This is a genomic window from Amycolatopsis orientalis DSM 40040 = KCTC 9412 (assembly GCF_000478275.1).
In the GTDB taxonomy this organism is placed as follows: Bacteria; Actinomycetota; Actinomycetes; order Mycobacteriales; family Pseudonocardiaceae; genus Amycolatopsis; species Amycolatopsis orientalis.
Genome location: NZ_ASJB01000089.1, coordinates 1 through 56,073, shown reverse-complemented (window position 1 = coordinate 56,073; position 56,073 = coordinate 1). Strand labels below are relative to the sequence as shown.

The following is a 56,073-nucleotide window of genomic DNA, read 5'->3' as shown; positions in this document are numbered from 1 at the left end:
GCGGCGACCCGGACCGGCCGGGCAAGCGGCATCCGCTCGACGCCCTGCTGTGGCGGATGGCGCGGCCGGGCGAGCCGTCGTGGGAGTCGGAACTGGGGGAGGGACGCCCCGGCTGGCACATCGAGTGCAGCGCGATCGCGGTCAACCGCCTCGGCCTCGGCTTCGACGTCCAGGGCGGTGGCTCCGACCTGATCTTCCCGCACCACGAGTACAGCGCCGCGCACGCGGAGGCCGTCGCGGGCGACCGCCCGTTCGCGCGCCACTACGTGCACGCCGGGATGATCGGCCTCGACGGCGAGAAGATGTCGAAGTCGCGCGGGAACCTCGTGTTCGTCTCGCGGCTGCGCGCCGACAAGGTCGACCCCGGCGCGATCCGGCTCGCGCTGTTCGCCGGTCACTACCGGGAAGACCGCCCGTGGACCGCGCAGCTGCTCGCGGACGCCGAAGACCGGCTCTCGCGCTGGCGCGAGGCCGTCTCGCTCGCCACCGGCCCGGCCGCGGAGGACACGATCGCGCGTCTCCGCGACCACCTGACCGACGATCTCGACACCCCGATGGCGCTCACCGCCGTCGACGCCTGGGTGAGCGAGGCGCTGAAGCGCTCCGGCTCCGACCCGGCGGCGCCCGGCCTGATCCGGAACGCGGTCGACGCGCTGCTCGGCATCGTGCTCTGAGAAACGTCATGAGGGTCCCCATAGGACGAAATTCGTCCTATGGGGACCCCTTATGACACACCCGACGCCCGTATAACGCCCTATACTGCGACCCGGCCGTCCGCCAGCCGCAGGCGGTCACCCGCCCAGTCCCGCCGCAGCCAGCGATCATGCGAAGCGACGACGACGGCGCCCGGAGCCGTGTCGAGGGCGGCGAACAACTCCTCGGCCAGGCTGAGCGAGAGGTGGTTCGTCGGCTCGTCGAGGAGGAGGACCTCCGGCGGATCGGCGACCAGCAACGCCAGCGCGAGCCGCCGTCGCTGCCCGACCGACAGCGCGCCGACCCGGGTCCCGAGGTCGCGCGGAGCCAGCAAGCCCAGGCTCCGTAACGGCGGAGCGGCCTCGCCGAGCGCTTCGGAGTAGGTCCGCTGAGCCGACTTGTCCGGCTCGGCGAACTCGACATCCTGTGCCAGCAGCCCGATCCGCACCCCGCGTCCACGAAGGACGGTCCCGGCGTCCGGGGTGAGGGCGCCGGTGAGCACGGACAGGAGCGTGGACTTCCCCGCGCCGTTCCCGCCGGTGATCAGGAGCCTCGACGTCGTCGTGATGTCGAGCGTGTCCAGCCGCAACCGGCCCGGGACCTCGATGTCCCGTACCGAGATCGCCGTCTTGTCGTCGCCGGGCCTGCCGGTCAGTTCCGCCTGGAACCGCAGTGGCGCGGGTGGCTTCCGCACCTGATCGCGCTCCAGCTCGTCCAGCCGCAGCTGGGCGTTGCGGACCCGCCGTGAGATCTGTTTCTGCACCCTCCCGGTCTTGAAGTCGTACAGCATCTTGGCGTTGTCGCGCTGCGGCCGGTTGTGCGCGACGTTGCGCGCGGTGACGGCCACCGCTTCGCGCAGTTCCTTCAGCTCGTCCTGTTCCTCGGCGTACCGCTGTTCCCAGCGCGCCCGTTCGGCGCGTTTCTGGTCCAGGTAGGCGGAATACGCCCCGCCGTACCGCGTCGGGCCACCCAGCGCCGGATCGAGGTCGACGATGTCGGTGCACACCGCGTCGAGGAACACGCGATCGTGCGACGCCAGCACGAGGACCCCGGTCAGCGACGCGAGATGCTGTTCGAGGAACTCCATCGCGGCGTCGTCGAGGTGGTTCGTCGGCTCGTCGAGGATCAGCGTCCCCGGCCGCCGGATCAGCAGCGCGGCCAGGCCGAGCCGCGATCGCTGCCCGCCCGACAGGGTGCCCAGCGGCCGCGCCGGGTCGATCCCGGCGAGACCGAGGCCCGCGCACACGACCTCGGCCCGCCGGTCGGCGTCCCAGAGATCGTGCGCCTGGGCCCATTCGAGGACCGTGCCGTACTCGTCGAGCACGGCCGCGTCGTCAGGGTGTTCCGTGAGCGCTTCGGTCAGTTCGTCCAGCCTCGCCGACGCCTGCCGGATTTCGGCGAGCGCGTCGTCGAGGACGTCGGAGAACCGGGCCGTCGAGGGGAACGGCAGTTCCTGCAAGAGGAATCCGACGTCGTCGCCGCGGAGCACCTCGCCGGCGTCGGGCTCTTCGACCCCGGCGAGCAGCCGCAGGAGCGTGGACTTCCCGACGCCGTTCTCGCCGACGAGGCCGAGCCGTTGCCCCGCCGAAGCGGTCAGGTCGACACCGTCGAGCACGACGCGGGCGCCGTAGGAACGGACGAGGTCTTTGGCGATCAGCGAAAGAGACACAGGACATCACCGCGTTTCGGATCCGTGGGGGATCCCCGCCGGGCGTTGTCGCTTACGGGAGCCGTGCTCGACCGAAGCAGCCTCGGGACGGGGTGGGTGCGGGTGTCAGTTGTCCATGATGGGAGGAATTCTAACGCAACCTATGTAGCGTTAGTCAACCCCCTTTTCCGGTGAGCCGGATCGCAGGCGGGCGGCCTCTTGTTCGGCGAAGGCGCGGCCATCGGTCATGACGCCGAGAAGTGCCGCGAGCTGGCGCCGGTCGAGCCTGCCGAGACGATCGCCGAAGAAGCGGGCCATGGGGGCGTAGAGATCGCCGACGTCGTCCAGTCGGTCGGGGAGCGGGCGGATCAGGAGGCGGCGGCGGTCGGCCGGATCGGGGACGCGCTCGACGAGACGCTGCTTCTCCATCCGGTCGAGCAGCCGTGTCGCCGCGCCGGTCGTCATGCCGAGCGCCCGGGCGAGACCCGTCGGCGAGGTCGCGGCACCGCTGATGACCAGCTGGAGGCCGTGCAACTCGGTGGGGCTGATCCCCAGCCGCTCCGCCATGGCCGTCTGAAACAGCACGGTCGCGCTGACGAACCGGGGGATCTCGAGGGCGGCCGCGGTGGCGAGTTCCCGCTGGTCGGGCATATGCGTTCCTGGGGCAGTAGTTGACTTGTGCAGTTACCGAGGTAAGCAGCAACTGTCCCGGCAAGGGTATCGAGGCCGGTTGACAACCCCGGGGCCGCCTGGAAGTCTGAAAGAGAGCTTTCGAAAGAACTCTTTCAGATTGGATCGAGCCGATGGCCGGGTTGCCGCCGCGCAAGCGGATCGAGGACGCCGAGCTGATGCGGGCGCTGGCGCATCCGCTGCGGTCGGCACTGCTGGACCACCTGATGGCGGTGGGCCCGCGGACGGCGAGCGACTGCGCGACGGCCGTCGGTTCGAGCGCCTCCAACATCAGCTGGCATCTGCGCCAGCTCGCCCAGCACGGGCTCGTGGAGCGGGTCGAGGCGGAGGACGGGCGGGAGCGGCCCTGGCGCGCGTGCCAGGTCGGCCTCGAATTCGGCGACGACCCCTCGCTGCGCGGGGCACAGCTCGCCGTCCTGGGCACGACGCTCGCCCGGGAGCGGGAACTGACCGAGCGCTACCTCGACGCCGCCGACGGGCTGGAGCAGGAGTGGCAGGACTCCGCCGGCATCAACACGTACTCGCTGCGGGTCACCGCGGCGGAACTGGACAAGCTGATCGAGGGGATCGACGCGCTGGTCCGGCCCTACGTCGGCGCGATCCGGAAGGACGCGCCCGAGGAGGCCCGGCCGGTGCATCTGGGGTTGCGCGCGTTCCCGCGCATCGACGCGGAGGGGAAGCCGAGCAGATGAAACCGTTGAGGGAACCCGCTTTCGCGCGGCTCTGGATCGCCGCCTTCTTCTCCGAGACCGCCGAGTGGATGCTGCAGATCGCGCTGCCGGTCTTCGTCTTCCAGGCGACGGGGTCCGCGGCCACCACGGCGCTGAGCATCGTGCTCGGCCTGCTGCCCGCGGTGCTGCTCAGCCCGGTCGCCGGGGTGATCGCGGACCGCTGGAACCGGCGGCTGGTGCTGTGCGTGGTGTGCGCGGGACAGGCGTTCGTCGCGCTCCCGCTGCTCTTCCTCGGGGCCGACGGCCCCGTGGTCGTGATCTACGCGGTCATGGCGGGCCAGGCGGGGCTGGCTTCGTTGTTCGAACCCACGCGCAACGCGCTCGTGCCGGAACTGGTCGCCCCGGACGAGCTGATCGGCGCCAACGGCCTCATGAGCATCAACAGCAGCGTCTCGCGGCTCGCCGGTGGCTGGGCGGGCGGTCTCCTGCTCGGCTTCGGCGGTCTGGGCTGGGTCGTGGTGACCTACCTCGGGGTGCTGGTGATCGCGTCTCTCCTGCTGGCGCGTCCCTTCCGCCGGGCCACGGCACCCGTCGCGGCCGGTCCGCACGAGCCGGTGGTGAAGGCGTGGCTCGACGGCCTGCGCGAGATCGGCCGGGAAGGGCGGCTGCGCGTGGCCGGTTTCGTCGTGGTCCTGACCTCGTTGGCGCAGGGGATGTTCCTGGTGCTGTTCGTGGTCTTCGTCCTCGACATCCTCGACGGCACCGAAGGCGACGTCGGCCTGCTGCGCGGCGTGCAGGCACTCGGCGGTCTGGTCGCGGGCTTCGCGGTCGCCACGGTCGCCCGCAAGGTCGCGCCCGCCGCGTTGCTCGGCTGGGGTGGGCTCGCGCTCGGCCTGCTGTCGGCGCTGATCTGGAACCTGCCCGCGCTGACCGCGTCGCTGGGTGTCTACATCGGACTGTTCGGCCTCGTCGGCGCGCCGGGGGTGCTGGCCGGGTCCGGGCTGTTGTCGCTGGTCCAGACGGCCGCGTCGGCCGAACGGTCCGGCCGGGTGCTCAGCACGATGTTCGCCGGGATGGCGGGGTTCACCGCACTGGGCGCGCTGCTGACCGGCGGGCTGGTGAGCGTGCTGGGCGCCGGTGTCCTGCTGAACGTCCAGGCGGCGTTGCACACCGCCTCGGCGCTGATCGTGCTGGGCGTGCTGGCGTCGGGTCGTTTACGCGGGGATGCGGTTTCGGCGGTTCCCCGGTCCGGGTGAAGCTACGGTGGTGGAGTGCCGCATCTCTTCGCCACCAGCGACCTCCATGTCACCCATGAGGGCAACGCCCCGCTCGTCGACGAGGTCGTCCCCCGAACCCCCGACGACTGGCTGCTCGTGGCCGGTGACGTCGCCGAACGCGCCGAGTCCGTGATCGGGGTGCTCAAGACCTTGCGGGAACGCTTCGCGAAGGTCGTCTGGGTACCCGGCAACCACGAGCTGTGGACCACCCAGAAGGACGAATGCCAGCTGCGGGGCCAGGCGCGCTACGAGTATCTGGTCGAGCGCTGCCGGGAGATCGACGTCCTCACCCCGGAGGATCCGTATCCGGTGTGGGAACACCAGGAGAAACCGCTGACGATCGCCCCGTTGTTCGTGCTGTACGACTACAGCTGGCGGGCCCCGGAGGCCGAGGGGCTGTCGTTGCAGAAGGCCATCGACCACGCGCGCGACGCCGGCGTGCTGTGCACGGACGAGTTCTTCCTGCACCCGGACCCGTATCCCAGCAGGCAGGCATGGTGCGCCGACCGGGTGAAGGTCAGCACCGAGCGGCTGGAGGCGATCCCGGAGGACCACGGGACGATCCTGATGTCGCACTGGCCGTTGCACCGGCACCCGACGGCGCCGCTGTACTGGCCGGAGTTCGCGCTGTGGTGCGGGACCACCGAGACCGAGGACTGGCACCTGCGGTACCGCGCGGAGGTGGCCGTCTACGGGCATCTGCACATCCCGCGCTCCACGGAGGCGGACGGGGTGCGGTTCGAAGAGGTCTCGCTCGGGTATCCGCGGGAGTGGCGGAAGCGGGCGCGGGGCCCCATCCCGCTGCGCCGCATCTTCTGACGCCTCGTGAGTGGTAATGACGGTTAGAACCGTCATTACCACTCACGAGACCAGCCGCCGTCAGCCCCGGCCCGGACCGTCCTGCCCGGGACGACGGCGCCGCAGGTACCGCTCGAACTCGGCCGCGATCTTGTCTCCGCTGACGTCGTCCAGGGTGAACTCGGTTTCCGCGTCCCCGCGCTCCTCGAGCCCCCGGACGTACTCGCTGATCTCCTCGTCCTCTTCGGCCATCTCGGTGACCGTCCGCTGCCACTCCTCGGCCTGCTCGGGCAGCGCGCCGAGCGGGATCTCGACGTCGAGGACGTCTTCGAGTTTGTGCAGCAGCGCGAGGGTGGCCTTCGGCGACGGCGGATGCGACACGTAGTGCGGCACGGCCGCCCAGATCGACACCGCCGGGACACCGGCCTGGACGCAGTAGTCCTGCAGGACCCCGACGATGCCGGTCGGCCCCTGGTAGTTGTTCAGCTCCAGGCCGAACTGCGAAGCGGTGTCCTTGTCGTACGCCGTCCCGGTGACCGGGACGGGACGGGTGTGCGCGGTGTCGGCCAGGAGGGCGCCGAGGGTGACGACGGTGGCGACGTCCAGTTGCTGGATGTACTCCAGCAGTTCCCCGCAGAAGGCGCGCCAGCGCATGTTCGGCTCGGGCCCCTGTACCAGCACGATGTCCCGGCTGAAGCCCTCCGGGCGGCACACCGAGAGCCGGGTGGTCGGCCAGTCGACCCTCCGGGTGACGCCGTCGACCATGCGCACGGTCGGTCTGCTGACCTGGAAGTCGTAGTACTCGTCCGGACTCAGCTCGCTCAGCGGTGTCGCATCCCAGTTGAGCTGCAGATGCTCGACCGCCCGGCTGGCCGCGTCACCTGCGTCGTTCCATCCTTCGAAGGCGACGATCATGATCGGCTTGGTGTCATCCGGGTGGTCGCGGCCGGGCCGCTGGGTCTCGTCGACGGGCTCACTCACCGGACCAGCCTACGACCAGGCGGTCGTACGCTGTTGAGCATGTCCGATCGCCTTCCGTCACCGCTGCTCGACGCGCTGCGCGCCCGGGTCCTGGTAGCCGACGGTGCGATGGGGACCGCGTTGCAGGCGCACGACCTCGGCCTCGACGATTTCGCCGGACTCGAGGGCTGCAACGAGATTCTCGACGTCACCCGTCCGGACGTCGTCCGCGGCGTGCATCGCGGCTACCTCGAAGCCGGCGCCGACCTCGTCGAAACCAACACCTTCGGCGCGAACTACGCGAACCTGGCCGAATACGGCATAGAGGACAGGATCTTCGAACTGTCCGAAGCGGGCGCGCGGCTCGCGCGCGAGGCCGCCGACGAGTACGGGACACCCGATCGCCCGCGCTATGTCCTCGGGTCGGTCGGTCCGGAAACAAAGCTGCCGACGCTCGGGCACGCCCCGTTCACCACGTTGCGTGACGCCTACCTCGAAGAAGTGCGTGGCCTGCCGGCCGGTGGCGCCGACGCGACGCAGGACATCCTCCAGACGAAGGCCTCGATCATCGCCGCGCACCGGGCGATGCAGGCCGAGGGCAGGCGGGTGCCGGTGATCGCCTCGATCACCGTCGAGACCACCGCACCATGCTGCTCGGCACCGGCGCCGCGAGGGCTATGACCCGTTGCAGGAGCTGATGGCGCTGTTCGAGGGCGTCAGCACCGCGTCGTCGAAGGCCTCCCGCGCCGAGGAACTGGCCGCGCTGCCGTTGTTCGAGCGGCTGGAACGGCGGATCGTCGGCCGCCGTCGCGCTGCTCGAACCGCATATGGACAAGGAGGACGACTCCGGCAAGGGCCGGATCGTGCTGGCCACCGTGCGCGGCGACGTCCACGACATCGGCAAGAACCTGGTCGACATCATCCTGTCCGACAACGGGTACGAGGTCGTCGACCTCGGCATCAAGCAGCCGATCACGACGATCCTGGAGGCCGCCGAGGAGCACGCGGCCGACGCCATCGGCATGTCCGGCCTGCTGGTGAAATCGACGGTGATCATGAAGGAGAACCTCGAGGAGATGAACTCCCGTGGTGTCTCGGCGCGGTGGCCGGTACTGCTCGGCGGGGCGGCGCTCACCCGGTCCTATGTGGAGAACGAGCTCGCGGAGCTCTATCTCGGCGATGTCCGCTATGCCCGTGACGCCTTCGAAGGTCTCCGCCTGATGGACGCGATCATGGCGGCCAAACGCGGCGAATCGCCCCTCGTGGACGCCGAAGCCGAGCGGAAACGCCAGGAGCGCAAGGAACGCCGCGAGCGGTCGCTGCGGATCGCCGAGGCGCGCGAGGCGAAGAAGGCCACCGAAGAGTCCGAAGTGGACCTTCCGGCCCGCTCCGACGTCGCCACGGACGTCCCGCTCCCGTCCCCGCCGTTCCGGGGAACCCGCGTGGTGAAGGGGGTTCCGGTGGCCGGCTACGCCGCCATGCTCGACGAACGGGCGACCTTCATGGGCCTGTGGGGCTCAAAGGCGCGCGCGGCGGCCAGGGGCCGACGTACGAGGAACTGGTCGAGTCGGAGGGACGGCCGCGGTTGCGGTACTGGCTGGACAGGCTCACCGCGGACGGCGTCCTCGCGCACGCCGCCGTGGTCTACGGGTACTTCCCGTGCGTCGCCGACGGCGACGACGTCGTGGTGCTGACCGAGCCCCGCCCGGACGCCCCGGAACGGCTGCGGTTCACCTTCCCCAGGCAGCGGCGGGACAGGCGGCTGTGCCTCGCCGACTTCTACCGGCCGCGGGAGCGCGCGCTCGCGAACGGCGAGGTGGACGTGATTCCGTTCACGCTCGCCACCATGGGGCAGCCCATCGCCGACTACGCCAACGAGCTGTTCGCCGCGAACTCCTATCGGGACTACCTGGAGGTCCACGGCCTCGGCGTGCAGCTCACGGAGGCGCTGGCCGAGTACTGGCACCGCCGGGTGCGCGAGGAACTGCGCTTCGCGGGCGGCGCCGCGGTGTCCGAGGAGGACCCGGACGACGTCGAGGAGTTCTTCGATCTCGGCTACCGTGGGGCTCGGTTCTCCCTGGGATACGGCGCCTGCCCGAACCTGGAGGACCGGGCGAAGATCGTCGAACTGCTCCGCCCGGAGCGGATCGGCGTGAAGCTGTCGGAAGAGTTCCAGCTGCACCCTGAACAATCGACCGACGCGATCGTCTGCCACCACCCGGAGGCGAAGTACTTCAACACCTGATCGTGAAGGGGGAGCCGTGACCGAACCGTCCACACTGGACGGACTCGCCGCCGTGCTGTGGGATATGGACGGCACGCTGGTCGACTCGGAGAAGCTGTGGGACGTCGCCCTCTACGAGGCCGTCGAAACCCTCGGTGCCACGTTGACCGAGGAGCAGCGGCTGAGCCTGGTCGGGTCCAATATGGACGACACGGCCGCGTTCCTGCTCGAAGTGTGCGCCAAACCCGTCACGCCCGAGTCGATCGCGGAGATGGGGGAGTGGATCCGCGCGCGCACGGCGAACCTCTTCGACGGCCCCCTCCCGTGGCGCCCCGGCGCACAGGAGCTGCTCGAACTGCTGCGCGTCCAGGGTGTGCCGATGGCGCTGGTCACCTCCACCGAACGGTCGCTGACCGAACTCGCCCTCAACACCATCGGACGCGAGTACTTCGCCGCCACCGTCTGCGGTGACGAGGTCGATGGTCTGAACAAGCCGCACGCCAGGCCGTACCAGCTGGCCACGGAGTTGCTGGGGGTCACGGCTTCCCGGTGCGTCGCGATCGAGGATTCCCCGCCGGGCGCGGCTTCCGCGGCCGCGGCGGGCTGCACGGTGGTGGTGATCCCGAACGACGTCGACGTCCAGCCGGGGGAGCGGCGCGTGTTCCGTTCGTCGCTGGTCGGCCTCGACGTGCCCGGATTGACCGCGCTCCTGCCCTGACCACCATGTCGCATTTCCGCTAGACCCCGGCCGCGTGGTCGGTGATGCTGACCTGGTGCATGAGGATTTCGAGCGGTGCGTCCGTGCGGTTCAGGCGAAGGACGACCGGTTCGACGGCTGGTTCTTCACCGCCGTCCTGACGACGCGGATCTACTGCCGGGCGAGCTGCCCGGTCGTCCCGCCCAAACCGGAGAACATGACGTTCTACCCGAGCGCGGCGGCCGCGCAGGAGGCCGGGTTCCGCGCCTGCAAACGGTGCCGCCCGGACGCGAGTCCCGGCTCGCCGCGGTGGAACGAACGCGCGGATCTGGTGGCCAGGGCGATGCGGCTGATCGCCGACGGCGTCGTCGACAATGACGGCGTGAGCGGGCTGGCGGCCCGGCTCGGCTACAGCGTCCGGCAGGTCGAGCGGCATGTGCGGGCCGAACTCGGCGCGGGCCCGCTCAGCCTGGCCAGGGCACAGCGGGCGCAGACGGCCCGGCTGCTGATCGAGACGACGAGCCTGCCGATGATCGACGTCGCGCTCGCCGCCGGGTTCGGCAGCGTCCGCACCTTCAACGACACCGTCCGCGAGGTCTTCGCGCTGTCCCCGACGGAGCTGCGGGCGCGGGTCCGCACCACGCCGTCGACCGCCCCCGGGACGCTGAACCTGCGCCTGCCGTACCGGAAGCCGTTGTTCCCGGACAACCTCTTCGGGCATCTCGTCGCGACCGGCGTCCCCGGTGTCGAGGAGTGGCGCGACGGCGCCTACCGCCGGACGCTGCGGCTCCCGCACGGCCCCGCCGTCGTCGCGCTCAAACCCGAGGACGGCTACATCGGCTGCCGTCTCTCGCTGTCGGACCTGCGGGACCTCTCGACCGCGATCAGCCGTTGCCGCCGCCTGCTCGACCTCGACGCCGATCCGGTCGCGGTCGACGACCTCCTGGCCGCGGATCCGCTGCTCGGCCCGCTCGTGAAGGCCGCGCCGGGCAGGCGGGTGCCCCGGACCGTCGACGGCGACGAGTTCGCCGTCCGCGCCGTACTGGGGCAGCAGGTGTCGACCGCCGCCGCCCGGACGCACGCCGCCCGGCTGGTCCTCGCGCACGGCGAGCCGATCGAGGACGCGGACGGCGGCCTCACCCACGTCTTCCCGGACGCCACCGCCCTCGCGGGGATCGACCCCGGAAGTCTCGCGATGCCGCAGAGCCGGAAGCGGACCCTGCTCGGCCTCGTCGCCGAACTGACCGAAGGCGGCCTCGACCTCGGAACGGGCAGTGACTGGCAGCGGGCCAGGGAACGGCTGCACGCGTTGCCCGGCTTCGGCCCGTGGACCGTCGAGAGCATCGCGATGCGCTCGCTCGGCGACCCGGACGCGTTCCTGCCGACCGACCTCGGCGTCAAAGTCGCCGCGAAGGCGTACGGGCTGAGCCCGGCCGGGCTCGTCGCGCACGCCGAACGCTGGCGTCCTTGGCGCGCCTACGCCGTGCAGCACCTCTGGGCGACCGGAGACCACCCGATCAACCGGCTTCCCGCCGCCTGAGTCCGAGGAGCGCCATGCGCACGCACACCGTCATCGACAGCCCGTACGGCCCGCTGACCCTGGTCGCCGACGCCGAAGGCCTCTGCGGCCTGTACATGGTCGAGCAGCGTCACCGTCCGGCCGCGGAGACCTTCGGCCATCCCGATCCGAGCGCGCCGATCTTCGCGGAGACCGAGAAACAGCTGAAGGAGTACTTCGCGGGCCAACGGCGGGAATTCGACCTCCCGCTGAGCTTCGGCGGCACCGAATTCCAGCGGACGGTCTGGCGAGGCCTGCTCGGGATCCCATATGGCGAGACGGTCTCCTACGGCGAACTCGCCGACCGGCTCGGGCGGCCGACGGCGTCGCGGGCGGTCGGTCTCGCGAACGGGAAGAACCCGCTCGGGATCATCGTGCCGTGCCATCGCGTGATCGGCTCGAACGGCGATCTCACCGGCTATGGCGGTGGTATCGAACGGAAGCGGCAGCTGCTCGACTTCGAACGGGGTGGGTCGACGCTGTTCTGAGGTGTGACGCCGGTGGCAACACACCGGCCCGGGGCAGCGCGGTCGCGATGCGGATGGAAGGATCTCGGACCGTGAAGACCTTCGATGAGCTGTTCGCCGAGCTTGCCGACCGCGCCCGGACGCGCCCCGACGGTTCCGGCACCGTCGCCGCGCTCGACGCCGGAGTGCACGCGCAGGGCAAGAAGGTGCTCGAAGAGGCGGGCGAGGTATGGATCGCCGCCGAGCACGAATCCGACGACCGGCTCGCCGAGGAGATCTCACAGCTGCTGTACCGGGTACAGGTGCTCATGCTCGGCCGTGGACTGTCGACCGAGGACGTGTACCGGTACCTGTGACGCGCTCGCGTCCCGGAGAACCAAGGAGAAGCAATGCTGCGTGTCGCCGTGCCGAACAAGGGAGCCCTCGCCGCCGCCGCGTCGGAGATGCTCGGAGAGGCCGGCTACCGCAAGCGACATGAGGCCCGCGACCTGACCGTGCTGGACACGGTCAACGAGGTCGAGTTCTTCTTCTTGCGCCCCAAGGACATCGCGATCTACGTCGGATCCGGTGAACTGGACCTCGGCATCACCGGCCGCGACCTCGCGCTCGACTCCGGTGCCCCGGTCGAGGAGATCCTCGGCCTCGGCTTCGGCGGGTCCACCTTCCGGTACGCCGCGCCGGCGGGCCGGGACTGGAAGGCCGAGGACCTGCAGGGCAAGCGGCTCGCGACGTCGTACCCGCGGCTCGTGCGGGAGAACCTGAAGCAGCACGGGGTGGAGGCAGAGGTCATCCGTCTCGACGGCGCGGTCGAGATCTCGATCCAGCTCGGCGTGGCCGACGCCATCGCCGACGTCGTCGAGTCCGGTCGTTCGCTGCGCCAGCACAATCTCGTGGCGTTCGGCGACCCGATCTGCGTGTCGGAGGCGGTGCTGCTGCAGCGCGCGGGCACCGAGCACACTCGGCCCAAGGACCAGCTGAAGGCGCGGCTGCAGGGTGTCGTGTTCGCCCAGCACTACATGATGCTGGACTACGACTGCCCGCGTTCGCTGCTGGACGCGGCCATCGCGATCACGCCGGGCCTCGAGTCACCGACCGTCGCGCCGCTCGCGCACGACGACTGGGTGGCCGTGCGGGCGATGGTCCCGCGCAAGGAGGTCAACCGGATCATGGACGAACTGGCCGAGACCGGCGCGAAGGCCGTCCTGGCTTCGGACATCCGGGCCTGCCGCCTGTAAAGCCTCGTGAGTGGTAAGTGTCGTTAGAACGGCACTTACCACTCACGACCCACGTCACCGGCCGGAGCCGTTGCCCGCGCACGACCCCGTTCCCTCTCACCCTGGCGTGGGGCGGGAGGGGCTGAAGGGCGCTTTCCCCTCATCTGACGCGGTGAAGGGCGCTTTCACCGCATGCGATGCGGGGAAAGCGCCCTTCAGCCCCCGGGCCACAGCCAGGATGAAAAGACGCCATGAAAGGTCCTTTCCTTGCGAAATTTGCACGGAAAGGACCTTTCATGGCATGGGCTACCGAGGCCGGTTGGGCTTCTTGGGCATCAGGTCGTAGAGCTTCTTCCGCGCGCCGTTGTCGTTGGCGCTGCGGGCCACCGAGACCTCGGTGATGAAGTCCTCGAAGACGAACTCCTCGTCCGCGGGCACGATCGCCGGGGCCGGATGGTTCTGCAGGTACCCGTCCAGCGTCGCCGCGATCTCCCGGAACGACAGCGCCTGCAGGGTTTCCGGCGCGTAGGTCGTCACGGGCACGCCGTGCGCGGCCGCCTCGTTCATCACCACACCCAGCGGGACGTGCGAAAGCATCGGGATCCCGAACGTGTACAGCTCCTGCAGCGCCGCCGCCGCGTAATGCGAGATCGGGCGGCGATACAGCCCGGGAACGAGGCCGTAGTAGGCGATCGGCGGACGGCCGACGGTCTGTTCGACGTAGCGCACCTGGTCCGAAAGCAGGCGCAGGGCGCGGATGCTCGTCCGGTCCGGCTGCACCGGCACCAGGATCCCGTGCGACGCGGCCAGCGCGTTGTTGGTCAGCACGTCGAGCGCGGGCGGGCAGTCGATGATGATGTGGTCGTAGTTCGCGAACTGGATCACCCTGGCCAGCTGCCAGCCCGGCACCCGGAACTGGTCCAGTCGCCTGATCAGGTCGAACATGCCCGGCGACGTCGGGATGACGTCGAACGCGCCGCCGCGCCCGATGTTGCTGCGCGGATGCCGCACGGCGAGTTCCTCGATCGGGCCCTTCCACACCTTGGTCAGGGCTTTCGCCAGACTCGGCGCGTCCGGGGCCACCTCGTCCAGGCCGAGGAGTTCGGTGGTCGCGTGCCCTTGTGGGTCGAGGTCGATCAGCAGCACCCGGCGGCCGCGTTCGGCCAGTGCGGCCGACGCGCCCACGCTGAGTGAGGTCTTGCCGACCCCGCCTTTCTGGTTGACCACCGAGGTGATCTGCATGCCGAAGCGCTCCCTGCGTCTGTTGTTCCGGGAAGGCTATTGGAAACACGCCGAGAAAGCGCGTCTATCAGCCCGCCTGTCGCGGTCGCACCAGCAACACCTGCGCCCCGGAGGCGAGCGGCCCGGACACGTCGTGCAGTGTGGTCGTCGCCGTGCCGATGCCGTTCGGGCCGACCAGGGTGGCCGCGTCGACGCCGATCCAGTCACCCAGTGGTGCGCGCCGGAGGTGCACTGTCAGCTCCGAGTTGATGAACCACCACTCCCGCGGGTCGAGGAAGTTCGAGATCCCGTTGCCGGAATCCGCCAGGACGAACAGTCGCTGCAGCGCGCTCGGCTTCTCCCCGTCCACCAGTGCGACGCGCTGGCGCCCCCAGACGGTCGCGGGGCCGGGTTCGTCGAGCGCGCCCCGGACGCGCCGCCACTCGACGGCGTCCAGATAGCCACCGTGCCAGCTTTCGGGCCAGTTCGACGCCGGGGCGTCGTCCGGCGACGGCAGGGCAGGACCTTCGGAGGTGGCCACCGGTGTGGTGTCCGAGGTCGCGATGCGCCACGCCGACGCCCGCGCGACGACCCGCTCGCCGTGGGCGAGTTCGGCCTCCAGCCACTCGACCGACCGGCCAGGGCGCCGCACGCCCGCCCGCACGGAAAGCTCCTTCAGCGGTGCCGGACCGAGGATCTCGATCGTCACCCTGGCGAGCTGGCTCGCGTGCGGCGCGTCGATCTCCTCGAGCGCGCGGACGAGCAACGCGGAGGGCGGCCCGAAATGCTGCGCGTCCGGGGACCACGGGCCCGCGGTGTGCTCGGTCGGGACGAACTTCCCGTCGCCCGAGGAAACGTAAAAGGCCTCTGTCACACCGGCACTCTAATCCGCACGGTCCAAAACGGACTCCTCACCGGGATCCGGCTCGGGCCAGCCGGGGTAGGGCGGGGGAGTGCCGCCGTACTGCGGGCAGAGCGCCTGGTGATCGCACCACGCGCAGAGTTTGCTCGGATTGGGCCGGAAATCGCCGGTCTTGCCCGCTTTGAGGATCGCCTGCCAGATCGCCTCGAGCGTGCGCTCGAACCGGACCAGCTCCGCCTCGTCGGGGGTGTAGGCCAGTGACTGGCCGTCGGTGAGGTACATCAGTTTCAGCTGACGCGGCACGACACCGCGCAGCCGCCACAGGACCACGGCGTAGAACTTCATCTGGAACATCGCCTTGGCCTCGCCGATCTCGCGGGGCGCGGCGCCGGTCTTGTAGTCGACGACGCGGATCTCGCCGGTGGGCGCGACGTCCAGCCTGTCGACGTAACCCCGCAGCAGTACCCCGGAGCCCAGCTCGATCTCGACGTGCAGCTCACACGCCTCCGGCTCCAGCCGCCGCGGGTCTTCGAGCCCGAAGTAGGTGTCGACGAGCTGCTCGGCCGAAGCGAGCCACGAGGTGACGGCCTCGGGATCGTCCTGGTCGAACAGCTCGATCCACTCCGGACGTTCCGCCGACAGGTCCTGCCACGCCGGCGCGAGCAGCTCCTTGGCCTGCGGGGGAGTGCGATCGGCCTGGGGAAGGGAGAACAGACGCTCCAGCACGGAATGCACCAGCGTGCCGCGCAGCTGGGCCTTCGTCGGGATCTCGGGCAGTCTGTCGACCGCGCGGAACCGGTAGAGCAGCGGGCACTGCTTGAAGTCGCTGGCACGCGACGGGGACAGGGCCGGCCGACGGCGCGGGACTTCGGCGCCGGGCGGCGGATCGGCGGTGACCGTGTCGGTGTCGGGCATGAGGGGAGGGTAGCGCCGGGTACCGACAGTTCCGTGACCGCGACGCACCGGAGCGGGCATGACCGACACCACCCGGACGGGAAGGGCGGGTTACCGGCACCCCACACCTGGGCATCTACGCTCTGACACATGGCGGTGACGGGTGAGCAGGGCCCGCCTCGACGAGGCGTGGCACCGGAGGGCGGACTCCTGCTGTTCCGCGTCTCCGGGATCCCCGTGCTGCTCGCCCCTTCGTGGTGGATCGGCTCGCTGATCATCGTCGTCCTCTACACGCCGCTGGTGGGCCGGCTCCTGCCCGGCGCGACGACGATGACCTCGTGGCTGCTGGCGGCCGCGTTCGCCGTCCTGCTGGGACTTTCCGTGCTGGCGCACGAACTCGGGCACTGCCTGGTGGCGCTGCGCCTCGGCATCCCGGTCCGCAGGCTGCGGCTGTTCCTGCTCGGTGGCCTCTCCGAGGTCGCGAGGACTCCCCGGCAGCCGAGGCACGAAGGACTCGTCGCCGCCGCGGGACCGGTGGTTTCGTTGCTGCTCGGCGGTTTCTGCGGGCTGCTCATGTTCGCCGTCCCACCGGAGAGCGCCGCCTGGCTGCTCATCGCCGAATGCGCCGTCGCGAACTTCGCCGTCGGGATCTTCAACCTCCTCCCCGGACTCCCGCTCGACGGCGGCCGCCTCGTTCGCGCCGGGGTCTGGGCCGCCACCGGACGCCGCGACAAGGGCACCCGGGCCGCCGTGGTCGGCGGTGGTCTCGTCGCGGCCGGACTGGTCGTCTGGGCGTTGTGGGGACTGGCGGCCGGCAGCGAAGACCGCTGGCTCCGGCTCGGCGTCTGCGTCGTGACCGCGTGGTTCGTGATCCTCGGCGCGCGAAGCGAACTCGCCGCCGAAGCGCGCCGAGGCTGGCCTGAAGGCGTACGGCTGAGTGAACTCGTCCGGCCCGTCCTCCAGTTGCCCGCGGAAAGCCCCGTCTCGGACGCGCTGGCCGCTTCGGCGGGCCGCGGGGTGGTCCTCGTGCGTGCCGACGGCGTCGCGGCTGGGCTGCTCGACGAGACGGCCGCCGCGCAACTGGCCGGGACTTCGCCGCACGCGCCCGCGGAGATGGCCGCGGAGCCGATCCGCGCCGACACCGTGCTGCTTTCCTCGGAGTCGGGGGAGGAGATCGCCGAGCGGGTCAGGGAAACCGCCGCGTGGCAGTTTCTCGTCGTGGACGACGAAGGCAGGCCCGCCGGGGTGCTCCGGCGTGAGGACCTGCGCGCCGCGATGACCCGGAGCCGACCCCCGGCGTAGCGCGGTAGGGCCACCTGCGAGGATCGATCGTCGATCAAGTGTTTGCGGCTATGGAGGTTCAGTGTCGGTCCGTGGGCCGTTTCGTGTTGGTGACCGGGTTCAGCTGACCGACTCCAAGGGGCGGCACTACACCATGGTCCTCGCCGAGGGACAGCAGTATCACACCCATCGTGGCGCGCTGGCGCACGACGACGTCATCGGCGCGCAGGAGGGTTCGGTCGTGACTTCGGCCGGCGGCAGCCACTATCTGGCGCTGCGCCCGTTGCTGCCGGACTACGTGCTGTCGATGCCGCGCGGCGCGCAGGTGATCTATCCGAAGGACGCCGCGCAGATCGTGATGTGGGGCGACATCTACCCCGGCGCGCGGGTACTCGAGGCCGGCGCCGGTTCCGGGGCGCTGACCTGTTCGCTGCTGCGGGCGGTCGGCTCGGAAGGGACCGTGCAGTCCTACGAGATCCGCGACGACCACGCCGAGCACGCCGAACGGAACGTGGAGAAGTTCTTCGGCCACAAACCGGACAACTGGTCGCTGACGGTCGCGGACCTTTCGACGCACACCGGCGAGGTCGACCGGGTGGTCCTCGACATGCTGGCGCCCTGGGACCAGCTGGAGACGGTCGCCGCGCATCTGGTGCCCGGCGGCGTGCTCACGGTCTATGTGGCGACGGTCACACAACTTTCGCGGATCACGGAAGCCCTGCGCGAGCAGCAGTGCTGGACCGAGCCGGAGTCGTGGGAGACGCTCATGCGGCCCTGGCACGTGGTGAGTCTCGCGGTCCGGCCGGATCACCGGATGGTCGCGCACACCGCGTTCCTGCTGACGGCACGCCGTCTCGCCGACGGAACCGTCTCGCCGCGAGTACACCGGCGGTCGGGCAAGGGCTGACGCGGGAGATCACGGCACGCACCACTTCCCGTCCCGCTTCTTCAGCGGGAACGGCGTGTCCTTCTGACCGCCCGCTCCCTCGACGTGCACGGTCACGGTGGCCGAGTCGCCACCGACCTTCGGCGGATCCGGGACGGTCGCGCTCACCTTGCCCGCGGCCTCCCACTTCCGCTTCAGCTCGGCCAGATCCGCCGACGACTGCTGGACGCAGGTGAGCTTGCCGAACGCCGTCGCGTCGTGGTTCACGATGGCGGCGGCGATCGCCTTGCCGACCACCTCGACCGCGGCCACGTCCGGATCCACCGGGACCGGCCGGGACGAGGCAGGCCACGGCGTGGTCGCGGCGGGTCCCGGCGCGGCCGGGCCGGAGCCGGACGGGGCCACCAGCAGCAGCCCCACCACGACGCCCACCACGACCGCGCCGCATCCGGCGAGAACGGCGATCAGCCTGCTGGACACCGGCTTCGGGTCAGCGCTTCTTCGCGCCGGTGAAGCACCAGAGATCGGATTCCTTCTTGAAGGCGAGGATCCCCGATTCGGTCTTGCCGTTCGTGGTGGCCGTGATCGGGAGCGTCGCCGACTCCCCGCTGGTCGTCAGCTCCCCGTTCTTCGCGATCTTCAGGTCCTTGGCGATCGAGATGTCGTCCTTGGTGTTCACGCTGCGGCAGGCCGACTGTGCGACGGTCTTGCCATCGCCCGAGTTGTAGGCGTTGAACACGGCGTCCGCGACCTCTTCCGGCGTCGCCTTGCCCAGCGGAGCCGGGCCGGTGCCCTTCGGGGACGACGACGTGCTCGGCGAACTGGACTTGGTCCGGGTCGGCGAGCTGGAGGACTTGGGCGCGGACGAGGTCGGGGCCGCGCTGCTGGAGCTGGCGGGCGGCGCGGCGGCCTTGTCGTCGTCGCCCGAGTTCAGCGCGATGACGAGACCGGTGACACCGCCACCGACCAGGACCACCGCGCCGATCGCGATGCCGACGATCAGGCCGGTCTTCTTTTTCTTCGGCGGCTCACCGTAGCCGCCTTCCTGCGGGTAGGCGTTGTAGCCGCCCTGTTGCTGACCGTACGGATCCGGCTGCCCGAACTGCTGCGTGGCACCGGGATATCCCTGCTGGGGCTGAGGCCCGCTCTGCGGGTATCCGCCCTGCTGGCCGTACTGGTCCTGCCCGTACTGACCGGGCTGCTGGCCGTACTGGCCGCCCCCGGGGTATCCCTGCTGCGGCTGGGGGCCGCTCTGCGGGTACCCGCCCTGTTGGCCGTACGGGTCCTGCCCGTAGCCGCCGGGCTGTTGCGGCGGGTAAGTCATGGCTGTTGCCCCCTAGCTGTTCTGCGAAAATGCTCAACACGACATACCGGTCCGCCGACCCGGCGAACGTCGGGCCGATGCTAGCCATCGCGCCGGATCGCCGCTCGATTAGGGCCGAACTGATACCCGAAACCCGTTTGCACCCGTACGGGGCCGGGTATTCCGGCGCAGGTCAGGCCAGGTGGACGGATTGTGACCATGGGAGTGCCGGACCCGGCACCGGGATGGCCCCTTGCGCGGCGCCGACGTACGTGCAGAGGGGTCGTCCAGAACGCGACGCGCCGATCTTGTGATGCGGAAAGGCCTTTTATTGTCGGTGATCGCCGGTACCGTGGAATGAAAAGCACTCCGAGGAGGTGCCCGATGCATCATGACCTTCCCGGAGGTCGGCGCGAGGAGGCCGACCCTTCAGAAACGACCGGAGCTGGAACCACGTCCGAAGAGCAGGCACGTCAGATTCGCTTCCTCGAGGAGGAAGTGGCCCTGCTGCGACGGAAGCTCACCGATTCGCCACGTCAGAACCGAGTGCTGGAGCAGCGACTCGCCGAGGCGTCGGAACGCGTGAGCCAACTCACGGAACGCAACACGAAACTGGTCGAGACGCTCCGCGAGGCGCGTGGCCAGTTGCTCGCGTTGCGAGAGGAGGTCGACAGGCTGGCCCAACCTCCGAGCGGTTACGGCGTGTTCGTGACCGCTTACGAGGACAACACGGTGGACGTGTTCACCGCGGGCCGCAAGATGCGGGTTTCGGTCTCACCCGCGGTCGAGGTCTCGTCGCTGCAGCGCGGACAGGCGTTGCGGCTCAACGAGGCACTCACCGTCGTCGAAGGCGGCGACTTCGAGAAGATCGGCGAGGTCTGCGCACTGCGCGAGGTGCTGGCCCCGGACGTCGAGGGCGGCAGCCCCCGTGCGCTCGTGGTCGGGCACGCGGACGAGGAGCGGGTCGTCCTGCTCTCCGATCCGCTGGCCGAACAGCCCCTCAAGCCGGGCGATTCCCTGCTGGTGGACTCGAAGGCCGGTTACGCCTACGAGCGCGTGCCGAAGGCGGAGGTCGAGGATCTCGTGCTGGAGGAGGTGCCCGACGTCCGCTACGAGGACATCGGTGGCCTCACCCGGCAGATCGAGCAGATCCGCGACGCCGTCGAGCTTCCGTTCCTGCACGCGGATCTCTACCAGGAGTATCAGCTGCGCCCGCCGAAGGGTGTGCTGCTCTACGGTCCTCCTGGTTGCGGTAAGACCCTCATCGCCAAGGCGGTGGCCAACTCGCTCGCCAAGAAGGTCGCGGAAGCCCGCGGCGACAAGGCGGACGGGAAGTCCTACTTCCTGAACATCAAGGGTCCGGAGCTGTTGAACAAGTTCGTCGGGGAGACCGAGCGGCATATCCGCCTGATCTTCCAGCGGGCTCGGGAAAAGGCCTCCGAAGGCACCCCGGTGATCGTGTTCTTCGACGAGATGGACTCGATCTTCCGCACCCGCGGTTCGGGCGTGTCCTCCGATGTGGAGACCACGATCGTCCCGCAGCTGCTCTCGGAGATCGACGGTGTCGAGGGCCTGGAGAACGTCATCGTCATCGGCGCCTCCAACCGCGAGGACATGATCGACCCGGCGATCCTGCGGCCGGGCCGGCTCGACGTCAAGATCAAGATCGAGCGTCCGGACGCCGAAGGCGCGAAGGACATCTTCTCCAAGTACCTGTCCGACGGCCTGCCGATCCACGCGGACGATCTCGCCGAGTTCGGCGGCGATCGCCGGGCGACGTTCGACGCGATGATCCAGCACACCGTCGAGCGGATGTACGAGGAGACGGACGAGAACCGGTTCCTCGAGGTCACCTACGCCAACGGGGACAAGGAGGTCCTGTACTTCCGTGACTTCAACTCGGGCGCGATGATCCAGAACATCGTGGACCGGGCGAAGAAGTCGGCCATCAAGTCGGTGCTGGAGACCCAGCAGCCCGGCCTGCGCGTGCAGCACCTGCTGGACGCGATCGTCGACGAGTTCGCGGAGAACGAGGACCTGCCCAACACCACCAACCCCGACGACTGGGCCCGGATCTCCGGCAAGAAGGGCGAGCGGATCGTCTACATCCGCACGCTCGTCACCGGCAAGAACCAGGACTCCGGGCGGGCGATAGACACCGCCACGAACACCGGTCAGTACCTGTAATACGCACGAAGGGGCCTTTCACCGCATGTCCTGCGGTGAAAGGCCCCTTCGTCGTGTCCGGCGTCCGTCAGCTCCCGACGCCGGCAGGGACGGGCACGGGCTTCTTGCGCGGGCTCAGCCTGCCGTGCGCGGCCAGGATCCCGAGGACGACGAGCAACGCGCCGACAGGCTGGTTCCACGCCAAGGGTTCGTCGAGGACGAGGACCCCCAGCAGCACACCGACGACCGGTGTGAGGTAGGTCACGGCTGACGCGTTAGACGCGCCCCACGCCGCGATGATCGACGCGTTCCAGGCGTAGGCGAGTCCGGTGCCCAGCGCGCCGAGCGCGATCATGCTGAGGACGATCGGCGTGTCGAGGCGCACCGGAGCGGTCGCGATGAACGGCGCGAGCACCAGCATCACCACGGCACCGCAGCAGACCTGGCCGAGCGCGATGGTCGGCGCGTCGAGGTTCCGCCCGGAGATGAACCGCCGGACGTAGACGAACGAGATCCCGTAGCAGGTCGTCGCGCCGAGGCACGCCAGCTGCGCCGTCAGTTCGTGGGAGACGTCGATCCCTTTCCAGACCCCGACGATGGTGAGCACGCCGAGGAAACCGAGGACCAGGCCGGCGGTGCGGGCCTTCGTGAACCGCTCGGAGGGCAGTGCCGCCGCGGCGATGAGCATGGTGATCAGCGGGGTCGTCGCGTTGAAGATGCTGGCGAGCCCGGAGGAGATGTACTGCTCGGCCCAGGAGAACAACAGGAACGGGATGACGCACAGCAGTACGGAGACGACCGCGAGATGGCCCCAGAGCGCCGGATCACGGGGGAGTGGCTTTCGGCGCCAGGCGGCGATCGCGATCAGCGCCACCGCGCCGAGGCAGACGCGGGAGAGCGCCACTTGAGCGGGCGACAGGCCGGTGAGACCGACCTTGATGAACAGAAAACTCGCGCCCCACACGATCGCGAGTGCCGCGAACCGGATCGCGATACCGAAACGTCCCAATTGTCCTTCTCCTGAGTCCTCAATCCCCGGCTCAGTGAATCGGGAATCCACTGTGTACTCCAGCGGTTTTCCGACGATGTGTCCCATCCCTCCGCGTGGCGGTCCTCGTCGATGTGCGTATAACGACCTATACTCACCGGCCGTGAGCGAAACCTCCGGGCGCCCCCGCGCGCCGATCACCGAAGCCGATGTCCTGGCATGGCTGGAGACGACGGCGGCCGCCGTCCAGGCCGGGGAAGTGAGCGCCCCCGAGCTGATCGAACTGCTGGGGGAGTTGCGGCGCGCCTCCGCGGCCTGCGCCGACGCGTCCGACTGGGCCCTGCTCGCCGCCAGGGAAGAGGGCGCCAGTCTCCGCCAGATCGCGCCGGTCTTCGGCAAGGGATACGTTCGGGCCCCGGCCGCCCGCCTCGAAAAGCTCCACCGGCAGGCGCAGAACTCGAGCCAGTGGCTCGCGATCCTCCGCCACAAGAACGAAGGAGCCCGGTGACGGACTCGGAAACCCCTGTCGGCGAACGGATCGCCGTCGGCCTGGCCGCGCTCGGCAGGCCCGCGTACATCAATCTCGGCCGGACCGGGGTGCTGCCGCCCGGACGCGACTTCGAGGCGATGCGCGCGGCGACCCACGCCGTGCTGGACGACGCGTACCGCGCGGGCGTCCGCTGGATCGACGTCGCCCGTTCGTATGGTTCTTCGGAGGAGTTCCTCGCCGGGTGGCTCGCCGACCGCGGCCACCCGGACGTGACGGTGTCGAGTAAATGGGGCTATCGCTACGTGGGCGAGTGGAAGCTCGACGCGGAAGTGCACGAGGTCAAGGAGCACACCGCCGCGCGGTTCGCCGAACAGTGGGCGGAAACCGGTGCCCTGCTGGGGAAAGCGGTGTCGCTCTACCAGGTCCACTCGCTCACCGTGGACAGTCCGTTGTTCGCCGACGAGCGGCTCGTCGGCGCGCTGGCCGGACTCGCGGCCGACGGTGTCCCGGTGGGGTTCTCCACGTCCGGACCGGCGCAGGCCGACGCCATCCGCCGGGCGTTCGAGCTGGAAGTGGCCGGCACACCGGTCTTCAGTGCCGTGCAGTCGACGTGGAACCTGCTCGAACCTTCGGCGGGCCCGGCGCTCGCGGAAGCGCACGCGGCCGGGAAACGGGTGCTGGTCAAGGAAACCGTCGCGAACGGCCGCCTGGTGGTCGAGCCGCCGCCGTCGCTCGACCGGATCGCGCGGGCGCACGGGGTGGGCCCGGACGCGGTGGCGATCGCGGCGGTACTGGCGCGGGACTGGCGGCCGATGGCGGTCATCGGCCCGTCGAGCACGGCGCAGCTCGCGGAGAATCTCGTTGCCACGAAGGCGAAGCTGACCGCGGACGACCTCGCGGAGCTGGCCACGCTCGCCGAAGAACCGGCTGCCTACTGGCGGCACAGGTCCTGCCTCGGCTGGCAGTGAGGCGCTGGTCTAGTCTCGCGGCAAACAACGGGCGGGACACCGGGAGGCTTGAGGGTGCGTCATCGGCAGGTGCTCGCGGTGGCGACGGTCGCGCTGTTCGGTCTGTCGGGATGCGCCGACCGTCCCAACGACCTCGACACCTATTACGACGACCCGGCGCCGACGCCCACGGTCGAACCCACGCGGCCTTCGGTGAAACCGCAGGCCGCGCCCGTGCCGCTGCCCCCGGCCCAGGCCCCGGTCCCCGCGGCCGTTTCCGCGGCGCTGCTGACCGACGACGACGTCGCCGAGGAAGAGGTCGTCCCCGGCGAGAGCAGGATTTCCGGCTGCCTGACCGGTCTCACCCGCGGCCCGAGCCGTTCGGCGGCGTGGTCGTATCCGAGTGGGTCGACGCTGGAGCATCAGGTCACCGAGTACACCGACCGTGACGCCTCGGACGTCGTCACCCAGGCGGACTGCGAGGGCAAGAAGCTCACGCTGGCGAAGCTGTCCGGCGTCGACGCGCAGCGCGCCTGGTGTGCGGGCACCACGTGCACGGTGCTGCTCGCCAAGGGAAAGCTCGTCTCCGCGCTCAGCGTGACCGCCGGGACCGAGGCGCGCGCGACCGACGCGGCCAAGCGGCTGCTGCCGATCGTGGCGCAGCGCCTCCGTTCGGCCTAGTCGGCGGCTCGCCGCCGGAACCACTCCAGCGCACCGAGACGGCCGTCCGGGATGAACCGGCTCTCCGGATCCTCGAGCCACGAACGCAACTCGTCCAGCGTCAGCCACCGTCCTTCCACGACTTCGGACGCCTGATGCACGAAGGGACCGTCCCAGCGCGTTTCGAACGCGAAGTTGTGGCAGCGGATCGTGTCGTCGTCGGTGATATGGACGAAAAGCGGCTTCAGTTCCACCCCGTGAACACCCAGTTCTTCGGCGAGTTCGCGGCGCGCGCACTCCTCCGGGGTCTCGCCCGCCGCGACGATGCCGCCCGCCCAGCAGTCCCAAGTGGAGGGATAGACGTCCTTCGTCGAAGTGCGCAGGTGCACGTAGACGGAGTCTCCGTCACTCGAACGGACCAACACCACGCCCGCCGCGTGCCAGAGCCCTTCCGCGCGCACCCGGGAGCGGGTGGCCGTCCCCACGGCGGTTCCGCCGAGGTCATAGAGCGCAACGAGTTCGTCACTGCCTGACATGGGGGGCATCGTCGCACGGTCCCGACCCCGTAGGGTGGTGGGTATGCGGCGGATCATGGGAACCGAAGTCGAGTACGGCATCGCGGTGCCGGGCGACGCGACGGCGAACCCGGTACTCACCTCGACCCAGGTCGTGCTGGCCTACGCGGCGGCGGCGGACATCCCGCGGGCAAGGCGCGCACGGTGGGACTACGAGGTGGAATCGCCCCTGCGCGACGCCCGTGGGTTCGACCTGACCGGCCCGAGCGGACCGGGACACGATCCCGACGTCGAGGATCTCGGCGCGGCGAACGTGATCCTGACCAACGGCGCGCGGCTGTACGTCGACCACGCTCACCCGGAGTATTCGGCACCCGAGGTGACGAACGCGCGCGACGCGGTCATCTGGGACAAGGCGGGCGAACGGGTCATGGAGGAGGCGGCGCGCAAGGCCGCCACCGTCCCCGGCCAGCCACGTTTGCAGCTGTACAAGAACAACGTGGACGGCAAGGGCGCGAGCTACGGCACGCACGAGAACTACCTGATGCAGCGGTCGACGCCGTTCACCGCGGTGATCGCCGGGCTCACCCCGTTCTTCGCCTCCCGCCAGGTGATCACCGGCTCGGGCCGGGTGGGTGTCGGGCAGCAGAGCGAGGAAGCCGGTTTCCAGCTCTCGCAGCGCTCCGACTACATCGAGGTCGAGGTCGGCCTGGAGACCACGCTCAAACGCGGGATCATCAACACCCGCGACGAACCGCACGCCGACGCGGACAAGTACCGCCGCCTGCACGTCATCATCGGTGACGCGAACCTGGCCGAGTACTCGACGTATCTCAAGGTCGGGACGACGGCGCTGGTGCTGGACCTGATCGAGTCGGGCATCCGGTTCGACGACCTGAAGCTGGACGAGCCGGTGCGGGCGGTGCACCAGATCAGCCACGACCCGACGCTGAAGGCGAAGGTGTCGCTGGCCAACGGGCGGAAGTACACCGGGCTGGACCTGCAGTTCGCCTATCACGAGATCGCGTCGGCGAATCTTGAGCGCACCGGCGCGGACGAGGCGTCCAAGGAGGTCCTGCGGGTCTGGGGCGAGATCCTGGACGCGCTGGCGCGGGACCCCCAGGAATGCGCGGACAGGCTGGACTGGCCGGCGAAGCTGCGGTTGCTCGAGGGCTACCGCGCGCGGGACCAGCTGGCCTGGGGCGCGCCGCGGTTGCGGCTGGTCGACCTGCAGTACTCGGATGTCCGGCTGGACAAGGGCCTGTACAACAGGCTCGTCACCAGGGGCTCGATGAAGCGCTTGGTGACCGAGGAGGAGGTGCTGGAGGCGGTCACGACGCCGCCTTCGGACACCAGGGCCTATTTCCGGGGCCGCACGCTGGAGAAGTACGCCAACTCCATCGCCGCGGCGTCGTGGGATTCGGTCATCTTCGACGTCGGCAGGGAATCGCTGGTGCGGATCCCGACGTTGGAGCCGTTGCGGGGCACGAAGGCCCACGTGGGGAAGTTGCTGGACGACTCCGCGACCGCCGAGGAGCTGGTGGAGGCGCTCACCGGTTCGGACTAGCGGGATTTCCTTTCATCGGGGTTAGGCGATCACGGATCCCACGGAATGTCGGGACCGCTGGGTAGGCTAGGAAACATCGGCCACACCGGGAGGCGAGATGGCTCAGGAAAAGATCGAAAAGCACGGCGGCGGCGACTCGGACGAAGAGTTCGAGGACGGCGGTCCGGCGGGCCAGGAGCGGCGCGAGAAGCTCGGTGAGGACGTCGACACGATCCTCGACGAGATCGACGACGTGCTCGAGGAGAACGCCGAGGACTTCGTCCGCGCGTACGTGCAAAAGGGCGGCGAGTAGCTCGTCTTCCGGCGGCCCCGGGCCGGGGTCGCCTGTGCGGAGCCGGCGGATCACACAGATTGGAACTTTGAGCACGTATGGAACACACCTCGGGTAAGTCGGCGCTGCCCGCCGCGTACTTCTCGTCGGCGACCTCGTCGTTCTCGGACTTCCTCCGGGCGCAGGCGCCCGAGCTGCTCCCGGAACGGCGGGTCGCGGCCGGGGCGGGCGGGCTGGACGCCCCGCACGGGACGACGATCGTCGCGGTCAAGTTCGCGGGCGGGGTGCTGATCGCCGGTGACCGGCGGGCGACGTCGGGCAACCTGATCGCTTCGCGCGACATGGAGAAGGTGCACGTCACCGACGAGTACTCGGCGGTGGGCATCGCGGGCTCGGCCGGGCTCGCGATCGAGATGGTCCGGCTGTACGCGGTCGAACTGGCGCACTACGAGAAGATCGAGGGCGTTTCGCTCTCGCTCGACGGTAAGACGAACAAGCTCGCCGGGCTGGTGAAGTCCAACCTGGAGATGGCGATGGCCGGGCTGGCCGTGCTGCCGTTGTTCGTCGGCTACGACCTCGACGCGGAGGACGCGAAGCACGCCGGCCGGATCGTGTCGTACGACCCGACGGGCGGACGGTACGAGGAGCGCGCGGGGTATCACGCCATCGGTTCGGGCTCGCTGTTCGCGAAGGGTGCGCTGAAGAAGCTTTACGACCCCGACTCGGACGCCGAAGGGGCGATCCGCGTGGCGGTCGAGGCGCTGTACGACGCGGCGGACGACGACAGCGCGACCGGCGGGCCGGATCTGGTGCGCCGGATCTTCCCGACGGTCGTCACGGTCACCGCGGAGCAGGGCGCGGTCGCCGTGCCGGTGGAGCAGACGACCGCGGTGGCCGAGGCCGTCGTGGCCGCGCGGGCCGAGCGCGGGCGCTAGCCGTCTTCCCAGTCCCTTGCCGATGAGAGCCAGAAAGAGCGGAGCACCACAGTGACGATGCCGTTGTACGCCTCTCCCGAGCAGCTGATGCGGGAGCGTTCCGAGATCGCGCGCAAGGGCATCGCGCGCGGCCGGAGCGTGGTCGTGCTCAAGTACCGCGGTGGCGTGCTGTTCGTGGCCGAGAACCCCTCGGCGACGTTGCACAAGGTGTCGGAGATCTACGACCGGATCGGGTTCGCGGCGGTGGGCCGCTACAGCGAGTTCGAGAACCTGCGGGTGGCCGGGATCCGGCACGCGGATCTGAAGGGCTACCAGTACGACCGGCGGGACGTCAGCGCGCGTGCGCTGGCGAACGCGTACGCCGCGACGCTGGGCAGCATCTTCACCGAGCAGCTGAAGCCGTTCGAGGTGGAGGTCTGTGTCGCCGAGGTCGGCGCGACCGCCGCCGAGGACCAGCTGTACCGGTTGACCTACGACGGTTCGATCTTCGATGAGCCGAAGTTCGTCGTGATGGGCGGTCAGGCCGACACGCTCACCACGAAGCTGAAGGAAAGCTACGAGTCCGACATGGACCTGGAGGCGGCGCTCGGTGTCGCGGTGAAGGCGTTGCGCGCCAACACCCCGACGCCCGCGAACGGCGACTCGGACCCGGTGAAGCTCGAGGTCGCCGTTCTGGAACGGGAGCGGCGAGGCCGCAAGTTCCGGCGCGTCGCCGGGGCGGCGCTGGACGCGCTGCTGCCTGCCGAGCCGGAGCCCGAGAAGGACGCGGCCGAGGGCGACAAGCCCGAAGGCGAGTCCAAGAAGGACTGACCCCCGTTCCCGTACATAGTGGACGGGAATGTGCCACGCCTCGTGAGTGGTAATGACGGTTAGAACCGTCATTACCACTCACGAAGCGACCAGGACCGCCTGGCCGCGGTGCCCCGCCCAGCCCCAGTTCCCGCAGCCCTTCCCCACGCCCGGACGCCGTGAAGGCCTCCTTCCCTACGGTCAAAGTAGGGAAGGAGGCCTTCACGGATTTTCAGCCGATCAGTAGCGGCCTGGGCCGCTCATGACCTCAGGCGGGACCGGTGCCCCACCACTGGCTACGGCCACCGGCGATGAAGCTCCACAGCTGGAGCCGCGTGCCGTTGCTGGCCGAGTTGCCCTCCGCGGTCAGGTAGCGGCCGCTGCTCGGGCTCTGGAAACGGACGTAACCCTCGGGGTTGACGGTGCCGCCCCACCACTGGTTCTTGGCACCGGCGATGAAGTCCCACAGCTGGACGATGGTGCCGTTGCCGTTCATCGTGTTGAGGTCCGCGTCCAGGTAGCGGCCGCTGGCCACATTCTGGAAGCGGGTGTAGCCCTCGGGGTTGTCGGTGATGTAGAACGCCTGGTGGTCCGCGTCGAAGTTGCAGTCCCAGAGCTGCATCTTGGTGCCGTTGCGGTTGATGGTGTTCAGGTCGGCGTCCCAGCACTTGTTCGCGTCCAGTCCGGACGGGATCAGGAACATGTCCGCGTCGGCGAGGCCGGCGGCCTGGGTGCGCGCGCCGGTCGACGTGCGCTTGACCGGGATGAGCTTCATGCCGTGGACGGTGACCGTCTTGAACCCGTCGCCGGTGGGCTGCGGGGCCGCGGTGGCGGCGGGCGCGGTGACCAGGGTCAGGACACCCGCCGCGGCGGCGATGATTCCCGCCAGACGCTTCATTTTCGTCATTTTCTTTCCCCTTTGTGGAAAGCGTTTTCTCCCAGTGAGCCGAAGGAGAGCGGCTTGAGTCGCCGGACCGCGACAAAGCGCGGCCCGGTGGGCCCTGCCGATGAATCCCCCTCAGAGAAGGCGCCGCGTAAACCCCCGAGAAGCGGACCTTCTGCGAACATCATTCAGGTCTGAACCACGGCCGTCGAGGAGATTTCCGGCAGCGGCAATAGAGCAGTTCAACCATGTAACGGAATGACGCGGCTCGCGATCACACGGCGAAGACTCTGATCAAGGCGAGGACATCCGTGCGTATCGAGCTGACGTTGCAGGACCTGACGCGCGTCCGGCTCGCGCCCGAAGCCGATCCCTTGGCCGAGCTGGTTTCCAGTCTGCAGGTCCTGCAGCGGCGCGACGCGGGCTCGGCGTTGTTCAACCGTTGGCGGCACCGGGTCAAGCTCGGGCTGGTGGAATCGGCCTCGGTGTTGTTGTGGCTGTGCCGCCCGCACGCGCCGATCCCGGCGTTCCTCGTCCCGGAGGCGGAGGACCGCGGTTTGGAGGCGGGGCTCGCCGCCATCGCCCGGACCGACCCGGTGTGCCTGAAGTCGGCGTTGCGGGACGCCCCGGTCAACCGGGAGCTGCCGGCCTGGGCGGCGGGACTGCCGGACGGCGACACCGCCGGGCTGCCGCGGCTCGTCCAGGCGTTGCAGGACTACTTCGAGCTGTCGCTGGCACCGGGCTGGGAGCCCGCGCGGGCTCAGGTGGACGCGGACCGCGGGATGCGGGCGCAGCTGTTGCTCAACGAAGGCGTGGACGCGGTCCTGACGAGCCTGCGGCCACTGGTGCGCTGGTCGTGCCCGGTCCTGGAGGTCGGCGACGGGATCGTCGGTTCCGGTGGCACGGGCGGGTCCGGCCTCACGATCTCGCCGACGTACTTCGCGGTGTGCCCCGTGATCGTCCCGGCCGCGGGGGAGACGCCGGTCCGGCTGCTGTATCCGTCGGTGCGGCAGGCGGCCCCGTCGACCGGGTACGGCCGCGACGTGCGGAGGTCGCCGGACAGCGCGCTGGCTGATCTGCTCGGGCCGACCAGGGCGGCGGCGCTGGCGGTCCTCGCGGTCGGCTGCAGCACGTCGGAGCTGGCCGCCCGGCTGGGCGTGACGCCGTCGGCGGTCAGCAAGCACACCACCGTGCTGCGGCGCGCGGGGCTGATCACCACCGAACGCGACCGCAACGCCGTACTGCACTCGCTGACCCCGCTGGGCAGCGCGCTGCTGGGTGGCTAGAGCCGGTAAATGGTGAGCGCGCTGGGCCGCGACCGGAAGCGGAAGTCCTTGCCGAGCGGGCCGACCTCGCCGTCGGTGGCGACGCGGCGGTTGCCGTTGAGCAGCCGGACGTGCAGTTCCGGGACGTCGAGCTCCTGGTAGACGTGGCTGGCGTTGAGGCTGTTCGTGAGCGTGGCCAGGATGAACCGTGCCCGCGAGTACGGCAGGTCGGCGCGCAGGTACCGGACGTCGAGCAGGCCGGTGTCGAGTGCCGGGCGGTGCGAAGGCGCGAACCCCTTCGGCGCGTAGGTGCCGTTGCCGACGAACAGCAGCCAGATGCTGGCCTCCTTGCCGTTGAGGGTCACCTCCAGCGGCTTCGCGCGCCGGAGCGTGCGGGCGAGCGCGATCGCCGCGGACGGCCACTTGGGGTGCCGCTTCTGCAGCCTTTCCCGTATCCGCACCATCTCCGGGTACCCGCCGAGACTGGCGGTGTTGACGAAGTAGCGGTGGTCATCGTCGTCGTTGATCTCGACTTCGCCGAGGTCGACGCCGACGGCGTTGCCCGCCTCGGTGGCGGCGTCGGCGTCGGGCATCGAGCGCATGCCGACGTCGCGTGCGAAGTGGTTGAGCGTGCCGGCCGGGATGAGCGCGAGCGGCAGGTCGTGGTCGGCCGCGACGGCGGCCACCGCGGCGACCGTCCCGTCGCCACCCGCGACGCCGAGCGCGCGCACGGTGTTGTCGCGGGCGGCGATCTCGTCGCAGAGCTGGGCGCGCAGGTCCTGTTTGGGGTCCGGGTACAGCAGGGTGGCCTTGGGCCAGGCGAACCGGACGTCCTCGGTCGGGTCGCGGCCGTCGATGCCGGAGTGTGGGTTGACCAGGACCAGCATGTCCTCGCCGTCGCGCATTTCGGGGGCTTCGGCGGTGTGCGCGGTGCGGCCGGGGACATCGGGGTTCAGCGGCCACCAGTGCCGGGTGAGCAGGCCCGCGCCGACGCCGATGCCGATCCCCACGCCGACGTCACTGGGCCAGTGCACGCCGGTGTGGATCCGGGAGTAGGCCACGGCGGCGGCCAGCGGTACCAGGGCGGCGCCGGTTTTGGGGGATTCCATCGCGACGGCCGTGACGAAGGCGGCCGCGGACGCGGAGTGCCCGGACGGGAACGAGGAGGAGGTCGGGCGCCGGACCAGGCGCCGGTGCATCGGCACCTCCTCGGCCGCGGGACGGCGGCGGGGGAACAGCGGCTTGCCGACCAGGTTCGCTGCGGCGCTCGCACCGGCGATGGCGGCGACACCGCGGAGCGCGCCCCGCCGGGTCGGGCCCTTCTTCGTCGCGAGCAGTACGGCGACACACCACCAGAGTTTGGATTTGTCCGCACTTTTCGACAATGCCGTGATCACGTCGTCGGCCCGCGTCCTCGGGAGGGCCGCACTCCGGGCCATCAGGCGCCGGTCGGTCCGCCCGACCTTGCGGAAAGGGCGCTTGAGCTGCTTTAACACGGTTCCACCGCTTCCGGGTCGGGCCGACATGTGCGTGATACCCGATCGGGACTTTCCGCACACCTTTCACCGAACGCAACGTACCGACCGCGTGTCGCCGCCCGAACGGCGCACCTTCAGCGGGGTCTCACCGCCTACTCTGGTGGGATGCAGCGGCGGATCTTTGGCATCGAGACCGAATTCGGGGTCACGTGCACCTTTCACGGGCAACGCAGGCTCTCCCCGGATGAAGTGGCGCGTTACCTGTTTCGGCGTGTCGTGTCCTGGGGACGTTCGTCGAACGTCTTCCTGTCGAACGGCTCCCGGCTCTATCTCGACGTGGGCTCCCACCCGGAATACGCCACGGCCGAATGCGACGACCTCGTCCAGCTCGTCACGCACGACAAGGCGGGGGAGCGGATCCTCGAGGACCTGCTGGTCGACGCCGAGCGTCGGCTGGCGGACGAGGGCATCGGCGGCGACATCTTCCTGTTCAAGAACAACACCGACTCGGCGGGCAACTCCTACGGCTGTCACGAGAACTACCTGGTGACCCGTGCCGGGGAGTTCTCCCGGATCGCCGACGTGCTGCTGCCGTTCCTGGTGACGCGGCAGCTGATCTGCGGCGCCGGCAAGGTGCTGCAGACGCCGCGCGGCGCGGTGTACTGCCTGTCCCAGCGTGCGGAACACATCTGGGAAGGCGTCTCCAGCGCGACCACGCGGTCCCGGCCGATCATCAACACCCGCGACGAGCCGCACGCCGACGCCGAGCGTTACCGGCGCCTGCACGTGATCGTCGGTGACTCGAACATGGCCGAACCGACCACGATGCTGAAGGTCGGGTCGGCGCATCTGGTGCTGGAGATGATCGAGGCCGGCGTCCAGTTCCGCGACTTCACCCTCGACAACCCGATAAGGGCGATCCGCGAGATCAGCCACGACCTCACCGGCCGCCGCCAGGTGCGGCTCGCCGGCGGCCGTGAGGCGTCCGCGCTGGACATCCAGCGGGAGTACCACGCCCGTGCCGTCCAGCACGTCAAGGAGACCGGGTCGTCGCCGCAGTCCGAGCGGGTCGTCGAGCTGTGGGGCCGGGCGCTGGAGGCGGTCGAGCAGCAGGACTTCAGCAAGATCGACACCGAGATCGACTGGGCGATCAAGCACCGGCTGGTCGAGCGCTACCGCAACAAGCACGACCTCGACCTGTCGAGCCCGCGGATCGCGCAGCTCGACCTGGCCTACCACGACATCCGGCGCGGCCGCGGCATCTTCGACCTGCTGCAGCGCAAGGGTCTGGTCCGCCGGGTCACCGACGACGGCGAGATCGAGCTGGCCAAGGACACCCCGCCGCAGACCACGCGGGCGAAGCTGCGCGGTGACTTCATCGCCGCCGCGCAGGCCGCCGGGCGCGACTTCACCGTGGACTGGGTGCACCTCAAGCTGAACGACCAGGCGCAGCGGACCGTGCTGTGCAAGGACCCGTTCCGTTCGGTGGACGAACGCGTCGAAAGGCTCATCTCCTCGCTCTGAATTACTCCGTGAAGGCCATCTTGGAGGGCGCTGAGCCCTCTAGGGTGGCCTTCACGGATCTTCGAGGAGAGGTACGCCGATGCGTCGTGCGTTGCTGGTCCTGCTGGGGGCGGTCGTCCCGCTGGCGTTCACCGGGGTCGCGCACGCGGCGCCGGAGTGTCCCGCTCCGGCCTGGACGGAGACCCCGACCGGTACGGACGCGCAGTTGCGCGGGCTGTCGGCGGTCGACTCCCGTACCGCGTGGGTCAGCGGCAGCAGGGGCACCATCCTGCGCACCACCGACCGCGGCCGCAGCTGGAAACCCGTCGCCCCGCCCGGCACGGCGGCGCTCGACTTCCGTGACATCGAGGCCTTCGACGCCGATCACGCCGTCGCCCTGTCCATCGGGCCCGGCGACGCGTCCCGGATCTACCGCACCGACGACGGCGGCCTGAGCTGGCGACTGTCCTTTCAGAACAGCGACCCGGCCGCCTTCTACGACTGCGTCGCGTTCTTCGACCACCGGCGCGGCCTCGCGATGAGCGACCCGGTCGAAGGCAAGTTCCGGCTGCAGTCCACTTCGGACGGCGGCCGCACGTGGCAACCGGTGCCCGCCGAGGGCATGGTCCCCGCGCTGGACGGCGAGTTCGGCTTCGCCGCCAGTGGCCAGTGCCTGACCACCGCGGGCTCGCACGACGCCTGGATCGCCACCGGCGGCGGGGCCCGTGCGCGCGTCCTGCACTCCGGCGACGGAGGGAAGACCTGGGCGGCCGCCGACACACCGTTGCCCAGTGGCGCCTCGGCCGGGGTCTTCTCGGTGACCTTCCGGGATCCGCGGCACGGCGTGGCCATCGGCGGTGACTACGCCGCACCGAACGCGCCCGGCCCCGCGGTCGCGCTCAGCGCGGACAAGGGCCGCACCTGGCGGACGCCACCGGAGGCTCCCGTCGGCTACCGCTCCGGCCTGGCGTGGCTGGGGAACACGGTCATCGCGGTCGGACCCGGCGGGAGCGACCTGAGCCCGGACGGCGGACGGCATTGGAAGTCCTTCGACACCGGCTCGCTCGACTCGGTCGACTGCGCCCGCGGCGCGTGCTGGGCGAGTGGTGCGAAGGGCAGGGCCGCACGGCTGTCCTGAGCGGCGCTCAGGACACCGATTGCGGGCGGTGGACCTCCCAGGCCGCTTCGATCATCCGGAAGATCTCGTCCACCGCGGCGTCCGGATCGGCCGACTCGCGGGCCAGCGAATGGGCGTCGACCACGAACCGCGCGATCGTCCGGCAGGCCGTCGTGGTTCCTGGCGCGTCGAGATCGGCGGCGATGGCCGCCGCCAGAGCCTTCGCGTGGCGGAGCCTCATCAGCTCTTCGTACTCCCGCAGCGCGGGTGACCCGTCGATCATGCGCCAGACCGGCGCGGCTTCGTCCGCCGCGCAATGCCGCACCTGAGCCTGGATCTCGCGGCGCAGCGCGGAGATGAGCGGCTCGTCCGGCGCCCGGTCGGTGACCGCCTGGGTGAGGCCGTGCTGGAACTCGCCGTCCAGCTCGAACACCAGGGCCTCTTTGGAGGCGAAGTGGGAGAAGAGCGTGGTGACGGCGACGTCGGCCTCGGCCGCCACGTCACGGATGCCCACTTCGTCGTACCCGCGTTCGAGGAAGAGCCGCAGCGCGGTTTCGGCGATCTTCCGGCGCGTCGCGGCCTTCTTCCGTTCACGGCGCCCCAGTGGCTCTGTCATCTCCTGACACTATCAGATGCGAAACCATAGCTGTTTCAAAACACTAACGGTTAGTGCTATGGTCGGTCGCATGAAGAGAGTGAGTTTCGCCGAGTTCGGAGGTCCGGAGGTCCTGCGGTTCGAGGACGCCGAGGAGCCCCATGCGGGCCCCGGTGAGGTGCGCGTCGCGGTGCGGGCGGCGGGGGTGAATCCCGTCGACTGGCGGCTCCGTGAAGGCCAGGTTCTGGGAGCCCATCCGGTCGAGTTGCCCTTCGGGGTCGGGCAGGACGCGGCCGGGGTGGTGGACGAGGTCGGGGAAGGCGTCGAAGGGGTGAAGGTCGGCGATGCCGTGTTCGGCGAAGGTGCGAGTACCTATGCCGAGTTCGCCGTGCTGTGGGCCTGGGCCCGGATGCCCGAGGGGCTGACGTTCGAGGAGGCGGCCGGGTATCCGTCCGTGGTGGAGACCGCGTTGCGCGTCCTCCGTGAGGTCGGGGTGGAGTCCGGGCAGACGTTGCTGGTGAGCGGCGCGTCCGGCGGGGTCGGCTCGGCGGTGCTGCAGATCGCCCGCGACCGCGGCATCACGGTGATCGGCACGGCCGGTGCCGCGAACCAGGACTATCTGCGGGGTCTGGGCGCCCTCGCCACGACGTACGGCGACGGCTGGGTCGGACGGGTGCGCGAGCTCGGCAAAGTCGACGCGGCCCTCGATCTGGCGGGCGCGGGCGTGATCCCCGAACTCGTCGAGCTGACCGGGGATCCGCGGAAGGTGATCTCCATCGCCGACCTCGGCGCGCCGGACCTCGGCGTCCGGTTTTCCGGGGTCGCCGGGAGCATGCCGGACGCCCTCACCGAGGCCGCCGATCTCATCGCGCGGGGCAGGCTCCACATCCCGGTCGAGAAGTCGTACACCCTCGCCGAGGCCGCGCAGGCCCAGATCGACAGCCAGGCCGGTCACACACGCGGACGCCGGGTCATCGTCGTCTCAGTTGGCTAGGCTCGAAGAACCATGACCGCACACGCAGACCCCGCCCCGGACGCCGCCGATCACCTGGTCGAGGTGTTCAAGGCGCTCGCCAATCCCGTCCGGCTCCAGGTGCTCGGCTGGTTACGCGAACCGGACCGGCACTTCCCGCCGGAGAAGGCGATCGCCGACCAGAACGAGGTCGGGGTCTGCGTGAGTCATCTTCAGGAGAAGCTGGGGCTCGCGCAGTCGACGGTGTCGGCGTACATGGCGTTGCTCCAGCGTGCCGGGCTCGTCCGGTCCACGCGAGTGGGGAAGTGGACGCACTACCGGCGCGACGAACAGCGGATCGCCCAGCTCGTCGACCTGCTGGGACGGTCGATCTGAACCTCGGCGGGAATAACATATCGAGAATCTGCGATACTTCGATATGTAAGACTCGACCTGAGGAGAGACAGATGGAACTGGGGCGTTTCGGGATCTGGACGTTCGACTTCGAAGAGCAGCCGGCGAGCATGCTGCGGGATTCGGTGCGGGAACTGGAGGAACTCGGCTGGCCCGCGATCTGGATCCCGGAACGGGACGGCCGCGAGGCGCTGACCCACGCCGGATTCCTGCTCGCGTCCACCGAACGGATCTCCGTGGTCAACGGGATCGCGCGGATCGGAGCCCGCGGGGCGCGCTGGACCCATGGGGCGGCTCTGCTGCTGGCCGACGCCTACCCGGGCAGGCACGTCCTGGGACTCGGCTTCGGCGGCGCGCGTCCCGGGGTCAAGCCACTGGAGGCGATGAACGAGTACCTCGACGAACTCGACGAGGTCACCAACGCCAACCCGGTGCCCGCCGCGCCGATGCGGCGGCTGCTGGCCGCGTACGGGCCGAAGATGCTCGGACTGGCCCGGGACCGTTCCGAGGGGGCGCACACCTATCACGTGCCCGTGTCGCATACCGCCAAGGCGAGGGAAGTGCTGGGGGACAAGGCATTCCTGGGCGTCGAGCACGCGGTGCTGTTCGAAACGGACCCGGGCAGGGCGCGCGAGATCGCCCGTGAGCACCTGCACGTGTACCTCACGTCGGAGTACAACGTCGCCAAGTTCCTCCGCCTCGGCTACACCGAAGCCGACATCGACGGCGGCCGCGGCAGCGACCGGCTCGTCGACGACCTCGTGTTCTGGGGCGACCTCGACGCGATCACGGCGAAACTGCACGGACATCTCGACGCCGGCGCCGACCACGTCGGGGTCCAGGTCATCGGGGTCGCACCCGGGGAATCGGCCATGCCGCAGTGGCGGCTGCTGGCCGAGGCGCTGCTGTCCCGGACCGCGGCCGCCCGCTGACGGACGGACCACGATCTCGGTGACCGAGGGCGGTGCTCGAGCGCGTGGAGCACCGCCCTCGCGGTGTCCGCCGGGCCTGCCCGTACGCCGGTGACCGGCGATACTCGATCGTTCATGCCTCCAAGGTGGGTGGCGTGTAGGTGTCCCACCCGGGCACCGGCTCGCCGGCGAGGGAAGCGCCGAGCCGGTCGAGATAGAAGTGCCAGCCCTTGGCGATGTCCGAGGTGTCCCACTCGGGTTCGGGCATCCGGTGCACGAAGTCGAGCACCGTTCCCGAGCCTTGCGGGGTCAGCGTCAGCTCCACGTGCCAGATCGGCTCGCCGGGAGTGGCCAGGTCGATGGCCAGCCGTTTCGGCGGATCGCATTCGCGGATGACGGCGGGCGCCGGTTCGGCGCCTTCCTCCGCGGTCATCAGCAGCATGATCGTGTTGCCGACCCCTGTTTCGCCCGTCCATGTGCCGAGCCAGCGGGCCGTGCGTTCCGAGTCGGTGAGTGCCGACCAGACGTCTTCGACCGGTCCCGGAAACTCGCGCCGGAGTTCGAGCCGGGTTTCGTTCTTGTCCATAATGTGAAGATAACCACAGGCTTAATTAAGCGTCAACTTATGCTTTCGTCGGCACCGATCGTCAGTACCAGCCGTCCGCGGAGTCCGCCCTCCGCCAGTCGTTCGTGTGCCTTCACCGCGTCGTCCAGCGGCAAGGTCTCCGCGACCCGGAGGGCGAGCACGCCGCTGTCGACCAGTGCCGCCAGTTCGCCCAGCGCGGCGCCGTCGGCGCGGATCCAGACGTGCTCGACCCTGATGCCGCGCAAGGGAATCGGCGCCGCACCGGCCGCGAAGACCACGAACCGCCCACCGCCCTTCACGGCGTCCAGGGCTTCGAGGCCGAGCAGTGCCGTGTCGAGGGCGGCATCCACCCCGCCGGGGACTTCGGCGCGCACGCGGTCGGCCAGGAAGTCGCCACGGGGTACGAAAACCTCCGCGCCGAAGCCGCGGACCAGCGCCTCGTCGGCGGAACCGGCGACAGCCACCACGCGATGACCGCGGGCCTTGGCCAAGGTGACCGCGTATCCGCCGACCGCACCCGCGGCTCCGGTCACCAGGACCGTCGCTCCCGGTGGGAGAGCGACCAGATCGAGCGCCTGGAGGGCGGTCAGGCCGTTCAGCGGCAGGGTCGCGGCCTCCACGAGGGACACCGTCCGCGGGGCGCGGGCGATCGCGTCCACGTCGAGCACGACGTACTCGGCGTAGGTGCCGAGTGCGGTCGCCGGCCGGTCCCGCAGGCCGATCACGGCGTCACCCGCGGCGAACCCGGAGACGCCGTCGCCGATCGCGTCGACCGTCCCGGCCACGTCCCAGCCGATCCCGACCGCCTCCCGCGGCGGGATGATCCCCGCCTCGGTCAGGAAACCCGAGCGGGTCGCGGCATCGACCGGGTTGACCCCGGCCGCGGCCACCTTCACCCGTACCTGCCCGGTTCCCGGTGCGGGCACCGGGATCTCGAGGGATTCCAGGACTTCCGGGCCGCCGAACCGGCGGACCACCATCGCGTGCATCGTTCTCCTCCCAGGGGTCGTCGAGACCGAACGTAAGGGGAGTTACTCTCCATCGGGAAGTACGCACTTCGAGGTGCCCAACCCACGCGGAGGTACGGCGATCGTGGTCACGCGCACGGCACAGGAACGCCGGAACGAGGAGAAACGGGCCTACGACGCCTACCTCGCGGCCTGCCCGGCCCGGAAGCTGCTCGACGAGGTCTCGGGGAAATGGGTCAGCCTGGTCCTCGTCGCCCTCGGCGACGGGCCCCAGCGCTACAGCGACCTCTCCCGCCGGATCGCCGGCGTCAGCCAGAAGATGCTCACGCAGACCCTGCGGACCCTGGAACGCGACGGCCTGCTGACCCGCACCGTCACCGCCTGTGTGCCGGTCCGCGTCGACTACGAGCTGACCGATCTCGGCCGCAGCCTTCGTGAGCTGCTGGCCGGGATCAAGGACTGGGCCGAGACGCGGTTCGACGAGGTCGAGTCCGCCAGGGATCGTTACGACGCGCGATCGGCGGCTCTCACCATCGGGTCGGACGGCGCGGGCTAGGGTAACCGGGTGTCCACCGCACGCGCCGAACGATTGGTCAACCTGGTTCTGGCCCTCCTGTCCACCCGGCAGTACCTCACCGCCGAACGGATCCGGGGGATCGTGCCCGGGTACGCCGACGCGGCCAGCGACGAGGCCTACTTCCGCATGTTCGAGCGCGACAAGACGGAACTGCGCGAACTCGGCATCCCGCTGGAGACCGGCCGCAACTCCGCCTTCGACGCGATCGACGGCTACCGCATCGCGCGCCGCGACTACGAACTCGGCGAGATCGACCTCGCGCCCGACGAGGCGACCGCCGTCGGTCTCGCCGTCCGGCTCTGGGATTCCCCGGAACTGACCGGTGAGGCACAGGGCGCGCTGGTGAAGCTCCGCGCCGCCGGGGTCGAGGTGGACGACCACGCGCCGACCGTCGTCGAACCCCGCGTCCGCGCCGAACCGGCGTTCGGACCGCTGCTCGCCGCGGTCCAGGCCGGTCAAGCGGTGCGCTTCGAGTACCGGCGCAGCGGTTCGGCCGAACGCAAGATCCGCACCCTCGAACCGTGGGGTGTCGTGTCGTGGCGTGCCCGCTGGTACGTCGTCGGGCATGACAGGGATCGCGGCGCTTCCCGCTGCTTCCGGCTCTCCCGCGTCACCGGCAAGGTCGAACCCGTCGGGAGGCCCGGCGTCGTCGAACGCCCGGAAGGGGTCAACCTCCTGCAGATGGTGTCCTCCAGCAGCGGTGAGGACCCGTCCGCGCCGACCACCGCCAGCGTCTGGGTCGCCGACGGCCGGGCCGCCGGGGTCCGCCGCCGCGGCCGGGTCGTCGGCCGCAGTGATGCCGGAGGAGAAGCGGGCGACCTCGTGGAAATCGACCTGTACTACCCGGAATCCGCCGCCGACTGGCTCACCGCCCACGGCCCGGACGTCCTGGTCCTCGAACCCGAAGTCCTCGCGAAGTCGGTCTTCAGCCGCCTTGAGGCCATCGCCCACGCCGGTGGTGCCCGATGAGCGCCACCGGACGGATGCCGCGCCTGCTGGCGCTCGTGCCGTACCTGCTCGCCCGGCCGGGAATCAAGATCACCGACGCCGCCGCCGACTTCGACGTCTCGCCCAAACAGCTGCGCAAGGACCTCGAACTCCTCTGGATGTGCGGGCTGCCCGGCTACGGCCCCGGTGACCTGATCGACCTCTCCTTCGAAGGCGACACGATCGTCGTCACCCACGACGCCGGGATGAACCGCCCGTTGCGGCTCACCGGTGGCGAGGCGACGGCCATGCTGGTCGCGCTGAGGGCACTGGCCGAGACACCCGGCGTCGTCGACGCCGACGCCGTCCGCCGCGCCATCGCGAAGATCGAAGCCGCCGCGGGCCAGGCCCAGCCGTCGGGGATCGTGGTCAGCGGGGGAGTCCGCGAAGGCAAGAAGACCGCCCGCACCCGCGAAGCCGTCCGTGCCGCCCTCACCGCGAGGCGCGCGCTGCGGATCCGGTACTACACCGCGTCCAAGGACGAGATCACCGAACGCACCGTCGACCCCATGCGGCTGCTCATCGTTCAGGCGGTCGGCTATCTCGAAGCGTGGTGCCGCCGCGCGGAGGACGTCCGCTTATTCCGGCTCGACCGCATCGACGAGCTGACCGTGCTCGACGAACCCGCCGTCCCGCCCGCGCACGCCCGGCCGACCGACATCTCCGACGGCGTCTTCCGCCCGCGTCCCGATCAGCAGGAAGCCGTGCTGGTGCTCGACCCCGACACCCGCTGGGTCGCCGAGTACTACCCGTGCGAGGAACTCGACGAACTCGACGGCGGACGGCTCCGCATCCGGATGCGCTACGCCGACGAGTCCTGGATGGTCCGCCTGATCCTCGGATTGGGCGGAGACGCGCAGGTCGAGAGCCCCGCCGCGCTGGCGGAGGCGGTTCGTCGACGGGCGGCCGACGCGCTGGCGCGGGCACGTCACCTTGCGTCAACCTACGAGCAGTAGGGTGACGCCGTGTCGTACCTGCCGAGCATCGCGCTCGTAGTCGTCGGGCTGATCGCTCTCTTTGTTTTGCTAATCAAGTTACGCGGAGTCTTGCGCGTGCTCACCCATACGATGAGCATGGTGGCTACGAACACCCGAAAACGGACAGGGCTGCTCCGCGCCCGATCGGCCGCGCTCCGCGTGGCGATCGCGCAACGACGTGGGCTCGAAGACCGGTAACATCTCACCCAGAGACTCAAGAAGGAGGCCGCACACGATGAACGCGCTGCAGCCGTGGCACATCATCATCCTGGTGCTCGTCGTTGTCCTGCTGTTCGGCGCCAAGAGGCTTCCGGACGCCGCGCGGTCCATCGGCAAGTCCATGAAGATCTTCAAGGCCGAGACCAAGGACATGGCCGGAGACAAGGACAAGGCCGCCGAGACCGAAGAGGTCGAGACCAAGCAGCTGCCGCAGGCCACCACGCCCGCGCCTGCCGCGACCGCGCAGGACAAGCAGGTCGCCGACCTCCAGCGTCAGCTCGACGAGCTCAAGAAGCAGCAGGCCGCCGCGCCCGTCACGCCCGCTCCGGCCGAGCAGGCGCAGAAGAACGCCAGCTGAGCGGTCTTTTAGCAAGCCCAGCGGAGCCTGTTCGCGGATGAGCGCGCCGAAGTCCCGGCGCGCTCATGGTGGACCCTGACGAGAACGGACTGTCCAGTGGCGGATTCCGCCTCCGGTGAGGAGCGCCGCGGCACCAAGCGGCGCAAGCGCAGCCGTCGGAGCAACCCCGACGGCACGATGACGCTCATCGAGCACATCTACGAGTTCCGGCGCCGTCTGGGCTTCGCGCTGCTCGCCATCGTCGCGGGCGGGATCATCGGTTTCATCTGGTTCCAGACCAAGGTGGGCCCGATCCCGTCGCTCGGCGAGATCATGACCGGCCCGTACTGCGGCATCCCGTACCAGCGCAGGCTCGGCGGACGAATCGACGGACCCTGCCAGCTGCTCCAGACGGTCCCGTTCGAAGCCTTCATGATCCAGCTGAAGGTCGGCCTCGCCGCGGGCGCGGTGCTGCTGGCCCCGCTGTGGCTCTACCAGATCTGGGCGTTCATCGCGCCCGGCCTCTACTCGAAGGAGCGCAAGTACGCGCTCACCTTCGTCTTCTTCGCGTCGATCCTCTTCGCCGCGGGCGCGGTGCTGGCGTACCTGCTCATCCCGCACGCGCTCGAACTGCTGATGAACTTCGGTGGCGACCAGTTCATCACCGCCCTCACCGGCGACAAGTACATCTCGTTCATCCTGTCGCTGCTGCTGATCTTCGGCGTCAGTTTCGAACTCCCGCTGTTCGTGGTGATGCTGAACCGCGTCGGCGTCCTCAAGTACCAGACGCTGAAGAAGTGGCGCCGCGGCCTGATCATGGTCGTATTCGTCTTCGCCGCCTTCGCGACGCCTGGTTCGGACCCGTTCTCGATGCTCGCCCTGGCGGCCGCGCTGATCGTGCTGCTGGAACTGTCGATCCAGATCGCGCGCTTCCACGACCGCAAGCTCGACAAGGAACGCGGCACCGAGGGCTGGGATCAGCTCGCCGACGACGAGGCCGCGCCGTTCGACTACACGCCGAGCACGATCGACGAGGAGCCTTCCGCGGCCACGAACGGCAAGCGGACCAGCACCGACGACGTCACCTGATCCCGCGATGCACGCGGCACTGGCCGTCCACCCCGCCTCCGGGAACGGAACGGCGGGACGGCTGATGGAGTCGGTCGCGGCACGGCTGCGGCCCGTCGTCGACCGGCTCGACGTCCTCGTCGCCGGCACGGTCGAGGAATCCCGCGCGCTGATGACCGATTCCCGCGCGGCCGGACTGGACGTGCTCGTCGTCCTCGGCGGGGACGGAGCGGCCCACGAGGGCGTCCAGTTCTGCGCCGAAACCGGCGTCGCGCTCGGACTCGTCCCCGCGGGCACCGGCAACGACTTCGCCAGGGCACTCGGCGTCCCGGAACGCCCGCACGCCGCGGCGGACCTGGCTGCCCGGCAGATCGCCGCGGGGAAGCGGCGCCGGATCGACCTCGGCCGCGCCGGTGGCGAATGGTTCGCCACCGTCCTGTGCTCCGGGTTCGACGCGCTCGTCACCGCACGGGCCAACCGGCTGACCTGGCCTCGCGGCCCGCGCCGCTACGACCTGGCGATCCTGGCCGAACTGACGGCGTTCCGCACCTGGCCGGTCGTGCTCCGCACCGACGTCGAGACGATCGAAGTCGACGCCACCATGATCGCCGTCGGCAACACCCCGTTCTACGGCGGCGGCATGCCGATCTGCCCGGGAGCGGACCCCGAAGACGGCCTCTTCGACGTCACGGTCGTCGGGAAGGCCACCAGACGCGACCTGCTCCGCATGCTGCCCGGCGTCCGCACCGGCGAGCACCTCGCGCATCCGGCGGTCCGGACCCTGAAGGCCAGCGAGATCCACCTCGCGGGCAGCGAGCTTCCCGTCTTCGCCGACGGCGAGCCGCTGGGCGGGCTGCCGATCGACATCACCTGCGTCCCGGGCGCGCTCACCGTCCTCGGCTGAGCCCGGCGTAGCGCCGTCGCGGTGTAGACCCGGCCGCCGTTCCCGGGATCGTCACACCGAGTGCGAACTGTCGGTGGGGTATGGAACCCTGACGAAGTGGTCAACAGCCCTTCTCAGACCCCGGCCGAGGCGTACGCAGCCTCCCAGCGCCGCGCTCGGTATCCCCAGCTGACCCGGTTCGCCGCGGAATCGGCGTTCGAGTTCGACGACTTCCAGATCCGCGGGTGCGAGGCGCTCGAAGCAGGCCACGGCGTGCTCGTCTGCGCGCCCACCGGCGCCGGGAAGACGGTGGTCGGCGAGTTCGCGGTGCATCTCGCCCTCGCCGAAGGGCGCAAATGCTTCTACACGACGCCGATCAAGGCGCTGTCGAACCAGAAGTACGCCGACCTGGTCGGCCGTTACGGCGCCGACGCCGTCGGCCTGCTCACCGGTGACACCTCGATCAACGGCAACGCCCAGGTCGTGGTCATGACCACCGAGGTCCTGCGCAACATGCTCTACGCCGGGTCGTCGACCATCGGCGAACTCGCCTACGTGGTGATGGACGAGGTGCACTACCTCGCCGACCGGTTCCGCGGCGCGGTCTGGGAGGAGGTCATCCTCCATCTGCCCGAGCACGTCCGGGTCGTCGGCCTGTCGGCCACGGTGAGCAACGCCGAGGAGTTCGGCGAATGGCTGGTCGAGGTCCGCGGCGACACCACCGTCGTGGTCGACGAGCACCGCCCCGTGCCGCTGTGGCAGCACATGCTGGTCGGCAACCGGCTGATGGACCTGTTCGCCGGCCAGGAGGAACACGCGCCGGGCGCCGAGCTGCGGATCAACCCGAGCCTGCTGCGCCGCACCGAGGAGATCGGCGGACGGTTCGCGCCGGCCGGGTTGCGCGGCCCGAGGGGACGGCGAGGGGCGCCGTCGCGGATGCCGCGGTACCGGCCGCCGTCCCGCACCGAGACGGTCGAGCGCCTGGACAACGCCGGGCTGCTGCCCGCCATCGTCTTCATCTTCTCCCGCGCGGGCTGCGACGCCGCCGTCGGCCAGTGTGTCCGGTCCGGCCTGCGGCTGAACGGCCCCGACGAGGTCGAGAAGGTCCGTCGTATCGTCGCCGAGCGCACCAAGGACCTGCCCGAAGGCGACCTCGGCGTCCTCGGCTTCTGGGAATGGCGGGAGGCGCTCGAGCGCGGTATCGCCGGTCACCACGCCGGGCTGCTCCCGGCGTTCAAGGAGACCGTCGAGGAACTGTTCGTCCAGGGGCTGGTGAAGGTCGTCTTCGCCACCGAGACGCTCGCGCTCGGCATCAACATGCCCGCGCGCACCGTCGTCCTCGAACGGCTGGTGAAGTACAACGGCGAGGCGCACGTCGACCTGACGCCGGGGGAGTACACGCAGCTCACCGGGCGGGCCGGGCGGCGCGGGATCGACGTCGAAGGCCATGCCGTCGTCGCCTGGCAGCCGGGGATCGACCCGAAGCAGGTCGGCGGCCTCGCCTCGACCCGGACGTATCCGCTGCGGTCGTCCTTCCGGCCCGGCTACAACATGGCGGTGAACCTGGTCGCGCAGGTCGGTGCCGAAGCGGCCCGTGACCTGCTGGAGCAGTCGTTCGCGCAGTTCCAGGCCGACCGGTCGGTGGTCGGCACCGCGCGGCGGATCGAGCGGAACAAGGAGGCCCTGCGGGGCTACACCGCCGCCATCACCGGCGACTTCGACGAGATGCTCGAGTACGTCGAGCTGCGCGCGAAGATCTCGGCGAGGGAAAAGGCGCTCTCGCGGCAGAACACCTCCGCGCGCCGGGCGGGTACGGCCGAATCGCTGGAGAAACTCCGCAAGGGCGACGTCATCGCCGTGCCCGCGGGCAGGCGCGCGGGGCTCGCGGTCGTCGTCGACCCTGGGCTCGACCCGATCCGGGAACCGCGTCCGGTCGTGGTCACCGAGGACCGCTGGTCCGGTCCGCTCTCGGTGTCGGACTTCCCGTCGCCGGTGGAGGCGCTGGGGAACATCAAGCTGCCGAAGCACATCGAGCTGCGTTCACCCAAGACCCGCCGTGACATCGCGTCGAGTCTGCGCAACGCGGGAATCTCCTTGCCCGGCAGGCAGAAGCGCCGGGCCGGGGCCAATGAGGACGGTGAGCTGGCCGCCCTGCGGCGCGCGCTGCGGTCGCATCCGTGCCACGGTCTGGCCGAGCGTGAGGCGAACCTGCGCTGGGTCGAGCGGTACCAGCGGCTCACGGCGGAGACCGAGCAGCTGGAACGCAAGGTCGCCGCGACCACCCACTCGCTCGCCCGCGCCTTCGACCGCATCCTGCGGCTGCTCGGCGAGCGCGGCTACCTCGGCCCCGAATCCAAGGGCGACGGCGAGGACCGCGTCACCGAACACGGCAAGCGGCTCACCCGGCTCTACAGCGAGTCCGACCTGCTGGCCGCCGAGTGCATCCGGCACGACGTCTGGAAGGGCCTGGCGCCCGCCGAACTCGCGGCCGTCGTCTCGACGCTGGTCTTCGAGGCGCGCCGCGACATCGCGGGGGAGCCGCGGCTGCCCGCGGGCAAGGTGCTCGACGCCTGGCAGGCGACCACGCGGCTGTGGATGGAACTCACCGACGACGAGCGACGGCACAAGCTCGACCGCACCCGCGAGCCGGACGCGGGTTTCGCCTGGCCCATCTACCGCTGGGCGCGCGGCGAATCACTGGAGAAGGTCCTCACCGCCGCCGAGGCGAACGGGCAGGAGCTGTCCGCCGGCGACTTCGTGCGCTGGTCGCGGCAGGTCATCGACCTGCTGGACCAGATCCGCGACGTCCTGGGCAGGGCCGACCCGGTCGGCGCGGCCGCCTCGGACGCGGTGAAGGCCCTGCGGCGCGGCGTGGTCGCTGCGGGCGGCGCCTGACCGGCCTCGTGAGTGGTAATGACGGTTAGAACCGTCATTACCACTCACGAGCTGGGCGTGGGACAGTGGGCAGGGGCGCCGACCTGTGGTTGGATCGCCACGACGGCCCGGTGATACGGCCGCTGACGATGGTGAACAGGCGGAGGCGAACGATGAGCACGCCGTATGGCGGCAACGACCCCCAGCAGCAGCCCCAGTGGGGGCAGCAGCCGGGCTACGGGCAACAGCCGGGCGGCGCTCAACCGCCGAGCGGCCCGCAGCAGCAACCGCAGTGGGGGCAGCAGCCGCAGTACGACCCGTCGCAGACGCAGCAGCAACAGCCCCAGTGGGGCCAGCAGCCCGCACCCTACGACCCGGCGCAGCAGCAGCCGGGGTATCCGCAGAGCGGACCTCAGCAGCAGCCCGGCTACGACCCTTCCCAGACGCAGCAACAGCAGCCGCAGTGGGGTCAACAGCCCCAGTACGGCCAGCAGCCCGGCTACCCCCAGAGCGGTCCCCAGCAGCAGCCGGGTTACCCGCAGAGCGGCCCGCAGCAGCAGCCGCAGTACGGCGGGCAGCAGCCGGGCCAGTACGACTACGGGCAGGGCCAGTTCCAGGGCACGCAGGGCGAGGCACAGGACAAGCCGAAGTCCAAGAAGGGCCTGTTCATCGGGATCGGCGCGCTCGTGGTGATCATCGCCGCGGTCGGTGTCCTCGGTTTCGTGACGCCCGGCTGGTTCAACACGCAGGTCTTCAACAACACGCAGATGCAGACCGACGTGCAGAAGCTGCTCACCGAGACCTACCAGATCCCGAACGTCAGCGCCGTCTCCTGCCCCGCGGGCAAGGAGGTCAAGGACGGCGTGAAGTTCACCTGCACCGCCACGATCGACGGCAAGCCGCAGGAGGTGCCGATCACCGTGAAGGGTGACACCGGCAACTACGAGGTCTCGCCGCCCGCCGTCCCCAAGTAAACGGCGGGCGCCCTGCCCGGTCGATCCGGCATGATCGATCCCATGGGTGACTTCACGGTGCGGCCGCTCCGGTCCGACGAGGACCGGGCCGCGACGGATCTGTTCAGGCGGGCGTTGCACGTCAAGGAGATGACCGACGAGGAATGGTCGGCCATCTCCTCGTCGAGGCAGCCGGATCGCGGACTCGGGGCGTTCGACCCGGAGCTGATCGGCACCGTCCGGTCGTTCGATTCGGAGATGACGCTGCCCGGCGGCGGTACGGTCCCGCTCGCCGCGGTCAGCCTCGTCGGCGTCCGCGCCGACCGCGTCCGCCGCGGTGTGCTGACGGCCCTGATGCGCGCCCAGTTCGAGGATTTCGCGGCCCGCGGCTTCCCCGCGGCGATGCTGCACGCGTCCGAAGGCGCCATCTACGGCAGGTTCGGCTACGGCATCGGCGCGCGGGGCAAGTCGATCGAGATCGACAGGCACCGGGCCCGGTTCCGCCCGGAGGTCCCGGCCGGTGGGGAGATCTCCTTGCTGGATCTGGAAAGTACCGTTGAGCAGTGGCCGTCGCTCTTCGACGCGATCCCGCGTACGCGACCCGGCATGATCGCCAGGAGCCCGTACCTGTGGCCGGGCTACGAACGGGAAGTGCGCCGGGCGACCACGCCCGTCACGACCGCCGTGCACCGCGGCCCGGACGGAGTCGACGGCTATGTCACCTACACCGTCGAGCGGGCGCATTTCGGCGACCCGTCGTTGTTGAAGATCCACTCCTTCCACTACGCGGGTCCTGACGCCTTCGCCGGGTTGTGGCGCTATCTGCTGTCCGTGGACCTGGTCGACCACATCACCGCTCAGAAACGGCCGCTCGACGAACCGGTCGAGTTGCTGTTCACCGACCCGCGGCATGTGGCCGTGCAGAAGATCCAAGACGAGGGCTGGCTCCGTCTCGTCGACGTCCCCACGATGCTCAGAGCCCGTTCGTACCGGGGCGAACCGGTCGTCATCGAGGTCACCGATCCCTTCCTGGAGCGCAACTCCGGCCGCTACCGCCTTTCCGGGGACGGTGCCGTCCGCACGACCGATCCGGCGGATCTCGAGATGCACGCCGACACCCTGTCGATGCTGTACCTGGGCGGCTGGCGCGCGTCGGACCTCGCCGTCGCCGGCCGTGTCCGTGCCACCGGCGAGACCGCACTGGAGCGGGCGGACCTGCTGTTCGGCACGCGGGTGGCCCCCTGGTGCGGTACCTTCTTCTGACGTTGGAAGATCACCTTGGTGGGGGTGGAGAAGCTTGAGCAGGCGAGCCGTCGCGACGGTCGTTCTGTGCTGTGCCGCTTTCGCGGTCCTGGCCGCGTGTTCGGACACGCCGGCACCCGCGCCGGCGACGAAGACCGTCACGGTCCCGCCGAGCACCTCGTCGAGCGCGGCGGCCAGCGGCGGCACGTCGTCGGGCGGTCCGTCCTCCTCCGGCACTCCGGGCCGGGTCTTCGATCCGAGGACCATGCAGGCGGACGTACGGAAGATCCTCACCGAGACCTACCAGGTGAGTGACGTCGGCGAAGTGCTCTGCCCCGCCAACCGGCCCGTCCAGGACGGCAGCACCTTCAGCTGCACGGTCAAGGTCGGCGGGGTCGGGAAGACCGTCACGATCACCGTCACCGGGAACGACGGCCGCTACGAAGTCGGCGCTCCCGGCTGAAAACCGGTTGGGATCCGGCGGTTCCGGACGGCAGGATCGCCGTCATGAGCGAATTTTCGGTGCGCGCCGTGGCGGAAGGCGAACAACGGGCCTGTCTCGACGTCCTCTCGCAGGCCTTGCACGGCAGGCCTGCTTCGAACGAGACCTGGGCCAAGATGGCCTCGAGCTGGCCCGCAGCCGGGAAGTTCGCCGCGTTCGACGATCACGGCACACCGGTGGGGATCGCCAGTTCCTTCGAGACCGAGCTCACCGTCCCAGGTGGACAGAGGCTGGCCACCGCGGCCGTCGACGGTGTCGGCGTCCGCGCCGACTGGACCCGCCGCGGGATCCTCACCGCGATGATGGCCGCACAGCTGGAGGACATCGCGGCACGCGGTCTCCCGCTCGCCGCCCTGCACGCCTCGGAAGGGGTGATCTACGGCCGGTTCGGTTACGGCGCGGCCACCTACGGGAAGGGCGTTCTCGTGGAACGCCCCCGGGCGCGGCTTCGTGACGGCGTAGGGCGGGACGGGGTGGTCAGGCTCGTCAGCCCGGCCGAGGCGGTCGAGTGCGTCCCGGCTCTGTACCGGCGCTTCGCGGGCGAGCGGCCCGGTTTCCTCGCCCGTCCGGACATGTGGTGGCCGGGCTTCTTCGACCGGATCGTCACCGGGGACGAGGGCTATCGCGTCGCCGTCCACAGTGGATCCGACGGGGACGACGGTTTCGTGGTCTACCAGACCATCGACCAGCGCGACCGGCAGGCGCCGGAACGGGGCGCGTTGCTGGACATCCGGGAGATGCACGCCGCGACACCGCGGGCTCAGGCGGGTTTATGGCGCTTCCTGCTGTCGATCGACCTGGTCTCGGCCGTCGCCGGACGGGGGCGCCCGATGGACGAGCCGCTCGCCGCACTGCTCACCGACCCGCGGGCGGTCAACACCACCGAGGTCATCGACGATCTGTGGGTGCGGCTCGTCGACGTACTCGCCGCGCTGCGGGCGCGCACTTACGGCACCGCCGAACCCGTGGTGCTCGAAGTGCTCGACCGGCAGCTTCCGGGCAACAACGGCCGTTACGTCGTCGGCCCGGGCGGGGTGGACCGCACGACCGCCGACGCGGAACTCCGGCTCGACGCCGACACCTTGGCGTCGCTGTACCTCGGCGACGGCCTCTTCAGCGATCTGGTGACGGCGGACCGCGTCGAGGTGCTGGACGCGGCGGCCGTCGCCCGCGCCGACGTGCTGTTCCACACCGCGCGGGCCCCGTGGTGCGGGACGTTCTTCTAGGCCGGGTTGCGGCGGGGCTTGATCCGCACCTGCGGCAGCGCGGGTGCGGGCAGCCACGCCGTGGTGCCCTGATAGCCGTCCACGCGGCCGAACCGGTCCGATTGTGCTTGCCACGCCTCCCGGTACTCGGCGATCTCCTCGTGACCGCGGCCCACGAAGTTCCACCACATGACGAGTTCCTCGGTGAACGGGGTCCCGCCGAGGAGCAGCACCCTGGCCGGTCCGGTGCCGTGGTTGGCCAGTTCGAGCGCCTCGGGACCGGGTGCCAGGTAGGCCAGTTCTCCCGTGTCCAGCGCGGTTCCGGCGACGGTGAGGGAGCCGATGTCCTGCAGGACCCCGTGTTCGAAGGCCGGATCGACGTCGAGGGTCAGCGCCGCGCCGGGTTCCACGGTGAGTTCGGCACCCAGCAGGGGAGTGAACGCCGGAACCGGTGAGGTGGTCCCGGCCAGGCTGCCCAGGAAGACGCGGGTGGTCGCGCCGGGCAGCCGGATCAGCGGCGGTGCGTAATGGCGGAAATCCCGCCCGGTGTCGCGATGTTCGTCCGGCAGCGCGATCCACAGCTGGACGCCGTGCAGCGTCGAAGTGTCCGGAGTGGACACTTCGGAGTGGGCGATGCCATGCCCGGCGGTCATGAGATTGAGTTCACCGGGCCGGACCACGGCCACGGTGCCGATGCTGTCCCGGTGCTCGATCTCGCCGCTGAACAGCCAGCTCGCGGTCTGCAGTCCGGTATGCGGATGCGGCGCCACGTCCATCCCACCGGACTCCGCCACGTCCTGCGGTCCGTAGTGGTCGGCGAAACACCACGCGCCGATCAGGGAACGCCGCCGTTGCGGAAGCGTGCGGCGCACCCGGATCGCGCGCGGCCCGCCGAGCGGGACGTCCCGCGGGGTCAGTACGGTGACACCCTCGCCCGGCTTGTCCCGGCACAGCAGTTCGGCCGGATCGGCCTCGATGTTGCTCACGACTTGGGGAGCGCGGCCAGCAGGCGCTCCACCGAACGGCCGAGGTTCCAGCGTTCCGCCAGTTCGGCGACCTTGTCCGGATCGGCGGGCTCGGACGGCACGACGTCGGGACGGGACTGCTCGACCGGCGCGTCCGCCGCGACCCGGACCACCGTCGGCGCGACGGCGAGGTAGTCGGCGGCGTCGGTCAGCCGCAACCGGGTCTTGAGCGGCACCCGCGCGTCGCCGGCGTTGGACGCCTCGATCAGCTCCTGCAGCGAACCGAACTGGGTGATCAGCTTCGCCGCGGTCTTCTCGCCGATCCCGGCCACGCCGGGGAGCCCGTCCGAGGGGTCGCCCCGCAGGGCGGCCATGTCGGCGTAACCGGGGCCGGCGTTCCCGGCCGGGATGCCGTACTTCTCGGCCAGCTCGTCCGGGCCGAGGATCTCGGCCTTGTTCCAGCCCTTGCCGACGTAGATGACCACCGTGGGCGTCGGCTCGTGGCGTACGAGCTGGAAAAGGTCCCGGTCGCCGGTGATGACCTCGACCGGGGACTTCTGTTCGCGGATGGCGAGCGCGCCGATGACGTCGTCGGCCTCGTACCCGGCCGCCTCGGCGGTCGCGATCCCGAAGGCCTCCAGCAGTTCCAGGATGATCGGGACCTGCGGGGTGAGGGTGTCCGGCACCTCTTCGACGTCACCGCCCTCCGGCACCTCTTCGGCCACGCGGTGGGCTTTGTAGCTGGGCAACAGGTCCGTGCGGAACTTCGGCCGCCAGTCCGCGTCCAGGCAGGCGACGAGCCGGGCGGGGCGCCGGTCGGTGAGGATCCGCGCGACGGTGTCGGTGAACCCGCGCACGGCGTTGACCGGCGTCCCGTCCGGGGCGGTCATCGACTCGGGCAGGGCGTAGAACGAGCGGAAGTAGAGGCTCGCGGAATCGAGGAGGGCGAGAGGTCCGGTCACGCGGACAGCCTGCCATGTTCCGCGCCGAAAGTCCGTGAAGGACCCGACCCCCAGCCGAGTCCTCCACGGAATCCGGTCAGGCGGCGTAAGGCCGCGCCCGGCGCGCGTCGCGCAGGGCGTTGGCCCACCAGTTCAGCTGGTTCAGCAAGGTGGTGGCGGCGAGATCGGCGCCTTCGGCGTCGGTGTGCTCGCCGTCGGGCCCGAACTGGGTCCAGGCGTAGGGGAAGCTCACGGTCTCGCGGATGGTCGCGGCGTGGAGTTCGGCGAAGACCGGCCGCAGGTGTTCCACCGCGCGCAGGCCACCGGAAATCCCGCCGTAGGAGACGAACGCGACCGGCTTCCCGTGCCATTCGGGGCCGGTGTTGTCGAGAGCGGTCTTCAGCGGGCCGGGGTAGCTGTGGTTGTACTCGGGGACGATCACGACGACGGCGTCCGCGGCGGCGACACCGGCGGAGAGTCCGTCGGGGGATTCGGCGAGGTCGATAACGGACAGGGCGACGTCGTCGCGCTGTTTGGCGCGATCGAGGAACCAGTTCGCGACCACGGGACCGAAGCGGCCCTCGCGGACGCTGCTGATCACGACGGCGAGCTGATAAGGCGTGTTCGTTGTCATGAAAGGAACCGTAAAACCTGAAGTTAGGTTGAAGTCAAACTCCAGAATCACGGGTTTTGGCGGAGGTAATCGCAGAGCACTCTTTGCAAAGGGTCCTCTGCGGTTGTACGGTTGCCGCATGGGGAACGGCGAGCGGTATCTGGCGCGGGTCGACGGCCGTCTTCTGCGAGCGCTGTCGCATCCGCTGCGGGTCAGGATCCTCGAGCTGCTGCGGGAGGACGGCCCGGCCACGGCGTCCGGACTGGCCAAGCGAGTGGGGGAGAGTTCCGGGACCACCAGCTGGCATCTGCGCCAGCTGGCCGAGTACGGCCTGGTCACGGACGACTCCGAACGCGGCAACCGGCGCGATCGGTGGTGGAAGGCCGTGCACGAGGGCGATCAGCTGCGCGGTAAGGACTTCATCGACGACCCTGACCTCGCCGGTCCCTTCAGCGTGTACGCCCACACGCTGATCGAGCAGCGGTACGCCGCTGAAGCGCAATTCGTCGCCGAAATGCGGGACTGGGCCGACGAGTGGATGGACAAGGTCGAGTTCCACGACTCGCCGCTGTCGCTCACCCCGGACGAAGCCGCCGCACTGAGCGAGGAGGTCCTCGACGTGATCAGCCGTTATCGGAGACGTGCCAAGGAAGGCGACACCCAGGTCCGCGTGCACTGGGCGGCCTTCCCGAGGAAATCGCGGCCGGAGACGCCATGAGCAGAGTGCCACTGGGGGCCCTGGTCGCGGCCGCGGGGATCTCCTCGGCCGGGGTGATGACGACACTGATCGCGATTCCCTGGTTCGTCCTGCAGACCACCGGGAGCGGCACCAAGACCGGCCTCGTCACCGCGGCCGAGGTGCTGGGCCTGATGGTCGCCGCGCTGCTGGGCGGCCCGATCGTGGACCGGGTGGGTACGCGCCGGGCCAGCGTCTGCGCGGACCTGCTGACCACGGTCACCGTGCTCCTGATCCCGCTCGCCGTGAGCACGACCGGGCTCGGGTTGCCGGGGTTGATCGTGTTGTCGTTCGTGATGGGTGTGTCCCGCGGGCCCGCCGACACCGCGAAGCAGGTGCTGCTCGCGGGAGTCGCCGAACTCGGCGGGATCCGGATGAGCCGTGGTGCCAGCGCCGTCGAGGCCGCGATGCGGACCGGGCGAATGGTGGGCGGTCCCGCCGCCGGTGCGCTGATCGCCTTGATCGGCCCGATCCCGGTGCTGTTCGTCGACGCGGGCGCGCTGCTGCTGTCCGCGGCGCTGGTGTTCACCCTGATCCCCACCGCGGCGGGTCCGCCGCGGTCCACTTCGGACGGTTACCTCCAGGAACTGCGGGAAGGGCTCGGCTACGTCAAACGGGACGCCGTGCTGCGCGCGCTCGTCGGCATGCTGGTGCTCACCAACAGTCTCGACTTCGGTCTCATCGGCGTGCTCTATCCGGCCTACGGCGACCAGGTCCTGCACAGCACCGCACTCGTCGGCGCGATGATCACCGCCGTCGCCGCCGGTGGACTGCTGGGTTCGGCACTCTACGGCTGGATCGGCCACCGGTTCTCCCGCCGCTCGGCGGTCCTGGTCGCCGTCGCCATCGAAGGCGCGCCGAGATTCGCCCTGCTCGCACTGAAACCCACGCCGGTCGTCCTGCTCGCCGGACTGGTGGTGGCCGGGATCGGCGCCGGGGCGCTGAACCCGATCCTGCTGCCGGTGGTCTACGAACGGGTGCCGGAAGCCGTCCGCGGCCGCGTGCTCAGCCTGCTGGTGGGCGGGGTGCTGGCTGTGATGCCGCTCGGCTCGATCGCGGCCGGGCTTCTCCTGGACGGGATCGGTCTCGTGGGTGCGCTCGCGATCTTCGGTGGGGTTTATCTGATCGCCACCAGTTTTCCGGCGGTCTTCCGGGTTTGGCGGGGGCTCGACGATCCTGCGCCGGTCGGGGATGAGCGGGTGGTGGGCGGGGTTCGGTGACCGATCAGGGATTCTTTCGGCACGCTGAACGTCTTCAGGCGGGTATTTAGTCGGCTAAGTGCGGAGTCAGGCCCGTTCGGGAACGTTGAACAACCTCAAGGGAGTCAGAGGAACGCGACGATCTTGGGGGCGTCGTGGAGGGCTTTGCGTCGAGCGCGGATGTTGAGGGCTCGTCGTTGTCTGTGGGCATGCCGTGGGGGCCCGTCGCCGGTGTGGCTGGCGGGCTCCTCGGGTGGTGCAGGGTCAGGCGGCGCGGTGGAGGGTGTTGCGCCGGGTTCTTCGGAGCGGGTCCAGATACTGGGGCGGGATGAACTCGGGTAGCCCGTCGGCGGCCATGCGGACTTGCCAGTCGCCGTGGTGGATCAGGCGGTGGTGGAAGCCGCACAGCAGGGTGAGGTTCCGCAGGTCAGTGGGTCCGCCGTCTGCCCAG

58 protein-coding genes and 2 pseudogenes (1 of these 60 only partly in view) are annotated in these 56,073 nt (G+C 69.9%); 41 read left to right on the top strand and 19 right to left on the bottom strand.

The window, feature by feature from the left end; genetic code table 11:
• A protein-coding gene (gene mshC, locus L324_RS36310) for a cysteine--1-D-myo-inosityl 2-amino-2-deoxy-alpha-D-glucopyranoside ligase (protein WP_037319721.1) crosses the window boundary here: on the top strand, positions 1–674 show its 3' portion. 565 nt of this gene lie to the left of the window's left edge; the window shows 674 of its 1,239 coding nt (coding positions 566–1,239); the start codon falls outside the window, past its left edge; its stop codon occupies positions 672–674.
• 80 nt (positions 675–754) lie between these two features.
• Here the strand turns inward: mshC and L324_RS36305 are convergent, their stop codons facing one another.
• Together L324_RS36305 and L324_RS36300 are read right to left on the bottom strand one after the other, a co-directional pair.
• Positions 755–2,362: an ABC-F family ATP-binding cassette domain-containing protein gene (locus L324_RS36305; protein ID WP_037319718.1), complete on the bottom strand. Its 1,608-nt coding sequence runs from the start codon at positions 2,360–2,362 to the stop codon at positions 755–757.
• A gap of 150 nt (positions 2,363–2,512) precedes the next feature.
• Positions 2,513–2,992: a MarR family winged helix-turn-helix transcriptional regulator gene (locus tag L324_RS36300; protein WP_037319716.1), complete on the bottom strand. Its 480-nt coding sequence runs from the start codon at positions 2,990–2,992 to the stop codon at positions 2,513–2,515.
• Between the two features lie 152 nt (positions 2,993–3,144).
• Here L324_RS36300 and L324_RS36295 point away from each other — a divergent pair, with 152 nt between their 5' ends.
• From L324_RS36295 to L324_RS36285, 3 genes are read left to right on the top strand one after another with little or no spacing between them, the layout of a single operon-like run.
• The gene (locus L324_RS36295; protein WP_037319714.1) at positions 3,145–3,723 is read left to right on the top strand and encodes an ArsR/SmtB family transcription factor; all 579 of its coding nucleotides are present in this window, start codon (positions 3,145–3,147) and stop codon (positions 3,721–3,723) included.
• The gene (locus tag L324_RS36290; protein WP_037319711.1) at positions 3,720–4,958 is read left to right on the top strand and encodes an MFS transporter; all 1,239 of its coding nucleotides are present in this window, start codon (positions 3,720–3,722) and stop codon (positions 4,956–4,958) included. Before L324_RS36295 ends, L324_RS36290 begins: the two co-directional genes overlap by 4 nt.
• Before the next feature lie 15 nt (positions 4,959–4,973).
• The gene (locus L324_RS36285; protein WP_037319710.1) at positions 4,974–5,798 is read left to right on the top strand and encodes a metallophosphoesterase family protein; all 825 of its coding nucleotides are present in this window, start codon (positions 4,974–4,976) and stop codon (positions 5,796–5,798) included.
• Positions 5,799–5,858: 60 nt separating this feature from the next.
• On the opposite strand, the gene L324_RS36280 is transcribed toward L324_RS36285, so the two are convergent.
• Entirely contained in the window at positions 5,859–6,758 is a 900-nt protein-coding gene (locus L324_RS36280; RefSeq protein WP_037319708.1) for a PAC2 family protein, read from the bottom strand.
• A 39-nt stretch (positions 6,759–6,797) separates the two neighbouring features.
• Between L324_RS36280 and L324_RS44350 the strand changes: the two genes are divergently transcribed.
• From L324_RS44350 to hisG, 7 genes and pseudogenes are all read left to right on the top strand, one after another.
• A complete protein-coding gene (locus L324_RS44350) occupies positions 6,798–7,418 on the top strand; it encodes a homocysteine S-methyltransferase family protein (protein ID WP_438938478.1) in 621 nt (206 codons plus the stop codon).
• Positions 7,399–8,982 (top strand): annotated as a pseudogene (locus L324_RS36275) (vitamin B12 dependent-methionine synthase activation domain-containing protein); the annotation flags it as partial. The gene L324_RS44350 and the pseudogene L324_RS36275, both read left to right, overlap by 20 nt.
• Before the next feature lie 16 nt (positions 8,983–8,998).
• Complete coding sequence (locus tag L324_RS36270; RefSeq protein ID WP_081736582.1) at positions 8,999–9,679, top strand: HAD family hydrolase; 681 nt, start codon at positions 8,999–9,001, stop codon at positions 9,677–9,679.
• A gap of 55 nt (positions 9,680–9,734) precedes the next feature.
• Positions 9,735–11,198: a DNA-3-methyladenine glycosylase 2 family protein gene (locus tag L324_RS36265; protein WP_037319706.1), complete on the top strand. Its 1,464-nt coding sequence runs from the start codon at positions 9,735–9,737 to the stop codon at positions 11,196–11,198.
• Positions 11,199–11,212: 14 nt separating this feature from the next.
• Positions 11,213–11,704 carry a methylated-DNA--[protein]-cysteine S-methyltransferase gene (locus tag L324_RS36260; protein WP_037319703.1) on the top strand — a complete coding sequence of 164 codons (492 nt, stop codon included), beginning with the start codon at positions 11,213–11,215 and terminating at the stop codon, positions 11,702–11,704.
• A gap of 71 nt (positions 11,705–11,775) precedes the next feature.
• The gene (locus tag L324_RS36255) at positions 11,776–12,039 is read left to right on the top strand and encodes a phosphoribosyl-ATP diphosphatase (RefSeq protein ID WP_034306611.1); all 264 of its coding nucleotides are present in this window, start codon (positions 11,776–11,778) and stop codon (positions 12,037–12,039) included.
• Positions 12,040–12,072: 33 nt separating this feature from the next.
• Positions 12,073–12,918, top strand: a complete 846-nt coding sequence (gene hisG, locus L324_RS36250) for an ATP phosphoribosyltransferase (protein ID WP_037319700.1) — start codon at positions 12,073–12,075, stop codon at positions 12,916–12,918.
• A 285-nt stretch (positions 12,919–13,203) separates the two neighbouring features.
• Here the strand turns inward: hisG and L324_RS36245 are convergent, their stop codons facing one another.
• The 3 genes from L324_RS36245 to L324_RS36235 form a co-directional block, all read right to left on the bottom strand.
• Positions 13,204–14,139, bottom strand: coding sequence for a ParA family protein (locus tag L324_RS36245; protein WP_037319698.1), 936 nt, complete (start codon positions 14,137–14,139; stop codon positions 13,204–13,206).
• A gap of 67 nt (positions 14,140–14,206) precedes the next feature.
• Positions 14,207–14,992: a thioesterase family protein gene (locus tag L324_RS36240; RefSeq protein ID WP_037319696.1), complete on the bottom strand. Its 786-nt coding sequence runs from the start codon at positions 14,990–14,992 to the stop codon at positions 14,207–14,209.
• Between the two features lie 9 nt (positions 14,993–15,001).
• Positions 15,002–15,895 (bottom strand): RecB family exonuclease, encoded by an 894-nt coding sequence (locus L324_RS36235; protein ID WP_037319693.1) that lies wholly within the window; start codon positions 15,893–15,895, stop codon positions 15,002–15,004.
• A 129-nt stretch (positions 15,896–16,024) separates the two neighbouring features.
• On the opposite strand from L324_RS36235, the gene L324_RS36230 reads away from it, so the two are divergent.
• The gene (locus L324_RS36230) at positions 16,025–17,176 is read left to right on the top strand and encodes a site-2 protease family protein (RefSeq protein WP_051174295.1); all 1,152 of its coding nucleotides are present in this window, start codon (positions 16,025–16,027) and stop codon (positions 17,174–17,176) included.
• A gap of 61 nt (positions 17,177–17,237) precedes the next feature.
• Positions 17,238–18,062 (top strand): tRNA (adenine-N1)-methyltransferase, encoded by an 825-nt coding sequence (locus tag L324_RS36225; protein ID WP_037319688.1) that lies wholly within the window; start codon positions 17,238–17,240, stop codon positions 18,060–18,062.
• Positions 18,063–18,071: 9 nt separating this feature from the next.
• On the opposite strand, the gene L324_RS36220 is transcribed toward L324_RS36225, so the two are convergent.
• Together L324_RS36220 and L324_RS36215 are read right to left on the bottom strand one after the other, a co-directional pair.
• Positions 18,072–18,521 (bottom strand): hypothetical protein, encoded by a 450-nt coding sequence (locus tag L324_RS36220; RefSeq protein ID WP_037319686.1) that lies wholly within the window; start codon positions 18,519–18,521, stop codon positions 18,072–18,074.
• A 10-nt stretch (positions 18,522–18,531) separates the two neighbouring features.
• Positions 18,532–19,365, bottom strand: a complete 834-nt coding sequence (locus L324_RS36215) for a hypothetical protein (RefSeq protein ID WP_037319685.1) — start codon at positions 19,363–19,365, stop codon at positions 18,532–18,534.
• A gap of 363 nt (positions 19,366–19,728) precedes the next feature.
• Here L324_RS36215 and arc point away from each other — a divergent pair, with 363 nt between their 5' ends.
• Complete coding sequence (arc, locus tag L324_RS36210) at positions 19,729–21,531, top strand: proteasome ATPase (RefSeq protein WP_037319683.1); 1,803 nt, start codon at positions 19,729–19,731, stop codon at positions 21,529–21,531.
• A 67-nt stretch (positions 21,532–21,598) separates the two neighbouring features.
• Here arc and L324_RS36205 read toward each other — a convergent pair whose 3' ends face one another.
• Positions 21,599–22,519, bottom strand: a complete 921-nt coding sequence (locus tag L324_RS36205) for a DMT family transporter (protein ID WP_037319680.1) — start codon at positions 22,517–22,519, stop codon at positions 21,599–21,601.
• A 142-nt stretch (positions 22,520–22,661) separates the two neighbouring features.
• Here L324_RS36205 and L324_RS36200 point away from each other — a divergent pair, with 142 nt between their 5' ends.
• From L324_RS36200 to L324_RS36190, 3 genes are read left to right on the top strand one after another with little or no spacing between them, the layout of a single operon-like run.
• A complete protein-coding gene (locus L324_RS36200) occupies positions 22,662–23,006 on the top strand; it encodes a hypothetical protein (protein ID WP_037319678.1) in 345 nt (114 codons plus the stop codon).
• Positions 23,003–23,956 (top strand): aldo/keto reductase, encoded by a 954-nt coding sequence (locus tag L324_RS36195; protein WP_037319676.1) that lies wholly within the window; start codon positions 23,003–23,005, stop codon positions 23,954–23,956. The genes L324_RS36200 and L324_RS36195 overlap by 4 nt, the downstream gene beginning before the upstream one ends.
• A 54-nt stretch (positions 23,957–24,010) precedes the next feature.
• Positions 24,011–24,616: a hypothetical protein gene (locus L324_RS36190; protein WP_037319673.1), complete on the top strand. Its 606-nt coding sequence runs from the start codon at positions 24,011–24,013 to the stop codon at positions 24,614–24,616.
• Here the strand turns inward: L324_RS36190 and L324_RS36185 are convergent.
• Entirely contained in the window at positions 24,613–25,131 is a 519-nt protein-coding gene (locus L324_RS36185; protein ID WP_037319670.1) for an NUDIX hydrolase, read from the bottom strand. The genes L324_RS36190 and L324_RS36185 overlap by 4 nt on opposite strands.
• Before the next feature lie 43 nt (positions 25,132–25,174).
• On the opposite strand from L324_RS36185, the gene dop reads away from it, so the two are divergent.
• The 4 genes from dop to prcA all read left to right on the top strand — a co-directional run bounded on the left by dop (position 25,175) and on the right by prcA (position 28,693).
• On the top strand, positions 25,175–26,677 hold the full coding sequence (dop, locus tag L324_RS36180; protein WP_037319667.1) for a depupylase/deamidase Dop: 1,503 nt from the start codon (positions 25,175–25,177) through the stop codon (positions 26,675–26,677).
• A 97-nt stretch (positions 26,678–26,774) separates the two neighbouring features.
• Positions 26,775–26,969 (top strand): ubiquitin-like protein Pup, encoded by a 195-nt coding sequence (locus L324_RS36175; protein ID WP_037319666.1) that lies wholly within the window; start codon positions 26,775–26,777, stop codon positions 26,967–26,969.
• A 77-nt stretch (positions 26,970–27,046) separates the two neighbouring features.
• Positions 27,047–27,883, top strand: coding sequence for a proteasome subunit beta (prcB, locus tag L324_RS36170; protein ID WP_037319664.1), 837 nt, complete (start codon positions 27,047–27,049; stop codon positions 27,881–27,883).
• A gap of 51 nt (positions 27,884–27,934) precedes the next feature.
• Positions 27,935–28,693 (top strand): proteasome subunit alpha, encoded by a 759-nt coding sequence (gene prcA, locus L324_RS36165; RefSeq protein ID WP_037319663.1) that lies wholly within the window; start codon positions 27,935–27,937, stop codon positions 28,691–28,693.
• 247 nt (positions 28,694–28,940) lie between these two features.
• Here the strand turns inward: prcA and L324_RS36160 are convergent, their stop codons facing one another.
• Entirely contained in the window at positions 28,941–29,579 is a 639-nt protein-coding gene (locus L324_RS36160; RefSeq protein WP_037319661.1) for an RICIN domain-containing protein, read from the bottom strand.
• Positions 29,580–29,866: 287 nt separating this feature from the next.
• Between L324_RS36160 and L324_RS36155 the strand changes: the two genes are divergently transcribed.
• Positions 29,867–30,841: an ArsR/SmtB family transcription factor gene (locus tag L324_RS36155; protein WP_037319660.1), complete on the top strand. Its 975-nt coding sequence runs from the start codon at positions 29,867–29,869 to the stop codon at positions 30,839–30,841.
• Here the strand turns inward: L324_RS36155 and L324_RS36150 are convergent.
• Positions 30,838–32,316: a bifunctional phosphatase PAP2/diacylglycerol kinase family protein gene (locus L324_RS36150; RefSeq protein ID WP_037319657.1), complete on the bottom strand. Its 1,479-nt coding sequence runs from the start codon at positions 32,314–32,316 to the stop codon at positions 30,838–30,840. The two genes, L324_RS36155 and L324_RS36150, sit on opposite strands and share 4 nt — an antisense overlap.
• Positions 32,317–32,463: 147 nt before the next feature.
• On the opposite strand from L324_RS36150, the gene pafA reads away from it, so the two are divergent.
• Positions 32,464–33,822, top strand: a complete 1,359-nt coding sequence (gene pafA, locus L324_RS36145) for a Pup--protein ligase (protein WP_037319655.1) — start codon at positions 32,464–32,466, stop codon at positions 33,820–33,822.
• A gap of 79 nt (positions 33,823–33,901) precedes the next feature.
• A complete protein-coding gene (locus L324_RS36140) occupies positions 33,902–34,939 on the top strand; it encodes a WD40/YVTN/BNR-like repeat-containing protein (protein ID WP_037319653.1) in 1,038 nt (345 codons plus the stop codon).
• 7 nt (positions 34,940–34,946) lie between these two features.
• Here the strand turns inward: L324_RS36140 and L324_RS36135 are convergent, their stop codons facing one another.
• Positions 34,947–35,534: a TetR/AcrR family transcriptional regulator gene (locus L324_RS36135; protein ID WP_037319651.1), complete on the bottom strand. Its 588-nt coding sequence runs from the start codon at positions 35,532–35,534 to the stop codon at positions 34,947–34,949.
• 70 nt (positions 35,535–35,604) lie between these two features.
• Here L324_RS36135 and L324_RS36130 point away from each other — a divergent pair, with 70 nt between their 5' ends.
• From L324_RS36130 to L324_RS36120, 3 genes are all read left to right on the top strand, one after another.
• Positions 35,605–36,507, top strand: coding sequence for an NADP-dependent oxidoreductase (locus L324_RS36130; RefSeq protein ID WP_037319776.1), 903 nt, complete (start codon positions 35,605–35,607; stop codon positions 36,505–36,507).
• A 12-nt stretch (positions 36,508–36,519) separates the two neighbouring features.
• Positions 36,520–36,861: an ArsR/SmtB family transcription factor gene (locus tag L324_RS36125; protein ID WP_037319648.1), complete on the top strand. Its 342-nt coding sequence runs from the start codon at positions 36,520–36,522 to the stop codon at positions 36,859–36,861.
• A gap of 71 nt (positions 36,862–36,932) precedes the next feature.
• Positions 36,933–37,811 carry a TIGR03620 family F420-dependent LLM class oxidoreductase gene (locus L324_RS36120; protein WP_037319646.1) on the top strand — a complete coding sequence of 293 codons (879 nt, stop codon included), beginning with the start codon at positions 36,933–36,935 and terminating at the stop codon, positions 37,809–37,811.
• Positions 37,812–37,923: 112 nt separating this feature from the next.
• On the opposite strand, the gene L324_RS36115 is transcribed toward L324_RS36120, so the two are convergent.
• Positions 37,924–38,376, bottom strand: coding sequence for an SRPBCC family protein (locus L324_RS36115; RefSeq protein ID WP_037319645.1), 453 nt, complete (start codon positions 38,374–38,376; stop codon positions 37,924–37,926).
• Between the two features lie 32 nt (positions 38,377–38,408).
• Positions 38,409–39,365, bottom strand: coding sequence for an NADP-dependent oxidoreductase (locus tag L324_RS36110; RefSeq protein ID WP_037319643.1), 957 nt, complete (start codon positions 39,363–39,365; stop codon positions 38,409–38,411).
• Between the two features lie 103 nt (positions 39,366–39,468).
• Between L324_RS36110 and L324_RS36105 the strand changes: the two genes are divergently transcribed.
• From L324_RS36105 to L324_RS36050, 12 genes are all read left to right on the top strand, one after another.
• Entirely contained in the window at positions 39,469–39,900 is a 432-nt protein-coding gene (locus tag L324_RS36105; protein ID WP_037319641.1) for a winged helix-turn-helix transcriptional regulator, read from the top strand.
• 9 nt (positions 39,901–39,909) lie between these two features.
• On the top strand, positions 39,910–40,890 hold the full coding sequence (locus tag L324_RS36100) for a helix-turn-helix transcriptional regulator (protein WP_037319639.1): 981 nt from the start codon (positions 39,910–39,912) through the stop codon (positions 40,888–40,890).
• Positions 40,887–41,864, top strand: coding sequence for a helix-turn-helix transcriptional regulator (locus L324_RS36095; protein ID WP_037319636.1), 978 nt, complete (start codon positions 40,887–40,889; stop codon positions 41,862–41,864). The genes L324_RS36100 and L324_RS36095 overlap by 4 nt, the downstream gene beginning before the upstream one ends.
• Positions 41,865–41,873: 9 nt before the next feature.
• On the top strand, positions 41,874–42,083 hold the full coding sequence (locus L324_RS36090) for a bacteriophage holin (protein ID WP_037319634.1): 210 nt from the start codon (positions 41,874–41,876) through the stop codon (positions 42,081–42,083).
• 37 nt (positions 42,084–42,120) lie between these two features.
• The gene (gene tatA, locus L324_RS36085; RefSeq protein ID WP_037319631.1) at positions 42,121–42,462 is read left to right on the top strand and encodes a Sec-independent protein translocase subunit TatA; all 342 of its coding nucleotides are present in this window, start codon (positions 42,121–42,123) and stop codon (positions 42,460–42,462) included.
• A gap of 96 nt (positions 42,463–42,558) precedes the next feature.
• On the top strand, positions 42,559–43,530 hold the full coding sequence (gene tatC / locus L324_RS36080; protein WP_037319629.1) for a twin-arginine translocase subunit TatC: 972 nt from the start codon (positions 42,559–42,561) through the stop codon (positions 43,528–43,530).
• Between the two features lie 7 nt (positions 43,531–43,537).
• Positions 43,538–44,413 carry a diacylglycerol/lipid kinase family protein gene (locus L324_RS36075; RefSeq protein WP_037319627.1) on the top strand — a complete coding sequence of 292 codons (876 nt, stop codon included), beginning with the start codon at positions 43,538–43,540 and terminating at the stop codon, positions 44,411–44,413.
• 96 nt (positions 44,414–44,509) lie between these two features.
• Complete coding sequence (locus L324_RS36070) at positions 44,510–47,287, top strand: DEAD/DEAH box helicase (protein WP_037319625.1); 2,778 nt, start codon at positions 44,510–44,512, stop codon at positions 47,285–47,287.
• Positions 47,288–47,439: 152 nt separating this feature from the next.
• On the top strand, positions 47,440–48,240 hold the full coding sequence (locus L324_RS36065) for a DUF4333 domain-containing protein (protein WP_037319774.1): 801 nt from the start codon (positions 47,440–47,442) through the stop codon (positions 48,238–48,240).
• Between the two features lie 42 nt (positions 48,241–48,282).
• Positions 48,283–49,482, top strand: coding sequence for a GNAT family N-acetyltransferase (locus L324_RS36060; protein ID WP_037319771.1), 1,200 nt, complete (start codon positions 48,283–48,285; stop codon positions 49,480–49,482).
• Between the two features lie 34 nt (positions 49,483–49,516).
• The gene (locus L324_RS41925) at positions 49,517–49,924 is read left to right on the top strand and encodes a DUF4333 domain-containing protein (RefSeq protein WP_081736581.1); all 408 of its coding nucleotides are present in this window, start codon (positions 49,517–49,519) and stop codon (positions 49,922–49,924) included.
• A gap of 44 nt (positions 49,925–49,968) precedes the next feature.
• A complete protein-coding gene (locus L324_RS36050) occupies positions 49,969–51,189 on the top strand; it encodes a GNAT family N-acetyltransferase (RefSeq protein WP_037319623.1) in 1,221 nt (406 codons plus the stop codon).
• On the opposite strand, the gene L324_RS36045 is transcribed toward L324_RS36050, so the two are convergent.
• The 3 genes from L324_RS36045 to L324_RS36035 form a co-directional block, all read right to left on the bottom strand.
• A complete protein-coding gene (locus L324_RS36045; RefSeq protein ID WP_037319621.1) occupies positions 51,186–52,154 on the bottom strand; it encodes a pirin family protein in 969 nt (322 codons plus the stop codon). The two genes, L324_RS36050 and L324_RS36045, sit on opposite strands and share 4 nt — an antisense overlap.
• The gene (locus tag L324_RS36040) at positions 52,151–53,095 is read right to left on the bottom strand and encodes a 5'-3' exonuclease (RefSeq protein ID WP_037319620.1); all 945 of its coding nucleotides are present in this window, start codon (positions 53,093–53,095) and stop codon (positions 52,151–52,153) included. The genes L324_RS36045 and L324_RS36040 overlap by 4 nt, the downstream gene beginning before the upstream one ends.
• A 76-nt stretch (positions 53,096–53,171) precedes the next feature.
• On the bottom strand, positions 53,172–53,708 hold the full coding sequence (locus L324_RS36035; RefSeq protein WP_037319618.1) for an NADPH-dependent FMN reductase: 537 nt from the start codon (positions 53,706–53,708) through the stop codon (positions 53,172–53,174).
• 118 nt (positions 53,709–53,826) lie between these two features.
• Here L324_RS36035 and L324_RS36030 point away from each other — a divergent pair, with 118 nt between their 5' ends.
• Together L324_RS36030 and L324_RS36025 are read left to right on the top strand one after the other, a co-directional pair.
• The gene (locus L324_RS36030; RefSeq protein ID WP_037319615.1) at positions 53,827–54,405 is read left to right on the top strand and encodes an ArsR/SmtB family transcription factor; all 579 of its coding nucleotides are present in this window, start codon (positions 53,827–53,829) and stop codon (positions 54,403–54,405) included.
• On the top strand, positions 54,402–55,643 hold the full coding sequence (locus L324_RS36025) for an MFS transporter (protein ID WP_037319613.1): 1,242 nt from the start codon (positions 54,402–54,404) through the stop codon (positions 55,641–55,643). Before L324_RS36030 ends, L324_RS36025 begins: the two co-directional genes overlap by 4 nt.
• Positions 55,644–55,886: 243 nt before the next feature.
• On the opposite strand, the pseudogene L324_RS36020 reads toward L324_RS36025, so the two are convergent.
• Positions 55,887–56,073 (bottom strand): annotated as a pseudogene (locus tag L324_RS36020) (HNH endonuclease); the annotation flags it as partial.

Coding starts and splice junctions, on each gene's coding strand:
- L324_RS36300 (WP_037319716.1), bottom strand. CDS start 2,992: ATGCCCGACCAGCGGGAACTCGCCACCGCGGCCGCCCTCGAGATCCCC.
- L324_RS36295 (WP_037319714.1), top strand. CDS start 3,145: ATGGCCGGGTTGCCGCCGCGCAAGCGGATCGAGGACGCCGAGCTGATG.
- L324_RS36290 (WP_037319711.1), top strand. CDS start 3,720: ATGAAACCGTTGAGGGAACCCGCTTTCGCGCGGCTCTGGATCGCCGCC.
- L324_RS44350 (WP_438938478.1), top strand. CDS start 6,798: ATGTCCGATCGCCTTCCGTCACCGCTGCTCGACGCGCTGCGCGCCCGG.
- L324_RS36260 (WP_037319703.1), top strand. CDS start 11,213: ATGCGCACGCACACCGTCATCGACAGCCCGTACGGCCCGCTGACCCTG.
- hisG (WP_037319700.1), top strand. CDS start 12,073: ATGCTGCGTGTCGCCGTGCCGAACAAGGGAGCCCTCGCCGCCGCCGCG.
- L324_RS36245 (WP_037319698.1), bottom strand. CDS start 14,139: ATGCAGATCACCTCGGTGGTCAACCAGAAAGGCGGGGTCGGCAAGACC.
- L324_RS36235 (WP_037319693.1), bottom strand. CDS start 15,895: ATGCCCGACACCGACACGGTCACCGCCGATCCGCCGCCCGGCGCCGAA.
- L324_RS36230 (WP_051174295.1), top strand. CDS start 16,025: ATGGCGGTGACGGGTGAGCAGGGCCCGCCTCGACGAGGCGTGGCACCG.
- L324_RS36215 (WP_037319685.1), bottom strand. CDS start 19,365: ATGACTTACCCGCCGCAACAGCCCGGCGGCTACGGGCAGGACCCGTAC.
- arc (WP_037319683.1), top strand. CDS start 19,729: ATGCATCATGACCTTCCCGGAGGTCGGCGCGAGGAGGCCGACCCTTCA.
- L324_RS36185 (WP_037319670.1), bottom strand. CDS start 25,131: ATGTCAGGCAGTGACGAACTCGTTGCGCTCTATGACCTCGGCGGAACC.
- dop (WP_037319667.1), top strand. CDS start 25,175: ATGCGGCGGATCATGGGAACCGAAGTCGAGTACGGCATCGCGGTGCCG.
- L324_RS36175 (WP_037319666.1), top strand. CDS start 26,775: ATGGCTCAGGAAAAGATCGAAAAGCACGGCGGCGGCGACTCGGACGAA.
- prcB (WP_037319664.1), top strand. CDS start 27,047: ATGGAACACACCTCGGGTAAGTCGGCGCTGCCCGCCGCGTACTTCTCG.
- L324_RS36160 (WP_037319661.1), bottom strand. CDS start 29,579: ATGACGAAAATGAAGCGTCTGGCGGGAATCATCGCCGCCGCGGCGGGT.
- pafA (WP_037319655.1), top strand. CDS start 32,464: ATGCAGCGGCGGATCTTTGGCATCGAGACCGAATTCGGGGTCACGTGC.
- L324_RS36140 (WP_037319653.1), top strand. CDS start 33,902: ATGCGTCGTGCGTTGCTGGTCCTGCTGGGGGCGGTCGTCCCGCTGGCG.
- L324_RS36135 (WP_037319651.1), bottom strand. CDS start 35,534: ATGACAGAGCCACTGGGGCGCCGTGAACGGAAGAAGGCCGCGACGCGC.
- L324_RS36130 (WP_037319776.1), top strand. CDS start 35,605: ATGAAGAGAGTGAGTTTCGCCGAGTTCGGAGGTCCGGAGGTCCTGCGG.
- L324_RS36125 (WP_037319648.1), top strand. CDS start 36,520: ATGACCGCACACGCAGACCCCGCCCCGGACGCCGCCGATCACCTGGTC.
- L324_RS36120 (WP_037319646.1), top strand. CDS start 36,933: ATGGAACTGGGGCGTTTCGGGATCTGGACGTTCGACTTCGAAGAGCAG.
- L324_RS36115 (WP_037319645.1), bottom strand. CDS start 38,376: ATGGACAAGAACGAAACCCGGCTCGAACTCCGGCGCGAGTTTCCGGGA.
- L324_RS36110 (WP_037319643.1), bottom strand. CDS start 39,365: ATGCACGCGATGGTGGTCCGCCGGTTCGGCGGCCCGGAAGTCCTGGAA.
- L324_RS36095 (WP_037319636.1), top strand. CDS start 40,887: ATGAGCGCCACCGGACGGATGCCGCGCCTGCTGGCGCTCGTGCCGTAC.
- tatA (WP_037319631.1), top strand. CDS start 42,121: ATGAACGCGCTGCAGCCGTGGCACATCATCATCCTGGTGCTCGTCGTT.
- L324_RS36075 (WP_037319627.1), top strand. CDS start 43,538: ATGCACGCGGCACTGGCCGTCCACCCCGCCTCCGGGAACGGAACGGCG.
- L324_RS36065 (WP_037319774.1), top strand. CDS start 47,440: ATGAGCACGCCGTATGGCGGCAACGACCCCCAGCAGCAGCCCCAGTGG.
- L324_RS36060 (WP_037319771.1), top strand. CDS start 48,283: ATGGGTGACTTCACGGTGCGGCCGCTCCGGTCCGACGAGGACCGGGCC.
- L324_RS36050 (WP_037319623.1), top strand. CDS start 49,969: ATGAGCGAATTTTCGGTGCGCGCCGTGGCGGAAGGCGAACAACGGGCC.
- L324_RS36035 (WP_037319618.1), bottom strand. CDS start 53,708: ATGACAACGAACACGCCTTATCAGCTCGCCGTCGTGATCAGCAGCGTC.
- L324_RS36030 (WP_037319615.1), top strand. CDS start 53,827: ATGGGGAACGGCGAGCGGTATCTGGCGCGGGTCGACGGCCGTCTTCTG.
- L324_RS36025 (WP_037319613.1), top strand. CDS start 54,402: ATGAGCAGAGTGCCACTGGGGGCCCTGGTCGCGGCCGCGGGGATCTCC.